At 40.2% G+C, this 57,671-nt stretch carries 52 protein-coding genes and 1 pseudogene (1 of these 53 only partly in view); 20 read left to right on the top strand and 33 right to left on the bottom strand.

Annotation, left to right across the window (positions count from 1 at the left end; translation table 11 throughout):
- The first annotated feature begins 57 nt into the window (after positions 1-57).
- On the top strand, positions 58-1,749 hold the full coding sequence (narQ, locus tag SKA34_RS16800; protein ID WP_006646716.1) for a nitrate/nitrite two-component system sensor histidine kinase NarQ: 1,692 nt from the start codon (positions 58-60) through the stop codon (positions 1,747-1,749).
- Between the two features lie 13 nt (positions 1,750-1,762).
- Entirely contained in the window at positions 1,763-2,389 is a 627-nt protein-coding gene (locus SKA34_RS16795) for a response regulator (RefSeq protein WP_006646715.1), read from the top strand.
- A gap of 48 nt (positions 2,390-2,437) precedes the next feature.
- Here the strand turns inward: SKA34_RS16795 and SKA34_RS16790 are convergent, their stop codons facing one another.
- On the bottom strand, positions 2,438-2,716 hold the full coding sequence (locus SKA34_RS16790; RefSeq protein ID WP_006646713.1) for a helix-turn-helix domain-containing protein: 279 nt from the start codon (positions 2,714-2,716) through the stop codon (positions 2,438-2,440).
- A gap of 240 nt (positions 2,717-2,956) precedes the next feature.
- Between SKA34_RS16790 and SKA34_RS16785 the strand changes: the two genes are divergently transcribed.
- From SKA34_RS16785 to SKA34_RS16775, 3 genes are all read left to right on the top strand, one after another.
- Positions 2,957-3,310 (top strand): ArsC family reductase, encoded by a 354-nt coding sequence (locus SKA34_RS16785; protein WP_039860761.1) that lies wholly within the window; start codon positions 2,957-2,959, stop codon positions 3,308-3,310.
- Between the two features lie 13 nt (positions 3,311-3,323).
- Complete coding sequence (gene dapE, locus SKA34_RS16780) at positions 3,324-4,454, top strand: succinyl-diaminopimelate desuccinylase (RefSeq protein ID WP_006646711.1); 1,131 nt, start codon at positions 3,324-3,326, stop codon at positions 4,452-4,454.
- A gap of 162 nt (positions 4,455-4,616) precedes the next feature.
- Positions 4,617-4,811: a DUF2897 family protein gene (locus SKA34_RS16775; protein WP_006646710.1), complete on the top strand. Its 195-nt coding sequence runs from the start codon at positions 4,617-4,619 to the stop codon at positions 4,809-4,811.
- A gap of 81 nt (positions 4,812-4,892) precedes the next feature.
- Here the strand turns inward: SKA34_RS16775 and SKA34_RS16770 are convergent, their stop codons facing one another.
- The 6 genes from SKA34_RS16770 to SKA34_RS16745 form a co-directional block, all read right to left on the bottom strand.
- Positions 4,893-6,134, bottom strand: coding sequence for a glutamate-5-semialdehyde dehydrogenase (locus SKA34_RS16770; protein WP_006646709.1), 1,242 nt, complete (start codon positions 6,132-6,134; stop codon positions 4,893-4,895).
- Positions 6,135-6,217: 83 nt separating this feature from the next.
- Positions 6,218-7,372 carry a glutamate 5-kinase gene (proB, locus tag SKA34_RS16765; RefSeq protein ID WP_006646708.1) on the bottom strand — a complete coding sequence of 385 codons (1,155 nt, stop codon included), beginning with the start codon at positions 7,370-7,372 and terminating at the stop codon, positions 6,218-6,220.
- A 255-nt stretch (positions 7,373-7,627) separates the two neighbouring features.
- A complete protein-coding gene (crl, locus tag SKA34_RS16760; protein WP_039860760.1) occupies positions 7,628-8,032 on the bottom strand; it encodes a sigma factor-binding protein Crl in 405 nt (134 codons plus the stop codon).
- A 269-nt stretch (positions 8,033-8,301) separates the two neighbouring features.
- Positions 8,302-9,564, bottom strand: a complete 1,263-nt coding sequence (gene frsA / locus SKA34_RS16755) for an esterase FrsA (RefSeq protein WP_006646706.1) — start codon at positions 9,562-9,564, stop codon at positions 8,302-8,304.
- Positions 9,565-9,729: 165 nt separating this feature from the next.
- Positions 9,730-10,188 carry a xanthine phosphoribosyltransferase gene (gene gpt / locus SKA34_RS16750; RefSeq protein ID WP_006646705.1) on the bottom strand — a complete coding sequence of 153 codons (459 nt, stop codon included), beginning with the start codon at positions 10,186-10,188 and terminating at the stop codon, positions 9,730-9,732.
- A 69-nt stretch (positions 10,189-10,257) separates the two neighbouring features.
- Positions 10,258-11,547 (bottom strand): NCS2 family permease, encoded by a 1,290-nt coding sequence (locus SKA34_RS16745; protein WP_006646704.1) that lies wholly within the window; start codon positions 11,545-11,547, stop codon positions 10,258-10,260.
- 1,093 nt (positions 11,548-12,640) lie between these two features.
- Here SKA34_RS16745 and SKA34_RS16740 point away from each other — a divergent pair.
- A complete protein-coding gene (locus SKA34_RS16740; protein WP_006646703.1) occupies positions 12,641-14,101 on the top strand; it encodes an aminoacyl-histidine dipeptidase in 1,461 nt (486 codons plus the stop codon).
- Between the two features lie 90 nt (positions 14,102-14,191).
- On the opposite strand, the gene dinB (SKA34_RS16735) is transcribed toward SKA34_RS16740, so the two are convergent.
- From dinB (SKA34_RS16735) to SKA34_RS16705, 6 genes are all read right to left on the bottom strand, one after another.
- Positions 14,192-15,193 (bottom strand): DNA polymerase IV, encoded by a 1,002-nt coding sequence (gene dinB, locus SKA34_RS16735; protein WP_006646702.1) that lies wholly within the window; start codon positions 15,191-15,193, stop codon positions 14,192-14,194.
- 181 nt (positions 15,194-15,374) lie between these two features.
- Positions 15,375-16,430 (bottom strand): DNA polymerase IV, encoded by a 1,056-nt coding sequence (dinB, locus tag SKA34_RS16730; RefSeq protein ID WP_006646701.1) that lies wholly within the window; start codon positions 16,428-16,430, stop codon positions 15,375-15,377.
- A gap of 30 nt (positions 16,431-16,460) precedes the next feature.
- Positions 16,461-17,638, bottom strand: a protein-coding gene (locus tag SKA34_RS16725; protein ID WP_086004126.1) for an IS3 family transposase whose coding sequence is annotated in 2 segments (ribosomal slippage) — positions 16,461-17,380 and positions 17,380-17,638 — 1,179 coding nt in all. Because the reading frame shifts where the segments join, the coding sequence is not laid out codon by codon here.
- Positions 17,639-17,705: 67 nt separating this feature from the next.
- On the bottom strand, positions 17,706-19,295 hold the full coding sequence (locus SKA34_RS16715) for a type I restriction-modification system subunit M (protein ID WP_006646699.1): 1,590 nt from the start codon (positions 19,293-19,295) through the stop codon (positions 17,706-17,708).
- 82 nt (positions 19,296-19,377) lie between these two features.
- Positions 19,378-20,760, bottom strand: a complete 1,383-nt coding sequence (locus tag SKA34_RS16710) for a DEAD/DEAH box helicase (protein WP_006646698.1) — start codon at positions 20,758-20,760, stop codon at positions 19,378-19,380.
- Positions 20,754-21,266, bottom strand: a complete 513-nt coding sequence (locus tag SKA34_RS16705) for a hypothetical protein (RefSeq protein WP_050764808.1) — start codon at positions 21,264-21,266, stop codon at positions 20,754-20,756. Before SKA34_RS16705 ends, SKA34_RS16710 begins: the two co-directional genes overlap by 7 nt.
- 113 nt (positions 21,267-21,379) lie before the next feature.
- Between SKA34_RS16705 and SKA34_RS16700 the strand changes: the two genes are divergently transcribed.
- Positions 21,380-21,700: a helix-turn-helix domain-containing protein gene (locus tag SKA34_RS16700; RefSeq protein ID WP_006646696.1), complete on the top strand. Its 321-nt coding sequence runs from the start codon at positions 21,380-21,382 to the stop codon at positions 21,698-21,700.
- Positions 21,701-22,098: 398 nt separating this feature from the next.
- Here SKA34_RS16700 and SKA34_RS16695 read toward each other — a convergent pair whose 3' ends face one another.
- Genes SKA34_RS16695 through SKA34_RS16680 form a run of 4 tightly spaced genes read right to left on the bottom strand, consistent with a single transcriptional unit; the run spans position 22,099 to position 28,895 of the window.
- The gene (locus tag SKA34_RS16695) at positions 22,099-22,638 is read right to left on the bottom strand and encodes a hypothetical protein (RefSeq protein WP_006646695.1); all 540 of its coding nucleotides are present in this window, start codon (positions 22,636-22,638) and stop codon (positions 22,099-22,101) included.
- Positions 22,631-25,408 carry a hypothetical protein gene (locus SKA34_RS16690; RefSeq protein ID WP_006646694.1) on the bottom strand — a complete coding sequence of 926 codons (2,778 nt, stop codon included), beginning with the start codon at positions 25,406-25,408 and terminating at the stop codon, positions 22,631-22,633. Before SKA34_RS16690 ends, SKA34_RS16695 begins: the two co-directional genes overlap by 8 nt.
- Positions 25,409-25,420: 12 nt before the next feature.
- Positions 25,421-27,682: a hypothetical protein gene (locus SKA34_RS16685; protein ID WP_006646693.1), complete on the bottom strand. Its 2,262-nt coding sequence runs from the start codon at positions 27,680-27,682 to the stop codon at positions 25,421-25,423.
- The gene (locus tag SKA34_RS16680) at positions 27,675-28,895 is read right to left on the bottom strand and encodes a site-specific integrase (protein WP_006646692.1); all 1,221 of its coding nucleotides are present in this window, start codon (positions 28,893-28,895) and stop codon (positions 27,675-27,677) included. Before SKA34_RS16680 ends, SKA34_RS16685 begins: the two co-directional genes overlap by 8 nt.
- Before the next feature lie 395 nt (positions 28,896-29,290).
- Here SKA34_RS16680 and SKA34_RS16675 point away from each other — a divergent pair, with 395 nt between their 5' ends.
- The gene (locus tag SKA34_RS16675) at positions 29,291-30,505 is read left to right on the top strand and encodes a response regulator (protein ID WP_006646691.1); all 1,215 of its coding nucleotides are present in this window, start codon (positions 29,291-29,293) and stop codon (positions 30,503-30,505) included.
- A 59-nt stretch (positions 30,506-30,564) separates the two neighbouring features.
- On the opposite strand, the gene nqrM is transcribed toward SKA34_RS16675, so the two are convergent.
- The 9 genes from nqrM to bolA form a co-directional block, all read right to left on the bottom strand.
- Complete coding sequence (gene nqrM, locus SKA34_RS16670) at positions 30,565-30,795, bottom strand: (Na+)-NQR maturation NqrM (RefSeq protein WP_006646690.1); 231 nt, start codon at positions 30,793-30,795, stop codon at positions 30,565-30,567.
- An 11-nt stretch (positions 30,796-30,806) separates the two neighbouring features.
- Positions 30,807-31,832 carry an FAD:protein FMN transferase gene (locus SKA34_RS16665; protein WP_198138503.1) on the bottom strand — a complete coding sequence of 342 codons (1,026 nt, stop codon included), beginning with the start codon at positions 31,830-31,832 and terminating at the stop codon, positions 30,807-30,809.
- A 154-nt stretch (positions 31,833-31,986) separates the two neighbouring features.
- Positions 31,987-33,213, bottom strand: a complete 1,227-nt coding sequence (gene nqrF, locus SKA34_RS16660; RefSeq protein WP_006646688.1) for an NADH:ubiquinone reductase (Na(+)-transporting) subunit F — start codon at positions 33,211-33,213, stop codon at positions 31,987-31,989.
- Positions 33,214-33,235: 22 nt separating this feature from the next.
- Positions 33,236-33,832: an NADH:ubiquinone reductase (Na(+)-transporting) subunit E gene (nqrE, locus tag SKA34_RS16655; RefSeq protein ID WP_005370126.1), complete on the bottom strand. Its 597-nt coding sequence runs from the start codon at positions 33,830-33,832 to the stop codon at positions 33,236-33,238.
- A 7-nt stretch (positions 33,833-33,839) separates the two neighbouring features.
- A complete protein-coding gene (locus SKA34_RS16650) occupies positions 33,840-34,472 on the bottom strand; it encodes an NADH:ubiquinone reductase (Na(+)-transporting) subunit D (protein WP_006646687.1) in 633 nt (210 codons plus the stop codon).
- Positions 34,465-35,256 carry a Na(+)-translocating NADH-quinone reductase subunit C gene (locus SKA34_RS16645; protein ID WP_006646686.1) on the bottom strand — a complete coding sequence of 264 codons (792 nt, stop codon included), beginning with the start codon at positions 35,254-35,256 and terminating at the stop codon, positions 34,465-34,467. Before SKA34_RS16645 ends, SKA34_RS16650 begins: the two co-directional genes overlap by 8 nt.
- Entirely contained in the window at positions 35,246-36,490 is a 1,245-nt protein-coding gene (locus tag SKA34_RS16640; protein WP_006646685.1) for an NADH:ubiquinone reductase (Na(+)-transporting) subunit B, read from the bottom strand. The genes SKA34_RS16645 and SKA34_RS16640 overlap by 11 nt, the downstream gene beginning before the upstream one ends.
- A gap of 3 nt (positions 36,491-36,493) precedes the next feature.
- Entirely contained in the window at positions 36,494-37,834 is a 1,341-nt protein-coding gene (locus SKA34_RS16635) for a Na(+)-translocating NADH-quinone reductase subunit A (RefSeq protein WP_006646684.1), read from the bottom strand.
- A gap of 572 nt (positions 37,835-38,406) precedes the next feature.
- Positions 38,407-38,718, bottom strand: a complete 312-nt coding sequence (gene bolA, locus SKA34_RS16630; protein ID WP_006646683.1) for a transcriptional regulator BolA — start codon at positions 38,716-38,718, stop codon at positions 38,407-38,409.
- A gap of 143 nt (positions 38,719-38,861) precedes the next feature.
- On the opposite strand from bolA, the gene SKA34_RS16625 reads away from it, so the two are divergent.
- The 8 genes from SKA34_RS16625 to SKA34_RS16590 all read left to right on the top strand — a co-directional run bounded on the left by SKA34_RS16625 (position 38,862) and on the right by SKA34_RS16590 (position 45,941).
- The gene (locus tag SKA34_RS16625) at positions 38,862-39,986 is read left to right on the top strand and encodes a methyltransferase (RefSeq protein ID WP_006646682.1); all 1,125 of its coding nucleotides are present in this window, start codon (positions 38,862-38,864) and stop codon (positions 39,984-39,986) included.
- A 98-nt stretch (positions 39,987-40,084) separates the two neighbouring features.
- Positions 40,085-40,654, top strand: coding sequence for a YajG family lipoprotein (locus SKA34_RS16620; protein WP_006646681.1), 570 nt, complete (start codon positions 40,085-40,087; stop codon positions 40,652-40,654).
- Positions 40,654-41,205 carry a peptidylprolyl isomerase gene (locus tag SKA34_RS16615; protein WP_006646680.1) on the top strand — a complete coding sequence of 184 codons (552 nt, stop codon included), beginning with the start codon at positions 40,654-40,656 and terminating at the stop codon, positions 41,203-41,205. The genes SKA34_RS16620 and SKA34_RS16615 overlap by 1 nt, the downstream gene beginning before the upstream one ends.
- 43 nt (positions 41,206-41,248) lie before the next feature.
- A complete protein-coding gene (locus SKA34_RS16610) occupies positions 41,249-41,617 on the top strand; it encodes a hypothetical protein (protein ID WP_006646679.1) in 369 nt (122 codons plus the stop codon).
- Between the two features lie 182 nt (positions 41,618-41,799).
- Complete coding sequence (locus tag SKA34_RS16605) at positions 41,800-43,194, top strand: MFS transporter (RefSeq protein WP_006646678.1); 1,395 nt, start codon at positions 41,800-41,802, stop codon at positions 43,192-43,194.
- 319 nt (positions 43,195-43,513) lie between these two features.
- Positions 43,514-44,326 (top strand): outer membrane protein OmpK, encoded by an 813-nt coding sequence (locus tag SKA34_RS16600; protein ID WP_006646677.1) that lies wholly within the window; start codon positions 43,514-43,516, stop codon positions 44,324-44,326.
- A gap of 108 nt (positions 44,327-44,434) precedes the next feature.
- Complete coding sequence (gene panE / locus SKA34_RS16595; RefSeq protein ID WP_232284288.1) at positions 44,435-45,331, top strand: 2-dehydropantoate 2-reductase; 897 nt, start codon at positions 44,435-44,437, stop codon at positions 45,329-45,331.
- On the top strand, positions 45,324-45,941 hold the full coding sequence (locus tag SKA34_RS16590) for a DJ-1 family glyoxalase III (protein WP_006646675.1): 618 nt from the start codon (positions 45,324-45,326) through the stop codon (positions 45,939-45,941). Before panE ends, SKA34_RS16590 begins: the two co-directional genes overlap by 8 nt.
- Positions 45,942-46,029: 88 nt before the next feature.
- Here the strand turns inward: SKA34_RS16590 and thiI are convergent, their stop codons facing one another.
- From thiI to pomA, 3 genes are all read right to left on the bottom strand, one after another.
- A complete protein-coding gene (gene thiI, locus SKA34_RS16585; protein ID WP_006646674.1) occupies positions 46,030-47,481 on the bottom strand; it encodes a tRNA uracil 4-sulfurtransferase ThiI in 1,452 nt (483 codons plus the stop codon).
- Positions 47,482-47,849: 368 nt separating this feature from the next.
- Positions 47,850-48,773: a flagellar motor protein MotB gene (locus tag SKA34_RS16580; protein ID WP_006646673.1), complete on the bottom strand. Its 924-nt coding sequence runs from the start codon at positions 48,771-48,773 to the stop codon at positions 47,850-47,852.
- A gap of 11 nt (positions 48,774-48,784) precedes the next feature.
- On the bottom strand, positions 48,785-49,546 hold the full coding sequence (gene pomA / locus SKA34_RS16575; RefSeq protein WP_006646672.1) for a flagellar motor protein PomA: 762 nt from the start codon (positions 49,544-49,546) through the stop codon (positions 48,785-48,787).
- 346 nt (positions 49,547-49,892) lie between these two features.
- Here pomA and xseB point away from each other — a divergent pair, with 346 nt between their 5' ends.
- The 3 genes from xseB to dxs are packed head-to-tail and all read left to right on the top strand — an operon-like array spanning position 49,893 to position 52,920.
- Positions 49,893-50,138 (top strand): exodeoxyribonuclease VII small subunit, encoded by a 246-nt coding sequence (gene xseB / locus SKA34_RS16570; protein WP_005370105.1) that lies wholly within the window; start codon positions 49,893-49,895, stop codon positions 50,136-50,138.
- Positions 50,128-51,030, top strand: a complete 903-nt coding sequence (gene ispA, locus SKA34_RS16565; protein WP_006646671.1) for a (2E,6E)-farnesyl diphosphate synthase — start codon at positions 50,128-50,130, stop codon at positions 51,028-51,030. Before xseB ends, ispA begins: the two co-directional genes overlap by 11 nt.
- 24 nt (positions 51,031-51,054) lie before the next feature.
- A complete protein-coding gene (gene dxs / locus SKA34_RS16560) occupies positions 51,055-52,920 on the top strand; it encodes a 1-deoxy-D-xylulose-5-phosphate synthase (RefSeq protein ID WP_006646670.1) in 1,866 nt (621 codons plus the stop codon).
- Between the two features lie 85 nt (positions 52,921-53,005).
- On the opposite strand, the gene SKA34_RS16555 is transcribed toward dxs, so the two are convergent.
- Positions 53,006-55,099: a hypothetical protein gene (locus SKA34_RS16555; RefSeq protein ID WP_006646669.1), complete on the bottom strand. Its 2,094-nt coding sequence runs from the start codon at positions 55,097-55,099 to the stop codon at positions 53,006-53,008.
- A 183-nt stretch (positions 55,100-55,282) separates the two neighbouring features.
- Here SKA34_RS16555 and SKA34_RS16550 point away from each other — a divergent pair.
- Positions 55,283-55,423 (top strand): annotated as a pseudogene (locus SKA34_RS16550) (hypothetical protein); the annotation flags it as partial.
- Positions 55,424-55,604: 181 nt separating this feature from the next.
- Here SKA34_RS16550 and pgpA read toward each other — a convergent pair.
- From pgpA to nusB, 3 genes are all read right to left on the bottom strand, one after another.
- Positions 55,605-56,093 carry a phosphatidylglycerophosphatase A gene (gene pgpA / locus SKA34_RS16545; RefSeq protein WP_006646667.1) on the bottom strand — a complete coding sequence of 163 codons (489 nt, stop codon included), beginning with the start codon at positions 56,091-56,093 and terminating at the stop codon, positions 55,605-55,607.
- Positions 56,094-56,102: 9 nt separating this feature from the next.
- Positions 56,103-57,086, bottom strand: coding sequence for a thiamine-phosphate kinase (thiL, locus tag SKA34_RS16540; protein ID WP_006646666.1), 984 nt, complete (start codon positions 57,084-57,086; stop codon positions 56,103-56,105).
- 132 nt (positions 57,087-57,218) lie between these two features.
- Positions 57,219-57,671, bottom strand: partial view of a transcription antitermination factor NusB gene (gene nusB, locus SKA34_RS16535; RefSeq protein WP_006646665.1) — the 3' portion only. The gene runs 18 nt beyond the window's last position; only the last 453 of its 471 coding nucleotides appear in the window; the start codon falls outside the window, past its right edge — the gene reads right to left on this strand; it ends in the stop codon at positions 57,219-57,221.

Raw genomic sequence — 57,671 nt, 5'->3', positions numbered from 1 at the left:
TCTACATCAAAAATTAAGCTATAAATAATTTCAGAGTAAGTAACAGAAAGGATTGAAGTGAATAGGAAAAAAAAGACACATTCTTTAACAACAACGATCGCGCGCTCTTTAGTGTTAATTTTAATCATTTCGATAGTAACGACTGCACTAGCATTAACGACATTGGTTTCGAGTCAAAATGATGTTGAAGCTATTAATATTGCGGGTTCTTTACGCATGCAAAGCTACCGATTAGCTTTTGATGTTGAAACAAAATCTCCACTTTTATCAGCACATATTGAGCAATTTGAACACTCACTTTATTCTGCGCCAATGAAAGGGCTCTCTTATTGGTTAATCTCTTCTGAGATCCAACAGCACTATAATCACATCGTTCTTCGCTGGGAGGATCTGCATCCGATACTTGAAAGGGATAACAACACCGTATTTATCCAACATGTTGCACCATTCGTCCATCGTATTAATACTTTTGTTGCTGAACTGCAAAAATCATCTGAACTAAAACTCCAACGACTCGCTATTATTGGCGTCATAGGGGTTAGTTTAATTTTCCTTATCGTCTTCTACACTATTCGCTATACACGCCAACAAATTGTTGCACCTTTAAATGATCTTGTTGATGCTTGTAAGCAAGTAAAGCGTAAAAATTTTCGATTAGACTTATTAAACAATAGCAATAATGAACTGGGTATTCTTGCCCATACCTTTAGTAAAATGTCATCAGATCTTGAACAGCTTTATCAAGGATTAGAACGCAGTGTGAATGAAAAAACCCACCGTTTACGTCATGCAAACGAATCACTCCAAGTTCTTTATAATTGCTCACAACAACTTTCTGTTAGTCATTTAACCCGAGTACAATTTACAAACATGCTTGAAACCATGATTGCGATTGATGGCTTAATTGGCGCAAAACTGATCATTGAAGAACCAAATGGCAGCACATCAAACATTAAAGTAGGTCAACAAGCGGGTCAACATTGGCAATATAACGAATTGTATATCGATGGTGAATTAATGGGACAACTTTGGTGGCAGTACAGTTTACCTTGTCCTGATAAGGCGTTAATTAATAATATATCTCAGATCCTTGCTCGCGCTATTTATTACAACCGAGCCCAAAAACAAGCAGAATATTTATTGCTAATGGAAGAGCGCGCAACCATTGCCCGTGAGCTACATGATTCATTGGCACAATCGCTCTCCTATTTAAAAATTCAATTAGCCTTATTGAAAAGAGAACTCAATCAAAACGCTCAAAATGAGAATACTCACCAAGCAGTCTATGATATTGAAGCAGGGTTAAGTAATGCTTATACCCAACTTCGCGAATTACTCAGTACATTTCGGTTGGCGATTAAAGATGCCAATTTTGGTGAAGCCTTAAATCAAATGTTAGAACCATTAGAAGAGCAAACTGACGCACTTTTAATCATAGATAATCAAATATCATCCATGGCATTAGATGCCCATAACCAAGTTCATTTGTTACAAATTATTCGAGAAGCAGTGTTAAATGCGATTAAACATGCTGACGCTGATGAAATTACCGTAAACTGTCAACAAACCGAACAACATATTCAGGTCACAATCATCGATGACGGTAAAGGATTCGACATTAAAGACAGTAAACGTGATCATTACGGTTTAAATATTATGCAAGAGCGCGCATCACGGCTACAGGGTAAATTAAAAATACAATCGGGAATAGATCAAGGTAGCGCTATCTGCCTACGATTCCCATTATAGAAAGGATAAAACGATGACATGTTGGAAAGTCATGATAGTTGATGATCACCCTCTCATGCGTCGAGGGATAGGACAACTATTAAGTATTGAATCAGACTTCCAATTAGTGGGTGAAGCCAGTAATGGGAATGATGCTATCGCACTTGCCCATGAAAAGTCTCCGGATTTGATCTTGCTCGATTTGAATATGAAGGGATTGTCAGGTCTCGATACGCTAATAGCGATGCGTGATGAAGGGATACTTGCCTGTATTGTTATATTAACCGTCTCTGATAGCCGAAGCGATATTAAAACAGTACTCAATGCAGGTGCTGACGGTTATTTACTCAAAGATACTGAACCTGATGAATTAATCGAACAGCTAAAATCTGCGTTATGTGGCGGGAAAGCCTACAGTGATATCGTAAAAGAGTCTCTTGAATCACCCAATACCCCGACTAATATTTTGTCACAATTAACAGAACGTGAGACGCAAATATTACAAGAAGTGGCAAAAGGTCAACGTAATCGACAAATAGCCGAGCAGCTCTTTATCTCAGAGGCAACGGTTAAAGTTCATATGAAAAGTTTACTCAAAAAGCTACAAGTAAAATCCCGTACGGCCGCCACTATTTTATACCTTCAAGCTCAAAGCCAATAATACCCTATTAAAAACGCATAACACGTAACGTCTTATGCGTTTTAATTTTTAGGATAACGCCGCTAGTAAGTTGGGTTCCTTTTCTTTGACCCATTCCAAATCAAATGGCCCCCAATCACTCATCGTATAATAACCATCATTATGACGGCGACCATCTTGAACAAAAGCCAGCTCAATACCAATGCTAGGTAGCGCTTTTAATACATCTTGAATAGTGCGACGTGGCCAGCCTGTTTGCTCAACCAAACGAGGGACATTAGGTCTCTCTGTATGTTCAACTAACAATGCTAAATAAAGTCGACGGGCAAAAACCGGATTCAGTTCCATTAAGGCCTCCATAAAATACTTCACATATTATTAAGCAGTGGAGAAAATTTATGTTGAGTTTGATCAAGCCAGCTTTATCTTTACTTCTATTAAATAGGAAAATAAAAAAGTATTATTGTTTTTGTTAACAATACCGTCTTCAATCTCTTACAATCACCTCACAAACAACAACACTTGCGGTCATTGTGTAATCTCGTTATAAAAGACTTTCCATTAAAATATAATTAAGTCAGATCTTTTATGAGTACTACAGCCTACGGCATCAAAAACTGCGACACTATCAAGAAAATGAAAAAGTGGTTAGAAGCAGAAAATATCGAATACACTTTCCATGATTACCGTGTTGATGGCTTAGATCGCGCTCAACTCGAAACGTTTGAAACAGTACTAGGCTGGGAAGCCATGCTTAATAAACGTGGAACGACTTACCGTCAACTGACTGATGAGCAAAAAAATAGCTTAAATCGTGACAATGCCTTAGCCCTAATGTTAGAGCAACCAGCAATGATCAAGCGTCCGCTATTAGTACACAATAATGCGTACTACCTAGGTTTCAAACCTGCTCAATACCAAGAAATTTTCCATCAACAATAACAAGGATACAAGGATGTCTGATAGCCCAGTTATTGCGCTTGCTAAAGATTTAATGAGTCGCCCATCTGTTACACCTGAAGATGCAGGCTGCCAAGATGTAATGATCGCTCGTCTTGAGCAATTAGGCTTTATTATCGAAACCATGGTATTTGAAGATACCACCAACCTTTGGGCTCGCCGTGGTACTCAAGCTCCACTGTTTGTTTTCGCCGGTCACACCGATGTGGTGCCTTCAGGTCCCTTAGAGCAATGGCATACTCCACCGTTTGAGCCCACGATTATCGATGGCTACCTTCACGGCCGTGGTGCCGCTGATATGAAAGGCTCTCTAGCATGTATGATTGTTGCCATTGAGCGTTTCATCGCAGAAAACCCTGATCACAAAGGCTCAATTGCCCTGCTCATTACCTCTGATGAAGAAGGGCCATTTATCAATGGTACTACGCGTGTTATTGATACCCTTGAAGCCCGTAATGAAAAAATCGATATGTGTATTGTTGGTGAGCCTTCAAGTACTCATCATGTCGGAGACGTTGTAAAAAACGGACGCCGTGGCTCAATTACGGGTGATTTAACCGTAAAAGGTATTCAAGGGCACGTTGCCTATCCACATCTTGCCAATAACCCCATTCATAAAGCCTTACCAGCCCTCGCTGAACTTGCTGCTACCACATGGGACAACGGCAATGCGTATTTCCCACCGACCAGTTTTCAGATCCCAAATGTTGCTGCAGGCACAGGCGCATCGAATGTGATCCCAGGGGAATTTGAAGTGCAATTTAACTTCCGCTTTAGTACGGAATTAACAGATGCAGAAATAAAGCGTCGTGTACATTCAGTATTAGATGCCCATGGTTTAGATTACGACTTAAAATGGACATTAAGCGGTCATCCATTCCTTACCGATAAAGGCACGCTAGTAAAAGCTGTTGTTGGCGCGATTGAAGAAGTAAACCACCAGCAACCTGAACTTCTTACTACCGGTGGTACATCTGATGGTCGATTTATCGCTCGTACGGGTGCGCAAGTGGTTGAATTAGGTCCTGTTAACGCCACAATTCACAAAGTGAATGAGTGTGTAAAAGTCGCTGATCTTGAAAAGCTAACCGACATGTACCAAAAAGTATTAGAAAAAGCACTGTAATTACAAACGCATTCAATACTCAAAGCAGCTAACGTATTTTTACCTAAGAAGTGGAATATGTGGCTGCTTTTTTATTGCCATTAATGACTAATATATGAGCTAAGTATTCGATAAAAGTGTTATCCTAAAAATACTCTTTATCACTAAATTAGTGAGGCTAATATGGAATGGCTTTTTAACCCTTGGGTGATCTCTTTTATTATTGTTGCCGTCATAGCTAGCAACATTGCAGCACTAAAATATACCGCTTATATGAAAATTGGGATGCAGAAAAAACACAAACTGTTTGACGACAAACACCCACTCAGTAAGCAAGAAGATCTTGTATCTCAAGATAAAGAAGACAATAAAGAATAAAACAAAAGTAAAAATTACAGACATAAAAAAGCTGCCAACTAGTTATTTCTAGCTGGCAGCTTTTTACATTTTATTTAACGATTAAGCACGGCTTAAGTAATCAGCAACACCAACCCACTTATAACTCGTTAGCTCTTCTAAGCCCATAGGGCCACGAGCATGCAGTTTTTGAGTAGATACAGCGACTTCAGCACCCAAACCAAATTGTGCACCGTCAGTAAAACGTGTAGACGCATTCACATAAACCGCCGCAGAGCCTGCCGCATTAACAAAACGTTCTGCCGACTGCAGGTTATTCGTTAATATCGAATCTGAATGACTCGCATTGTGTTTACGCATATGGAAAATAGCTTCATCCACATCGTTTACCACTTTAATACCCAATGTGTAGCTTAACCATTCGGTATCAAAGTCACCTTCAGTGATCTTACGCAATGAGGAAGCTTTACCTTCCAATAAGTTATACGCATGTTCATCGGCCACAAACGTAACTTTAGCTTTATTCATACGCTCAACTAAACGCGATAAAAAGGCTTCTGCTACTTTCTCATTTACCAATAAGGTATCTAACGCGTTACAGGCTGATGGGCGCTGTACCTTGGCATTTTCAACCACATCTAAAGAGCGCGTAAGATCGGCACTTTCATCAACATAAATATGGCTAATACCAAAACCACCGATGATCACAGGGATCGTGCTATTTTCTTTACACATTTTATGTAAACCTGCACCACCACGAGGAATGATCATATCGACGAATTGATCAAGCTTGAGCAATTGTGAAACAAGTTCGCGATCGGGTTGTTCAATGTACTGTACAGAAGCGGCTGGAAGCCCTGCTTTTTCCAATGCCACTTGAATCACTTTTACCAGTGCCATATTAGAATGGAATGTCTCACGACCACCACGAAGAATGCTAGCGTTACCTGTTTTTAGGCATAGTGCAGCAATATCAATCGTAACATTCGGGCGCGCTTCATAAATTACACCAACAACACCTAATGGAACGCGACGACGGCTTAAACGCATGCCATTTTCAAGTACGCGGCTATCAAGCTCTGCACCAACAGGATCATTAAGATTAATCACATTGCGCACATCATTTGCGATACCCGCTAAACGTGATTCATTTAGTAATAGGCGATCGACTAATGCATCGGACATACCTGATTCAAGCGCGGCATCAATATCTTGTTTGTTCGCCGCTAAGATAATGTCTTTATTACTTTCTAATTCATCAGCAATAATCGCTAAGGCATTATTTTTAACCGCAGTTGACGTTGTTGCTAACTCGAAAGCAGCTTGTTGTCCCGCTTGTCCCATTAATTCAAGATTCACAATAATTCCTCTATTAATCCTTGTCGAGATGCCAATACTTATCTGTATTTATACATACATGTCGTTTTTTAAATAACTACCATATCATCACGATGGATAGCCACATGACCATATTCGTACCCCAACACAAGGTGAATTTCTTGACTATGCTTTCCTGCAATTTTTGCCATATCTACACTCGAGTAGCGGCAAATACCACGTGCTAATAGGGTATTTTGTTTATCAAAGATACGCACAACTTCACCGCGTTCAAAATCACCTTTTACCATGGTGATCCCTTTTGCAAGTAAACTACTCCCACGTTGTTGCACTGCAATGACAGCACCATCGTCAATAACAATGTCACCTGCAGGAGGAGGCCCAGCTAAAATCCAACGCTTACGGCTTTCTAATGGTGATTCCAGTGGTAAGAAACGCGTACCGACAGATTTACCTTCCGCTAAATCAATGATTACATCAGGACGACGACCAGCAGCAATGATCACTTCGATACCAGCTCGACGAGCCACATCAGCTGCCTGTAGTTTTGTAGCCATACCGCCAGTACCTAAACCACCAACAGTACCACCTGCTAATTTACGCAGTGTTTCATCAATTGTATGTACTTCGCGGATAAGCTCTGCGTCAGGATTATTACGTGGATCGGCAGTAAATAAACCAGTCTGATCGGTCATCAGTAATAATTTATCTGCGCCGCCTAAAATACCGACAAGTGCGGATAAGTTATCGTTATCACCCACTTTAATTTCTGTTGTCGCTACCGCATCATTTTCATTTACAACAGGAACAATGCCGTTATCCAGTAAGGCGACTAACATATCACGCGCATTTAAATAACGTTCACGATCGTGTAAATCTGCACGCGTTAATAGCATTTGACCAATATTGATCCCATAGATACCAAATAAGCTTTCCCACTCTTGAATTAATCGACCTTGACCAACAGCTGCCAGTAATTGCTTACTCGCCATTGTTTTGGGCAGTTCGGGGTAACCTAAATGCTCACGTCCTGCTGCAATTGCACCAGATGTGACAATAATAATTTTATGTCCTTGACGACGAAGCATCGCACATTGACGAACAAGCTCAACCATGTGGGCGCGATCTAGCTTCAGCGTCCCGCCAGTGAGAACACTGGTGCCCAACTTAACAACAATTGTTTGTGATGCAGCAGATGCTGCAAGGTCTTGCTCTCGAGCATTAGTATTTTTGGTATCTGCCATGGGGATCAAACAAAATAGAAAGAAATAATATGTACTTTGTTTTATCAATACTGCTAATAAAGCACAAGAGAAAAACAGTGGCTAAATAGATATAAGTTCGCAAATATTTAGTTAACCAACTGAAACGCTTACAAATCACACAAATTTATCCTTAAGCCTCTAAATTCGGTTACCTCAGACAACAATATGTAAAAAAAAGACACAAAAAAACCCATCACTTCATTGGATGGGTTTTATAAATTTAGAGCAAATTATTTATGCTAGCTCAGTAAGCGGTGTTTGCGTTAGTTCTGAAGATGAAGATAAGGTTAGCTGGCAGTCATCAACAATAAATGGTGTCAATTTACCGTGAAAGTCTGATAACGTTTTCATCACAGCATCTTTATGCTTAGCGGGTAACTTTCCGTTATTCCACTCACCATTTAAATCAAAACGGCCAAAATCATAGCAATATTCATAACCATTATCAGTTGCAGTTAAAATTAACCACCAGCCCCAAAATTCACGTTGTTCTGGCTCTTTATCAGCATTAACACAACTGGCTAAACAATCAAAAAAGAACTGACCTTCTTTTGATTTTTTCTCTCGTAAGTAAGGACCAAGCGCAGTTAATTTTGTCATTAAACGCCCATGAGGCGGAAAAAGAGTTGTCGAAGTCATTGCAAATCCATCCATAGTCAACTGCAGTGATGAGTATGCGAATACTCAAAATAATATACTTCTAATAACGTTTTTTAATCATGTTGTTTATGTGCAACATGATAGCTATCAGTATTTATATATTATGGTTGAATATGGATAAAATGCCAATGAAGATATGACATTTTATTAACAATATCATAGCAGTATAAAATAAAAAGCAAGAGCCTTACGGTATTCCGTCAAGGTTTTGTCTCTACTTAACCACCAGAGCCAAATAATTGTCTATTTTATTCCCCTAACTGCTCATTTAACCATTCAACGACAGTCGTTAATGAACGATGGTAGCCATCATGAATAGGCTTTTCTGGTAACGTTATCGCTTTACCACCATAACTGGATAATGCAATTAACTGATTATCACTTTCAGGGCATACAGGATCATTTTTTAAACTTATCCCCAGCATTGGCATATCAATACGACGACGACCTAAAATCCCTTGGTGCTTTAACGACCATGCAGGAAGATGAGAAATGATGCTGGTTTCCGATTGACCATTTTTTCCCATTCGAGATGCTAAAACATCAAGATACATCCGAGGGATCTGCTCAATAAGCTTAGGCTGAGTCAACACGCTATGAATCGCGCCACCCAAGCTAATACAGGTTTTTAAACGCGTTGGCTCCATAAAGCCTAAACGAATGGCTGCATTACCGCCCATTCGTAACCCTAGCATTGCAACTTTATGGTGATCAACCCAAGGTACATCACGTATCTGCTGTAATAACGCTTGATGAAGTCGACTAGTATCTTCAGTTAAGTTCCAACGATCACAATGCCCCACGGATGGCATATCCAGTGTCACCATTGCATAACCTGCTGGCCCTAAATAATCTTCATATAAACGCCACAAATCGCATTGTAATGTATCTAAACCACCGCTAACGATTACAGTGGGTAATAGTTTATCGGTACGAGGCAAATGAATGAAAGCTTCGAAGTTTTTTCCCTCATACTTCACATTAATCGTTCGCATATCATGCGGGCGTAATTCTATCGCTTCACGATAACTTTGATTGGCTTGCAACTCTGCTTGATCAGCCAATTGATCGCCTTTGATATAGGGATACGCCGCAATACTGTAATGAGTGCTCGCTTTTAATAACAATTCAGAAGCTTTAAGCTTCTCGCCATCATTTATTAGAAGACGAGCTTGCTTCTGATAGTCTGCGCCCAACTGCGACCATTCGTATGTCCAGTTGCCTGGCTTATAACCAATCACCGTATCAAGTAAATGTTCACTTGTACGTGGGGATTTCGCACTCGCAATACGAGCAAGTACCGCTTCAAGCTCTATCGGATCGACACCCTGCCAAATCCATTGCGGACGGCGTAAAACACGGTACCAACCAGTTTCACTTTCGCCATCAAGTGCATTATTCACTTTTCCACTTCGCACATGGGCAATTTTAACTAAATTCGAGGTTTCTTTTGACGTCGGTCTCGGGGCAAATAGCTTTTCTGATAAATTCTCAGGGGATGGCTCTGACACAGCACTCTCCAACGTAGGCGTGATAATTGTTAAGATGATATACCCAAAACGGGTTGAAGGTGTCGATTTAACGCAAAAAAAAGACGCCTTTATGGCGTCTTTAAAAACAATCTTAGTTTACAGTAGCGAATAACACTACTCTATACTGTGAGAGATTAAGCTACTTTATTTTTTAGCGATTGGATCGACAAAAGTAACTGCCATATCCCATGGTTGTTCAATCCACGTATCTTGTGGAATATCAACAACATAATCATCAACTAAATGGTGCCCCGCAGGCTTTGCGCATACTGTTACAAATTTACCACGTGGGTACATTTCACGAATTTTTTCAGCAGTACCGCCAGTGTCGACTAAATCATCAACAATAATAAAGCCTTCACCATCACCTTCTGCTTTCTTGATCACACGCATATCACGCTGATGATCATGATCGTAGCTTGAGATACATACAGTATCTACATGACGAATACCCAGTTCACGTGCCAAAATAGCAGCAGGAACAAGACCGCCACGGCTAACAGCAATAATACCTGTCCACTGGTCAGCTGGTAGCAGCTTTTCAGCTAGCTGACGGGTATAAGTTTGCATGTTATCCCAAGTGATGATGAATTTATTACTCATAGATAAAGAACCTCTGGATCAACGATGTAAAATCGCCATAAATAAATAAAGCTTTATAAAATCTAAAACTTAAAGGAAAATTATTTTTGCAAGGAACAATGCTGAAATAACCCAAACACTGATATTTACATCACGTCCCTTACCACTCATAGCTTTAACCGCAGCATAAGTGATAAAACCTAGGCCGATACCTTCTGCAATAGAATAAGTTAAAGGCATCAACAAACAAACCACAACAACCGGTGCAGCTTCAGTTAGATCACGCCAATCAATTGCCACTAACCCCGACATCATCAAAATCGCGACGTAAAATAATGCACCTGCTGTTGCGTAAGCAGGTACCATGCCGGCTAATGGAGCAAAAAATAGAGCGAGTAAGAATAATACACCAACCGTTACCGCTGTAAGACCTGTACGACCTCCGACTGCGACACCGGACACACTCTCGACAAAAGAAGTGGTATTCGATGTCCCCAATAAGGCACCAACAGAGGTTGCAGTACTATCTGCAAGTAACGCGCGATTTAAGCGTGGCAACTTACCATCTTCACCAATTAAGTTTGCTTTTGTAGCAACACCGACAAGCGTACCTGCGGTATCGAATAAATCGACAAATAAGAAGGCAAACACAATTGAAATCAGGCCGACTTCCATTGCACCCGAAAAATCTAATTGCATAAAGGTTGGTGCAATGCTTGGTGGCATTGACATAACGCCACCATAAGTCACTTCACCAAATGCAATACTCAATCCAGTAACAACTAAGATTGCAATCAATACTGCGGCTTTAAAACCACGATGAACAAGCGCTATTGTTAAAAAGAAACCGAGTGCCGCCATCATAACAGGAAAACTGGTTAGATCTCCTACTTGTACTAACGTAGCAGGATTATCCACTACAATACCTGAGCTCTGCAATGCAATGAAAGCAAGAAATAAACCAATACCTGCAGAAATCCCGGTTCGCAGCGCCAACGGTATGGAATTAATGATCCATTCCCGTACTTTTAATAAACTTAATACAATAAAGCACAAGCCTGATAAGAAAACAGCGGCTAATGCGACTTGCCATGTATACCCCATACCTAGCACAACGGTATAAGTAAAGAAGGCATTCAAACCCATACCTGGTGCTTGTGCGACAGGATAGTTGGCAAAAAATCCCATCACAAAACAGCCGATCATAGCTGCTAAACAGGTCGCAACAAATACTGCACCTTTATCCATTCCCGTATTGGCTAGCATAGTAGGGTTTACAAAAATGATGTAAGCCATGGTCAGGAATGTCGTTAAGCCAGCAAGCAACTCCGTTCGCACGTTCGTGCCGTGTTCCTTTAGTTTAAATAACTTCTCAAGCATGTTTCTCAGTTCCTTGGAGATTGACACGTTAGTAGTAAGCAAAAGAAAACGTTTGCGTCTTAAATTCGAGCGCGATTATAAACATCAGATCTATCAATTTCCAGAAAATATCGAGTAAATGAACAAAACTAAGACGAATAAATTTAATTTTTTTTTTGATTTTTAAGAACAGATAATTAGCAACATAAAATCAAGGTATTAGCAAAAACATGCCAAATTAACATATTTCATCTATTTATTATTTATGAGAACTACAGCAATAAAACGTTTCTAAAGATCAGGTCGCGATTTGTGACTAATTCGTTGTGACGATTTAAAGATAAAAAAACGCCGCTTCAAAACGAAGCGGCGGCGAATGTTGCAAATAATCGATCACGATTATTTAGTATTCTCAAGTTAGGGGGTGAACAAGCTGTTCAGTTAACTAGTCAGCAACTAGATAACAAAATTCTTAGTAACCAAAGTAGTTAGGGTAAGTAAAGTTACCTGTATATACAGAGCGGTTATTCCAAAAGTGTGTAATTGAATCAAAAATTTTCATTTTAAATCACCTTATAAATAAGTAATCCAAATTAACCACATAAATATTTATGCGCTTAATCCTTGGAGGGGGAAAGACCATCGTGGTCGCACTTATCTCGGTTCCATGGAGGCGATATCTCGGGCTCATCCTGAACGTGTACAGTGTTTTCTCATACCTTTATGAGACTGTAGAAATCATAACCATTCCGTAATTAACTTTCAAGCATTTTCTTTAAGCTCGTCACATTTTTTATAAAAAAACATTGTTAAACCACTTTCGATGTAATTCATTTTCACTTTAGCTCGAATGGACGTTTCTTTCTGATCAAAAAAATAAAGATAAGAATTATTAGTGCAACATTAAGATCAAAATATAAAAGCACAGCACAGTTAATACTTATTTATTATCGTATTCGTGGTTTAAGATTTTACTTTTTCCTCTACCTCCACCGAAGCCTGAATGATATGCTAAAAAAAATGCGATAGAGTAAATCGCTACTTATACATATCATTTGGCGGCTAATAGCCTGACAAATGCCACTGGACCAATATTCTATAAAGGTAGGCTTCTGTGTCTGAAATCAGTCAACTATCACCTAAAGCTGTATGGCAATTTTTCGATCAAATCTGTTCTATTCCTCACCCTTCTAAACATGAAGAACAATTAGCACAATTCATCATTGAGTTTGCTAAAAAAGAAGGCTTAGATGTTCGCCGTGATGAAACAGGTAACGTGATCATTAAAAAACCTGCAACAGCAGGCATGGAAAACCGTAAAGGTGTGGTACTTCAAGCACACATCGATATGGTTCCACAGAAAAATGAAGAAACCGTACACGACTTCACAAAAGATCCTATCCAGCCGTACATCGACGGTGAGTGGGTAACGGCAAAAGGTACAACATTAGGTGCTGATAATGGTATGGGTATGGCAAGCTGTCTTGCGGTACTGGCAGCTAAAGATATCGAACATGGCCCATTAGAAGTACTACTTACTATTGATGAAGAAGCTGGCATGACAGGTGCTTTTGGTCTTAAAGAAGGTTGGTTAGAAGGTGACATCCTACTAAACACTGACTCAGAGCAAGAGGGCGAAGTCTACATGGGTTGTGCTGGCGGTGTAGATGGTGCAATCACACTTGATATTAAGCGTGAAGCAACACCTGCTTCTCACCACGCAATTAAACTGGTACTAAAGGGCTTAAAAGGCGGTCACTCTGGTTGTGATATTCATACCGGTCGTGGTAACGCAAACAAATTACTGGCTCGCTTTTTAGTCGGTCACGCAGACGATCTTGGGTTACGTATTAACAACTTCACAGGTGGTAGCCTACGTAACGCAATTCCACGAGAAGCGTCTGCGATTGTTACCCTGCCAGCTGAAAATGTTGATCAACTAAATACATTATTCGCTCATTACCAAGTACTACTAAGTGCTGAGCTTGGTCATGTTGAAACAGACATCAACTTATTTACTGAATCAGTTGAACTACCAGCAGATATGATGGTAATGGCAGATCAAGCACGTCTAATCAATCTACTAAACGTCTGCCCTAACGGTGTTATCCGTATGAGCGATGACATTGAAGGCGTTGTTGAAACATCTCTAAATATGGGTGTTATCACGACTGAAAACGATAAAGTTATCGTACTTTGCTTAGTACGTTCTTTAACTGACTCTGGTCGTAGCTATGTAGAAAGCATGCTGCAATCATTAGCAACATTAGCAGGCGCACAATGTGAGTTTTCTGGTACATATCCAGGTTGGAAACCAGACGCCGATTCTGAAATCATGCACGTATTCCGTGACATGTACCAAGAGGTGTACGGTAATAAGCCTAATATCATGGTAATCCACGCAGGTCTTGAGTGCGGCTTATTTAAAGAACCGTACCCAGAAATGGACATGGTATCATTTGGTCCTACTATCAAGTTCCCGCACTCTCCTGATGAGAAAGTGAAAATTGATACGGTTCAAATGTTCTGGGATCAAATGATTGCAGTACTTAAAAATATTCCTGTTAAAAAATAAACTGACAGAATAACAAAAACGGGCTTGACGTTATCTCACGTTAAGCCCGTTTATATATTCAAAGTACCAACAGAATAGTTTCAGTTTCATTTAATCAAAACCAAAAGAAAGCTGTTGTGCTTTTAAACCAACTTCTAACCCAACACTTAAGCCAATTAAACGAATCTCACGATTATGTTGTCGGGTCATCGCTTCTTTTAACAAATCGATAAATTGCGCTTTATCTAATTTAGGGTAAATATGCTCAACCGTGGTTTGTTGAAAATCTGCAAATTTTAACTTTATACCTTGCTTGGCAATATCTAACTCAGGCCGTACTTTACGTAATCGTTGCTCAAGCTCTGGATATAACTGATCAACCACTTGCCAGCACTGGTCGAAACTTGAAATATTTTGACTAAAAGTACGCTCTACCCCAACAGACTTTCGTTGTCGTTCAACAATCACTTCCCGCTCGTCAATACCGTGTGCTCGAGACCATAATGATTGTCCAAATTTACCAAATTGTTGTAGCAGTATATGACGGTCATAATTTTGTACATCACGACCTACATACAGGCCTTTCTCATGGAGTTTTTGGATAGTTACCTTTCCTACCCCTGGTATTTTTTCTAGTTTGAGTTCCGCAACAAAGCTATCTACATCTTCAGGTGTTACCACATATTGACCATTAGGCTTATTCAGATCTGAAGCTACTTTGGCAATAAACTTCACTGGGGCCACACCCGCAGAAGCGGTGAGCTGTAATTCACTTTCAATTGCACGACGAATATCTTGAGCAATTAGCGTGGCAGAGCCATAAAAGATTTCGCAATCTGAGACATCTAAATACGCTTCATCTAATGATAACGGTTCAATTTTATCGGTATAGCGTTCAAAGATAGCGCGTATTTGCTGGGAAACCTCACGATATACCTGCATTCTTCCCGGTACTAAGGTTAAATGTGGGCATAATTTTAAAGCATGAGCCGTTGGCATTGCGGAATGAATACCATATTTACGCGCAAGGTAATTACAAGTACTCACCACCCCACGGGCAGAGCGACCACTGATCGCTATAGGGACATCGCGCAAAGCTGGATCGTCTCTCATCTCGACGGCAGCAGAAAGGAACTGTCTGGTGAGAAAAGTATATTTTTATAAGTGAGTGATTAAGAGTATTTATTTTACATGGATTTATACTATATAAATCACTTACAAAATCCCCATACAAAAAAATCTTGGTTACTTTCATCGAAAATTAGTATTTTTGACAAAAATCCACTTACAAAAATCACAATGGGAGTTGTAACTGATCAGTCGTTTTTTTTGGTTCTATACCAACATTTAAACCAATCAATCTAATACTTCTTCCCCTGCTTCGAGTATATGCTTCTTCACATAGCAGTTTAAAAAACTGCATATCCATCTTATCGAATTTATGCTCTACGGTTGTTTGTTGAAAATCGTTAAATTTTAACTTCACGCCCAGTTTGTTAATTAATTTATCGGCCAGCGCTTTTTCTAACCTTTTTTCTAATTCGACAAACAAAGGTTCTATCGACAATATACACTGCTCCAAGCTGTGAATATCATTTAGGTAAGTTCGCTCTACTCCCACAGACTTCCGAACTCTCTCAACTATAACAGGTCTATCATCTATACCATGACACCTATCCCATAGCGTATTCCCAAATTTACCGAAGTGCGAAATTAGAGCATTTCGATTAGAGGTTTTGATATCCCTACCCTTATAAAAGCCCAAGGTATTTAATTTCTCTAATGTAACCTTACCAACACCGTTTATTTTGCCTAAATCTAAATCATCGATAAAAGACTGGACTTCATCAGGAGTGACAACACAAATTCCATTGGGTTTATTCATATCAGATGCAACTTTAGAAACAAATTTAAGAGGTGAAACTCCAGCAGAAGCGGTGAGTTGTAATTCTGCCGCAATAGAACGACGAATATCTTGTGCAATTAAAGTGGCAGATCCTTGGAATAAGGTTGAATCAGTGACATCCAAATAAGCTTCATCTAGTGAAAGAGGTTCAATAATATCGGTATAACGTCTAAATATTTCATGGATTTGCTTAGACACAGACCGATATTTCTCCATATTTCCAGAGACTACCGTTAAATTTGGACAAAGTTGCAAAGCCTTCGCTGTTGGCATGGCAGAGCGTACACCAAAAGATCTTGCTTCATAGCTACAAGTCGATAGAACACCGCGACCATTTTTACCACCTACTGCTAAGGGAATCCCACGTAAAGAGGGATTGTCTCTTGCTTCCACTGAAGCATAGTAACTATCAAGATCTATATGGATTATCTTTTTCATAACCATCAGTTTAAATGAGGAGTTTCTTTGTAGTGGTCAACTAAAATTGGCCACGGTTTTAGAGTTTTCCCAATATAATCGTTCTGATTCGTTGGGAGTTAGGCCGCCATTATATTGATGCGGCCTGAGTTGACAGTAATACCCGATAATGTAGCGGATGATCTCTTGTTGAGCTTCAGCAAAACTACGATAACCCACTGTTGGCACCCATTCGGTCTTTAAGCTTCTAAATAAACGCTCCATTGGTGCATTATCCCAGCAATTTCCTCGGCGAGATAAACTCTGTTTTATCTTAAAACGCCACAGTAATTGACGGTACTTTCGACTTGTATAGTGGCTACCTTGATCGCTGTGGAACATGACGCCTTTCGGCTTACCACGCGACTCATAAGCCATTGAAAGAGCTTTGCCTGTCAGACTGGAATCAGGTGATAAAGACATCGACCAACCAATCACTTTGCGGGCAAAAAGATCAATAACAACGGCTAAATACATCCAGCGATTTCCTGTCCAAATATACGTAACATCACCAACCCAAACTTCATTTGGGGCGGTAACAGCAAACTGTCGGCCCAAGTGATTTGGAACCTCAACATGTTCTTGAGAAGCCTTTCTGTATCGATGCTTTGGCTGTTGGCAACTGACTAAACCAAGCTCTCTCATGAGTTTTGTTGCTCGGTATCGGCTCAGTTTTAAACCCTGATTTGTGACTATATCTGCAATAGTCCTCGCTCCCGCAGAGGCGTTGCTTGCTGCGTGGGCCTCACTAACTAAGCTGCGAAGTTTGACTGTTTCCGCCCTAATCGCTGTTGGACGCTTTAGCCAATAGTTATAACTACTTCGATGAACATTGAAGACTTCGCATAATGTTTTTACGCTATAGCTCTGCTTGAGTTTCTTGATCATCAAGAATTGTTCAGTGAGTCCGACATCAACAGAGCCGTGGCTTTTTTTAATATTTCATTATGCTCTTCAAGACGAGCTAACTTCTTTTTTAATTCCCGAATTTCTATTTGCTCAGGGGTCATAGGCGAAGCTTTTGGCGTTTTGCCTTGTCGTTCTTGTTTAAGCTGACGAACCCATTTATCCATCGTGGATTTACCCACATTCATGGCTTGGGCGGCTTCTGCCACTGAGTAATTTTGATCAATCACTAACTGTGAAGCCTCGAGCTTGAATTCTGCGCTGAATAGTCGTCTTGTACGATTTGTCATAGTGTCACCTGTTAACGTATGAAGTGATGATATCACCTCTAACTAAGTGACCAAATTCACTATGCCACTACATCCCAAATGTTTTAGATATTACAAGCGTATTGTCTAAATCTTGTTTATCCGAATCTGTTCTATAACGAAAAGAATGGAGAGTGTATGGAAGCAATAAACAAGCTTCGTACTCCTGTAACTGTTCCTTAAGCCCTCGCAAGTAAACAGATTGAGGTGAAGCATCAACGTATCGAGATATATTGAGGTTGTAATCTTGTTCTGCAATATCTGATATAGAAGCTAAATGGGAAAATTGATCTATGTTCTCCCTCTTTGAAACTGCGTTAAGGATTCTCTGTAAATCTTCCTCACGAAGATAGTTGGCGTTTTTGCCTTTCTCAAAATGCTGACTCGCATCAATAAAAAGTACGTTATCGTCTACTTTTCTACTTTTCTTGAAAACCAGAATGCACACGGGAACACCCGTCCCAAGAACGATATTGGAAGGCAAACCAATCACCATATCCAGATAGTTCTTATCCTTTATTAAGAACTTACGAATATGACCTTCTGCTAGAGATCTAAATAATACGCCATGGGGCACAACCACAGCCATTGTACCGGTATCACTGAGCTGGTAGAGCATATGTTGGATAAATGCGTAGTCTGCTTTAGTTTTGGGTGCGAGTTTTCCAGATTCTGCAAACCGTGGATCCGACATATAGAGAGGAGTTGGCGACCAGTGCATCGAAAATGGAGGGTTTGCAACAATGGCATCAAAACGGAGGTTTAAGTGCTGTGGAGCGTGTAAAGTATCAGCATTTTTGATGTCAAAGCCATCATAATCAAGCCCATGCATAATCATATTCATACGAGCTAAATTATATGTATTAGGATTTTGCTCTTGTCCGTAACATTTGACATCTAGATTGCGGGATTCTCTAGCAGCCTGGAGTAGTAATGAGCCGGAACCACAAGTAGGGTCATAAACAGACTCAATATCTTCATTTCCTAAAGTAACCAGCTTTGCTAACAGCTTTGATAATATTTGAGGTGTATAGAATTCACCTGCTTTTTTACCTGCACCGCTAGCAAACATACCAATTAGATATTCGTAAGCATCACCAAGAATATCAATTTCACTGTTTTCTAAATGGAAGTCGATGTTATCTAGGTGCTCAAGTACTTTAGCAATCAGTTTGTTACGAGCATCTGGCGTTTTGCCTAACTTGTTTGATGTTAAGTCGAGCTCATCAAATAGGCCGTCAAAGTCATCGGCACTATCTGCGCCCATAGTGCTTTGTTCGATATCATTAAGAACATCACGCACATCATCAAGAATGAACTTACCGTTAGCACCAGCTTCAGCAAGTACATGAAACAACTCTGATGGTTTAAAAAAATAGCCTAATACATTTCTTGCTTCTTCTTTAATCGCTTCTAAATACTCTTGACCATCCTCGCTCTTCTCATCAATTTGAGCGAATCGAATTCCATCATCTAAAAGCAATTCATCAGCATAACGAATCAATTTATCTGACAGATATTTGTAGAATAGCAGACCAAGAATATAGTTGCGAAAGTCATCACCTTGCATTTGACCACGCAGATGAGTGGCAATTTGCCATAATTGTAGGTTTAATTCTTTTTGATACTGTTCAACCATGAGAACTCAGTTACATATATTCAAGTTTATAGCATTGTAACTGAAATAAAGAGTTAACTAGAGTGCAGAGATCATTTTTAATCTACGAAGTGGCGAGAAAGGCTGAGATTACGCGCTGCTTAAAAGCTCCCAATCTAAGCTCATCGTATGTACTAAGGTAGCCCGTTGAATTGAACTCGGTGTTGATAGCACCACTCCAACTTAGCTTTGAGTTCACTTCGCCACGCTCTTCTAAGACACCATTACTTGTTAGATGAGTTCGCTGAGATTCTGGCTCAAACTCTAGCAGGCTATCTATTTTCGCAAACAGGCAAGAATCAGGAATATCTTGCTCAATCCGCTCCGAAAACTCTATCAGGCTTTGCTCTGCAAATGTGAATAACCAAGCCTGTTGGTTCGAGGCATGATTCACTCGAAGAATCCGCCCTAATACTTGCCTAAAGTAGAGCTCTGTCTTAACCGAACTCATATGGCAGCAAACTTGAAGTCGAGGTATATCAGTACCTTCGCTGATCATTCCAACGCTAACAATCCACTGAGCATCGTTTTGACGATAACGTTCTATTTCAGCTAACGGATCTTCATGGCGATAAGTAACGATTGATACAGATTGAGAGTACTTTTCAGAAAGTATCTTTTGGATTGTTTGAGCGTGTTGAACAGATGAGGCAACAACTAACCCACCTGCATTGGATGATTGAGTTCGAATTTCCGCAAGCTTCTTACAACCGAGCCCAAGTAAATACTCCATCGCTTCTTGGTTATGTATAACACTTTGGTATGAAGTTTTTGTTTGCTTAAGCATTTCTAGAATTGAAGAAAACGATTCAACTTTTTCATCGCTGGTCACTGAAAGATGCTCGTTATCAACCAGTACCAACTTTGGAGAACGGCAAACCTTATCGAAAATTGCTTGTTTTAAGGTATATTGATAATCAACGAGGATTTGACCTTGAGGGTCACTATATTCAGACATAACTATTGGTAAAGAGTCTGAACGCCATGGAGTACCTGACATAGCAAGTGTGTAAGTCGCAAGCCCTTGAATCTTCGTTAGTACTTGTTGCCCCCAAACATTCGCATTTTCAAGTTCAGATCCTGAGCAATGGTGAATTTCATCAAATACAACAAATACTCGATGGTTACGTAACGCCTTCCAAAAATCCTGATTAAGAAATTGAATAGATTGGTATGTTAGCGACTGCCCAATAGAACCTAGACCGCCATTAAATGTACAATTTAGAATCTGAGAAAAGGTTTTTTTGATTCCATCAGAGACAGTTAAAGACGGAGAGAAACACAAAACAAGATCGATCATGTCTTCGTTAAGTAATCTTGATGCAACGGTAGCAGCGAGCACCGTTTTCCCAGATCCTGGAGTTGCTTGACAAAAAAAATGTTGCTTGTTTTCTTTATATTTTTGCAACGCTTGTTCAGAACATTCCGTTTGCCATTTTCTTAACACGATTGTTTTCCTTCGTAGAGCATTTTAAGCACTTTCGTTAATCCATTAACTTTTCCTAGTAGATATGCAGAACGCTCTTTTGCCTCATCTAGAAGTGTTTTTAATTTAGGTTCCAACTCAGGAAAGCGAACATTGAGTGACTGATATTCTTCAATCTCACCAAGAACAATTTCCAGCTCTCCTTTATATTGATTACATTCATTAACTAACAGTGAATAGTCATGTTTCGAAGGCATTTCAACATCTACATTTCCTATTTTTTTCTCAACATTAAGAGCCTTAAAGGAGTCAGTCTGAAAGTATCGTTTTTGGCGACCACTACCCTCACTTCTCAGCCACCCTTGCTTTAAAAATCTTAAGATTTGTCGGTAAACTTTTTTTCTCGCTTCATCTGAATCAATGTTAGAACTATTTAACAAAACATATTCATCCCTCAATTCAATTACTGAAAAGCCATCTAATGTTCTTTCAACCAATAACTTGTGCATCTCTGCACTGATTTTTATAGAACGTCTCATCTATCACTGATTCCAACAAAAACTAAGGATTGCTTAGTATACAGAAATCGGTAAAACTAAGAAAATCTTAGTTAACCAGAGCTAAAAAGTATGAATTATAAATGTCGAACGACAACCCTATTCCAGTGCGGCTCAAAGAGATCCGTAAAAAAACAAAGATCTCCCAAAAAGAATTGGGAATTCGTATCGGTATCGATGAAAGTTCGGCAAGTGCGAGAATGAATCAGTACGAGAAAGGAAAGCATACGCCGGATATCAGCACATTAAAAAAGATGGCTGACGAGCTTGGCGTACCTTTAAACTATTTTTTTTGTGAGGATGAGAGTTCAGCTGAGCTAACTATTGCGATCTCAAAATTATCTATAAAACAAAGAAAGCTACTACTTAAATTAATTGCTGATATATCAAATGAGGAAACATAGTGCATTGATGTAATCTCCACATCATCCATCTTAGATACCAGCAACTCCACTCTCGCATCTTTTCTAAATGTGTTTTTTAATCTTTTTATCAGCACATAGTTGGTAGTTGCATTGGGCTAAGGATATTTAGAAGATATCCCTCTCATTTTTCTTTATATTTAGCGAGAACTCTTGGGCAAGATATAATGAGTAGGTTGTGTGTTTCTCTTCTCACAACCAAGCCTCGTTTCCAGAACCATTATCAAATCAAATATCTATGGAGAAATGAGGCTCACCCTGTATTTTATAATGATTTATAAGATGACTCTCATTTACGCATTTAAACCGCATAATATCTCTACAAGTCTAACGATATATCAATTGTATTCTCGACATTGCCTTTGCGATATCAACTAATACTAAAAAAAACCTAATTTCACCTTTAGATCTATAGGCATATTTTTTATTGCCAAATCCAACGTTTCTTTCGTACTTCTTGAAACAACATTGTTGTATTTTTTTTCCAGTTCTTGGTGACTCGAGATTATCACTTCCTTTTTCTTTACTCGTATCCCTGTTTTTTTTCTTTGCACTTGTTTTTTTTGCTCAATTTCATGCAGATCTAAAAGTGCTTTATTTACCTCATCAAAGTAACGTTCAATCTCTTTACTAAAAGACGAAGTATTAAAAATAGATTGAGCAGACAAACCAACGATTCTAGCCACGTTGGATTTTTTGATTTGGTAAAACTTCTTTGTTTTAGCGGTTGCGACTTTACCGAAGCTTTTGATCGCTTCTTGGACTGCTGCCTCTAAATCCAAGATGGCATGGTAAGCCTTGTAAGTGGTGTGCTCAGGCTCATCAACCACCCATGATGGTTTCTCAGTAGAGGGGCTTTGGCTATCGTCTAATGAATCTAGAAATTCATCCGACATCATTTCATCTAATTCATTAGCCATATAATTTTGCCTCCTCTTGTATTTTATGTTCTATCTCGTTTATCGCGTCATTAATCGCCGATAAAATCTTATCAACATTGGCCGCGTTCATGTCATTGCGTAGCTCACTGATGCGCTTCCAGCTTGATTTTAGGGTCGGTAAATGTGCCTCTAATAAAAAGCCAAAGGCATGTTCTTGATGTGCTTCTTTCACCATCGGCTGAATCAGTTGCCATATCCCTTTGATATTGCCTTCGGTGATTAATGCATAGGCACAGTTGAGGCAAAATTCAGGTTTGGCATCTTGTGGATTTAAAACGCCCATCTGAGCACATTTGGCTCGGCGTTCCGCCCCATCACGAGGTATACAGGTGGCAAATGGGTTCACTTGAATATCAATGATACGCCCTTTCATTGCCTCTCTGTGGGCGCGCTCCTCACTTTCATTTCTCACTTTCGTCGCACTGGTCGCCTTTTTCACAAACCGCGCCATTCCACCTAGATACGTTTCTCCAATGTGCTCAGCTTCTGTAATAAGCAAATCGACTATCGAGTTTAGATAGCGCTGTTTGGCTGAGGTCATTAACCCTCTGGCATCTTTGTCTCTCAAATACGCCATGAAGAATGAACCATCGAGGTGGGCAAATTGATGGCGAATGACCGCCCCCACATCGCCTTGGTAGCGTGTTAACACCGATTCAGCCCATATATGACGAAATGCATGGGGGGAGGGATAACGCACTCCCTCTAGTATCTCTGAGCTTATATCTCCCATTGTTTTTATATCGTTGAGTTCTACTGAGCCACTTTTCAACAACTCTCTTGTCGCGTCTGACAAATACGTGTCGATTATCGCTTGGTGCGCGGTATTATCAACGCAACCATTTGTGATGTATTGCGCAAGTGATTCTTTGAATTTTTTCTGGGCAATAGGACTATTAAAATTTAACTGTGATAGGCGCAACCAGTCTTTTTTGACCTCTTTGGCACAAGCCAGTAAATGCTTATAACGTGCGCTCCCCACTGTGTATTGAGCAGATAATGCGGTTTGTTTTTCCTGCTCTGAAACTGTTAATTGTTGAGGGGCTTTTTCCATGACCTCCTCTAGCGCAATCACATCATTAAATGGCTGATAGCTCTCAACAAAGCCCTGCCAATTGGCTTTGACTCTCGTATTAATATAACAATCAGAGTGGTGGATCTTGTCTTTTTTCGTTCTGTCACTTATTGGATAAAGGCAGGGTTCATCACTTAACGGTTTAAAGACTTCATGCAGTTGCGCCGCGACTTGATAACACTGTGAGGTGATTTCTCGATTTATTTTTGTTGAACCGCCCGTTTTCGGAACACGCCATTTGAGCATAAATCGAAAGGGGACATGAGCATTGTCTAAAATGTCGAGGTTCGGCTCTGGCTGTATCGCACTCAACGGAAAGCCAAATTCTGATTGTCGATAGCCCGTCCACGCAACCACTAAATTTGTCATCGCGTGAAATGGCTTTTCTATTACGGTTTTAAAACTTTGATACGGTTTATCATTTGTAAGTGATTGTTGGTTTTTTGCCCAGTTTTGAATATCGACTCGAAATTGAGCCTTATTCAGCCTTGCTTTATTGAGAAACGATTGCATTTTGGCATACACATCGTCTACCGATAGCTCATTAAGTAGCGCGCTGTCTAAAAAGGTTTTCTCCAGCGACAATAAATACCCTTGCCATACTTGATGCGGTGTTTTATGCCCTTTCAAACCTAAATATTTTTTTAGCATCAGCACTCGAATCAATTCCATCGCATCACTGCGAGATGACAAACCAAGTTCTATAACCAGCGCTTCAATGTGCTGGTCTTTTAGTGCTGTCACAGCCTCAAAACGCTGCACATATTGGTTAAACAGCGCCTCTTCCGTCTCTGCTTTGAGCACATTATGATTAATGCCTTTAGTATGAATATTAGGCTTGTCATCATCGCCACCGAATAGCGAAGACAGCATGACGTTGAAAAGCCGAGTCTTTTGTTTATCATTAAAACTTGCTATGTCATATTTATCAATGATGCCCTCTAACGCTTTTTTACACACAGAAGCATTAAGAAAGTCCCGCTGATAGACCCCATTTAAGTAATCTACATAGTATTGTCCAAGCTCTAAGCCTAAAAAATTAAAACTCCCCCCTTTTTTATACTCAGCCCGAGTGGTGCTGAGCAGTGATTGACACACGCTATCTAAGCTGCTCTCAATACGCTTTGTCGTCAGTGTTGAATCAATCACACCCACGACACCTAACCCCTTTAATGCATTACGTATTTTAACTAAAGGTGCATGTTTTATCGCAGAATATGAAGGGGGGGAGATACGATTGACGAACCCATATTGAGCCACCGAGCGTCCCAAGAACGATATCCAAAATGATGTCAGTACTTCTAAATCAAGGATGGCGATATTGCTTTCTTTCAAAAACGCCATGAGGTGGCGCATCATCTGATAAGTCACGATAGCACTGTCTAAACGGGTTGGCGTTAATTGAGACAGACACGCTAACTGGGCAAACGTTTTACTGCTCAACGCATATTCATGCCCGTCTTTGCAATATGTTGCAACTAATTCGAGTTTAAAAGCCGGTAAATCAAAACACGTAAAATCAAGGGGGTTTATAGAGCCTTTTTTGTTACGGAAAAACCATGTATCGGAATACACATCCCCTTTTTCAGCGAGGAAAAAGGGGTTTGCCAATAATTTTAAGTTTTGATCATGCCAAAAATCATTTATTGGACTGTTAAATACCTTTAGTGCCATCAGTTCCTCCCGTTACATTGAGTGAAAAACGGTCATTACCACACCATTTTCAACCATCATCTGAAATCGCTCTTGCCCTTTTTGTAGCGATGATTTACTCATCTTTTTGAGCGTGTCCTCGATCCATTCCACCGTTGGCATGACGGTTTTAAATAAAAAATCAGGGTTATGCGCCAACAGCTTTTTGTAATGCTTTTTAAATTCATGCAAGTAGTTAAGCATTTTGAGCACGGTTATTGGATTGTCAGCGACAAAGATAGGCGATAACGGCTCACTGTCATTTTGATTATTCAACGTCAGAACGCCGACCTCGTTTATCCGTCCTTTCGCCTGCCCAGTCACTAAGCGCAGCCGTGCGTTCATTTCCTCATGCTTGTAAGCGATATTCTCTGTCACCGACATAAATTCACTGTTAAATCGGGTTAATTGCGCGTCATCATCACGTTCAAACCCTAAATCAAACACGTTTTGAATTAAATCCAGCATCACCTCACGGGTAATGCGCCCAGCGTTATTCACCCACGCTTCATTGTCTTCAGTCAGGTAGTTACTTTTTTCTGTTTGATTTGAATGGGAGTTGCGATTAATCAGATATTCCAATGTGTACGGATCACTGAATGCATGAACCGCACTGTTTTTGACCGCTTGCAAGCCAAAGAGAGAATTTTGACTGGGTGATTGCGACTGGCTGACCAGTTTTTTCCGCTCTGCAATCGGTATATTTTTTGTATTTGAACAATTATTTGTACTAACGCCATTGGAAATCAGCGCGCACAGCGCTGAAGGCATTAAATAAGGTAACTGTTGCTTGGTGTGTGCCACTTGCAGCGATGCGGACATGCCACTCGATTGCAGCAAGGCGTTAGTGCTGCCTGCAAATGATTGGATATTATTAGTAATTACAATATCCGTTTTGCTACAAAAAGGTGCGCCTTCGTCTTGTTGCGCCATCAGCGTTAACAGTGCTTGACCTTCTGGTGTTCGCGTGGAAAGGGAGCGTGTGGTATGAAAAACGCGTGCCCGCCCCTTGAAATATTCACACTCAATGTGTGTCGCTCGCCCCCCAACTTTCAATTGCCTAAAATCTTTATGAGTCAGTTTGGTGATGTCTGTTGGCTGTACCGTTAAACTTGCCATTAACCACGCGAACATCCGCTCTTCTATCTTAGTGATAGCTTGCGATGATTGAAGACTCATCAGCGCCTGAATAACTTCAATAGAAAACAAAGCCCCGCTCATTGAGGCTGTGAAATTAGCATCACAAAATTGAGCGTTTACCTTTGCTTTATCACCTATTTTATTTAAAAAAAGACGATTGCAATCGGCTTGACTCTCCAGGGCACTTGATAGCCGAGAATATGCGGTTTGAGAGATTGCATTTGATAATAGTAAGGTTTCCATCGCTGATTTCAGAGTATCAGATGGCGCTGCTTGTCGATGATAGGCAGAAATTAGCTGATAGGTGAGATTCCCAACAAGCATTCTTTTTTTTGAACAAGATCGCGTTTTAATGTCTAATTCAAGCCACGGCCTTAACTGAAGCTCAATACTATTGAGCAGCGGCGTAAGTGCTTGTTTGTAGGCGATCAGCTCAATAATCACGGTGGCGGCAGTAAGGCTTAAAGAGTTTACGGCAAATTTGGGTGAGGCCAAGCAAGCATACAGCTTACTCCCGATACCAATGTCATCTCGCCTTAACCAATCTAATGCGCCGAAGTAACTCGCGATGGAGCACTGCGTTCTATTAAGGTTAGGCGTGGGTTTTGTTTTTTTAAGCTCAAGAAGAAAAGCAAAATCGTCAGATTCTACTTCGTCTCTCAGCGCCTCTGATTCGATGGCGTAGCTTAAAACTGTTCTGAGTCTATTCAGTGGACTCTCACCGCCATGATTATCCAGCTCATCCATGCGGTCTGTTTCATAGCGCTTAAGGATTTCGTAATGATTTTCAACGCGATGGGCATTTAACCACGTAACAAAAGGTTTTGTTGCATGTGAAAAATTATCTTTTGCCGTTATGGCTGCACTTTTATCAAAAAATGCATAGTTATAAGCAGCAATAATCGCTTTATACAAGATGCGCTTATAACGGTTATTATCATCATGCATTGAGAGGGTGTGTGCAGGGTATTTATTGGTTTTTGGTACTACAATCGAGGTCGCCGTAAAAGGTAGCTGCATTGTTGTAACAGGCTGTTTTTTCTTAAAGTCGTGAGATAACTTTGCTTCAATTTCAGCACTGGAACGCACTTCGGTTTCAGTTAATCGCTTATCCATTAGCAACCTCCTTTAGCAAGGATTCGCGCTGACCAACTGCGTGAATATAACCTTTGGTCGTTTGGTTGGCGTTTTTACCAGTAACCGTATGTCCCATTCGCCTCGCAGTTTCGATATAAACACGGGATTCGGTTGTAATTGATTCGGCATTTTTTCCAGCCTGTATACACCCTTCATAAAATACATCCGTACCAAAGGAATGCCTGAAATGGTGATAAGTGTGAGCCACATCAATCTCTTGATACCCGCTATAAACCTCAGGATAATCCTGTATTTTTTGACGAACTTTTTCAGCTATTACAGGAAATAACCTAGTCCCATATCTAACATCTATGCCATGACCTCGACTACTGTTCGTTGAATTTGATACTAAGAGATGATTGGAGTCAGATTGAGGACGCTCAAGATCATAATAACGTTTCATTAATTGCAAGTGGGAGCGCTGTATATAGAGTGTTCGTGCTTTACCACCTTTGGTATTTATCGATGGTAGATGATATTGAAATTCTTCTTTATCTTGATCGGTAATCAACTCATTAAAAAGGCTCAATAAACCCATTTGTTTTTTGCCATCAGCTCTATAATCGGCTAAGAAAAAACCTTGATTTTCCTTTGTGCGACAACCCAATTCGCCACCATTTCGAAGTACGATTTCTTCTAGCAAGGTACCTGTGTGCCTGTATAGCAACTCTCTCGTAGCTGGAAGAAGATATTTTACGATCAGTTTAGTTTTGTTATTCGATTTGGCTATTTTTCTATTCACTGAAAAGACAAATATTTTTTTCAAGGGGTTATCAAAAAAGAAAGAAAGCCAATCGTAGTAACTGTTTAACGCCACGGTGGCTCGATTAACTACAATTTCGCTCTTTTTCATCGAACAGATGAGATGATTATTGATGTATTCATTAATATATTCAGATGGCAGCGCAGTATGATTATCAAGTGTAACTAAAGGATGATCATAATCTTCAACCCATTTAAGAAACTCCCCTAATTGATGACCACGCACATATTGAGCATTATCACCAATCTCAATTTCCTCAAAGCCAAATTCATAATCTTTTGTTTCACGGTTTTTGGTTTTTGTATGGACAACAGAAAGTCCACTTGAAGAAGTGTAGCGAGAATAAAGGCAAGGTAATAAAAGAGGCACATCATTATCATCTAAGTAGATCCAATGATTATTATAAATGTTGTCGTTTGTTACTCGCATACAATTTAAACCCTCGATTAACACCTTAAGGTTTATTGTAATACAAGACAAATTTAATTACTTTTTTTTACTTTTATTTACACTGGATAGTTTAGAAGCAATCCATATCAACGTGGATGATCTTTCGCTGTACAGCTTTTTGCTCTGCTACTTCTGCCACATTCACGCCCAATATTCACTGTTTATACATACAGCTATTATAACGATGAATTACGATAGTTGGAAAATTAAAAATTTTCATCTAATAATAAACACAAATTAAGTTTGATATTTCATCGACGAGATCACAAAAATGCAACCAAACTAAATATTTGATAATCAACCTATTACATCTAATGTTATATATATCAATATACAATCTAATGTAATATGCGTACTGCTAAAAGGAGTTGACTTTGCAACATCAGGTACTTGTTGTCGAAGATAGCCGCGCATTTCTTCACTATCTTGATGACCAACTGAGACAGGCTGGCTTCAAGGCTATTTTTGCCGAAAACTTATCACAAGCTAAAAAGTTATTAGCCGAACCACACCGTTATCTTTGTGCTGTACTCGATTATTGCCTTCCGGATGGTCAAGATGGTGAAATCATCGATCTGGTATTGAACCACAAAATCAAATCAATCGTTTTAACCGCCCAATTTAATGACACAATCCGTGAAAAAGTATTAGCAAAAGGAGTATTAGATTATTTGCTCAAAGACAGTGCAGCTTCCGTTGCCTATCTTGTACCACTATTACTACGTTTAGAATCCAATTTAGAACATAAAGCACTCGTTGTTGATGATTCTGACATGGTACGAAATCATGTCAGTCATTTATTAAAAAAACAGAACCTCACTGTATATGAAGCCTCTGACGGAAATGAAGCGCTACAAATCATTGACGATAATCCAGATATAAGCTTAGTTATTACCGATAACGATATGCCAGAGAAAGACGGGATTACTATGACCCGTGAAATCAGACGAGAATACAGCAGAAATGAAATGGCGGTATTGGGTTTATCTGGTAGTGACGACAATACGATGACGGCGCAGTTTCTAAAAGCAGGTGCTAATGATTTTCTCTATAAACCCTTTAACCAAGAAGAGTTTAACTGCCGTATTCATCATATTCTAAATATGAAAGATACCTCCGATAAGCTGTATCGCATGGCAAACCAAGATGCATTAACAGGGCTTTGGAATCGTCGCTACTTCTTCACCCATCGTTGTTGCCAAACTGAAGATGAATCTTTAAATATAGCGATGATTGATATCGATTTTTTTAAAAAAGTGAACGATACGTATGGTCATGATGGTGGCGATGCCGTACTCATTAGCATCAGTAAAATCATTGATGCTCATTTTCCAGAATCGATTGTTGCTCGCTTTGGCGGAGAGGAGTTCTGCATTCAGCATAGTGGTCATTTCCACAGCTTCTTATCAACCTTGGAACTTATTCGACAGCGTATTGAATCAATTACTATCCCCTACCTGGATCAGAAAATAAGCATTAGCATTGGTGCAACAACAGGTTTAGAGTCATTAGAAAACTCAATAAAACAAGCGGATGATAATCTTTACACAGCTAAAAAAAACGGAAGAAATAAATTGGTTAGAAATTGAAAACAAAAAAAGCCTAAGATAACTCAGGCTTTTTGTCTTCATTCTTGCTCAAAATATCGTTAGATAATTTGATTCTTTTTCCACTCAGCGGCACGAGCTTCACGTGCTTCACGTGCTTCACGCTTTTTACGAGCATCGCACGGCTCAGGGCAATCACATTCTTTTGCAATACCAATACCGTCTAATCCACCACAACTGCCACTCACGGTTTTACGTTGGAAAATGTAGCCAACTGCCATTGCGGCAATCACTAATAAGAAAACAGAAAATGTGACAAAGTAAATAACCATGACTACCTCATTTATTTTTTAACAACGTATTGCTCAAACGTATCTGACTTATATTCAACGAAGCCATCTTTGGTCTTTACAATCAACATTACAGGTAACTTCTCTTTATTCGCTAATGCAATAGACTCTTCTTCGCCCATAACAGAAAAAGTCGTCGCATATGCATCTGCCGTCATGCAAGATGGCGCAATAACTGTAACCGAAACAATATGGTTAGCAATTGGCTTACCGGTTTGAGGATTGATCAAGTGAGAATAACGCACTCCATCTTCTTCAAAGTAATTACGATAATCGCCCGATGTCGCAATTGCCATATCGCCAGCTTGAATAATATCTTGTACTGCGCGTTCACTTGCAACAGGTTTTTCAATCGCAATACGCCATGGCACATCAGAACGGTTCTTACCTTGTAGACGAACTTCACCGCCGACATCGACCATGAAATCTTTAACATGCAGATCATCTTTTAAATAATCAGCCACGACATCAACGCCATACCCTTTTGCGATAGAGGAAAGATCAACATACAGGTTAGGCAGATCTTTCACTAATTTATTATTCGATAATACCGCTAAATGTTGATAACCAATTTCGGCTTTTCGAGTCGCAATCTCTTTATCTGTAGGGGTAGACTCTGGGCGAGCTTCAGGACCAAAACTCCACAAGTTTACTAATGGGCCAACCGTCACATCATACGCACCATGACTTAACTTAGAAATACGTAATGCTTCAGAAATTACTTTTGCCGTTGCCGCAGAAACCTCAAAAGGTTGTGAAGATTGTTGCTGGTTAAATTGGCTTAATTCAGAATCAGGACGATAAGTCGACATTTGATCATTAACAAGCTCTAAGCGCTTATCAATTTCTTTTTGGATAACTTCAGGGCTTGGCAACCCCTCTTGCTTAATGAGTTTTACTGAATAGTAAGTCCCCATTGTTTGCCCATTAATATCGATTTGTTGACGACTATCACCACAGCCAGTCAGCAGCATTAACGTTGATAACACCAACGTACTACACAGCAGGAAACGCTTCACTTCATACTCCATCGTTCATGTTGTTTTTTAGTCTGATCACTTAGTCATTACTGACAAATAACCACAATAAAAAACAGGTTTATAAAAGATTAATAAGAAAAAAGGCTGACCATTAACTGGTCAGCCAATTTAATTGTGATAGAAGTGCTATTGATTAGCCACCGAAATCATCAAGTAGGATGTTTTCATCTTCTACACCAAGATCTTTAAGCATGCTGATAACAGCCGCGTTCATCATTGGTGGACCACACATGTAGTATTCACAGTCTTCAGGTGCTTCGTGATCACGTAAGTAGTTTTCGTAAAGCACGTTATGAATGAAGCCAGTGTAACCATCCCAGTTATCTTCTGGTTGTGGATCAGACAGCGCACAGTGCCATACGAAGTTATCGTTTTCAGCAGCAAGCATATCGAAATCTTCAACGTAGAACATTTCACGCTTAGAACGTGCACCGTACCAGTAAGACATCTTACGCTTAGAGTGCAGACGCTTAAGTTGGTCAAAAATGTGAGAACGCATTGGCGCCATACCAGCACCACCGCCCACAAAGACCATCTCATTATCAGTCTCTTTTGCGAAGAACTCACCAAATGGACCTGAAATCGTACACTTGTCACCATCTTTAAGTGACCAAATGAATGATGACATTTGACCTGGAGCAACGTCTGGATTATTAGGCGGCGGCGTAGCAATACGCACGTTTAGCATAATAATACCGAACTCTTCAGGATAGTTCGCCATTGAGTAAGCACGGATGATGTCTTCATCAACCTTTGACTCGTAACGGAATAAGTTAAACTTATCCCAGTCACCACGGTACTCTTCAGGTACATCAAAGTCAGAGTATTTAATATGGTGAGCCGGTGCTTCAATCTGGATGTAACCACCAGCACGGAAAGGTACTGATTCGCCATCAGGGATTTGAAGCTTAAGTTCTTTGATGAAGGTCGCTTTGTTATCGTTAGAGATAACAGAACATTCCCATCTCTTCACACCAAAAATTTCTTCAGGTAGTTCGATGTCCATATCAGACTTCACGTTTACCTGGCACGCAAGACGCTCGCCTTCACGTGCTTCACCTTTGGTGATGTGATCTAATTCTGTTGGCAGAATATCACCGCCACCAGATTTAATTTTTACACGACACTGACCACAAGAGCCACCGCCACCACATGCTGATGATACAAAGATACCGTTACCCGCTAGAGCACTTAGTAGCTTGCCACCTGCACCTGTGGTGATCGCTTTTTCTGGATCGCCGTTTACTGAAATAGTGATGTCACCTGTTGGTACTAGCTTAGATTTAGCAAATAGAATTACTAAAACTAGAGCCAGGATAATCAAGGTGAACATGACTACGCCAAGAAGAATAATATCCATTGATATTCCTTACTTATCCTGATTACAGTTGTACGCCAGAGAAAGACATAAAGCCTAACGCCATCAAACCAACGGTGATAAAGGTAATACCTAAACCACGAAGACCTGCCGGTACATCTGAATATTTCATCTTTTCACGAATACCTGCAAGTGCAACAATCGCTAGCATCCAACCCGTACCTGAGCCGAAGCCGTATACGATAGATTCTACAAAGTTGTAATCACGCTGTACCATGAACGATACACCACCGAAGATTGCACAGTTAACTGTGATCAGCGGAAGGAAAATACCTAGTGCGTTATATAGCGGCGGGAAGAAGCGATCTAGAATCATTTCTAGGATCTGTACTAACGCTGCAATAACACCGATGAATGTAATAAAGTTCAGGAAGCTAAGGTCAACACCTTGAACTAATGCACCATCTTTCAATAAGTACGTGTAAACAAGGTTGTTTACAGGTACAGCAATCGTAAGTACTACGATTACTGCAACACCCAGACCAAACGAGGTCTTAACTTTCTTAGATACCGCAAGGAATGTACACATACCTAAGAAGAAAGATAATGCCATGTTCTCGATAAAGATCGAACGAACTAATAGGCTTAGATAATGTTCCATGTTCTCCTTACTCCTTCGCTTCTACTTGTTCTGGACGGAAAGTACGAATAATCCAGATCATGAAACCAATCAGGAAGAAAGCAGACGGAGCTAACAGCATTAGACCGTTAGGCTGGTACCAACCACCATCAGACGTTAGTGGTAATACTTGCATACCGAATAACTTACCTGAACCTAATAGTTCACGGAAGAAAGCAACTGTAATCAGTACGAAACCATAACCAAGACCGTTACCAATACCATCTAAGAAAGATGGAAGTGGTGCTGATTTCATTGCGTATGCTTCTGCACGACCCATTACAATACAGTTCGTAATAATTAGTGCCACGAATACAGATAATTGCTTAGAAATATCGTAAAGGTACGCTTTTAGTACCTGATCTACCACAATTACTAGTGATGCGATAATTGCCATCTGAGCAATGATACGCACGCTATTCGGGATTTGATTACGTACTAATGAAACAAAAAAGTTAGAAAAAGCAGTTACGAACGTTACTGCAATTGTCATAACAAACGCTGTTTCAAGCTTTGTTGTTACCGCTAGCGCCGAACATACACCAAGGATCTGAAGAGCGATTGGGTTATTACTAATAAAAGGTCCAAATAGGATCTTTTTCATTTCTTTAACATCAGCCATTATTCAGATCTCCTGCACGTAGCTTAGCAAGGTAAGGACCGAAGCCTTGAGCACCAAACCAGAAGTCGAAGGTGTGCTGTACACCATTACTTGTTAATGTTGCACCAGAAAGACCATCAACACCGTGTTCGCTACCCGCTGGCGCGCCACCTTTAACAATCTTAATTGCAGGCTTGAAGTTCATGTCGTACAACTTCTTACCAACAAATTTGTCACGCCATGTTGGGTTTTCAACTTCACCACCCAATCCTGGAGTTTCACCTTGCTCGTAGTAAGTGATACCGTCAACAGTGTTACCGTCCATTTCAACAGCAACAAATGCGTACATCATTGACCATAGACCGTTACCGTGGATAGGTAAGATAACTTTGGTTGTTTGATCAGCTGCATCTTTAACAAGGTATACAGTTGCCACGTTCGCACGACGAATGATCTTCGCTAAATCTTCGTTAGCTGGGAGCTTAGTAGATTCAGTTGGATCTTTCGAAGCCGTACGCTGGTTGTATTGTGCTGCAGTTTGACCATCAACTTCAGAAACATAAGTACCCGTTTTAATATCAACAAGTTTAGGCTCGATGAACTTACCGTATGTTTCTTGAATGTTGGTTGTTGGTGTTAGCAAACCTGCTACAGAAAGAATATTACGCTGTACGTCAAGTACCGCATTTTCTTCTTGCTTAGGGCGTAATGAAACAGCTGCTACTGATACGATGATTGAACACACTAGGCTCAATACAACAACAAAAAGCAGCGTTCTTTTCATGCTATCTTTATTACTTGCCATGTCGAGCCAGTCTCCGTTTGATATTGCCTTGAACAACTAGGTTGTCAAATAGAGGTGCAAATAAGTTAGCGAATAGAATCGCTAGCATCATGCCTTCTGGGTACGCTGGGTTAACAACACGAACCATCACAGCCATTGCACCGATCAATGCGCCATACCACCATTTTGCTTTGTTGGTAAACGCTGCAGAAACAGGATCAGTTGCCATGAACATCATACCAAATGCAAAACCACCTAATACTAGGTGCCACTGCCAAGGCATGCTGAACATTGGGTTCGTATCAGAACCAATGATATTAAATAGCGTTGCTGCTGCAATCATACCGATCATCGTACCGGCAATAATACGCCATGAAGCAATACCCATAACAACGATGAATGCACCGCCGATCAGGATAGCTAATGTTGATACTTCACCAATAGAACCTGGGATGTGACCGATGAACGCGTCCATCCAAGTAATTGTTTGACCAGCGACAGTGTTAACAACACCTGCTTCACCACCTTGAGCCCACTGACTTAGCGGAGTCGCACCAGAGAAACCATCCGCCGCAGTCCAAACTAGATCACCAGAGATCTGAGCTGGGTATGCGAAGAATAGGAACGCACGACCTGCAAGTGCAGGGTTAAGGAAGTTACGACCAGTGCCACCAAAAATTTCTTTTGCGACTACAACACCAAAGGTAATACCTAGTGCTGCCTGCCAAAGCGGTAATGTAGGTGGAACAATCAAGGCGAAAAGAATAGAAGTTACAAAGAAACCTTCGTTAACTTCATGCTTACGCACCATACAGAACAACACTTCCCAGAAACCACCCACAGCAAATACTACTGCGTAGATAGGTAGGAAATAGGTTGCACCAAGCAGCATCTTACTGCCCCAACCTGCATCAACGGATAATGTTCCGCCTAGCATTTGAGTAAACCAGTAATGCCAATCTGCAGCAATAATTGCTGTTAGCTTATCTGCTGTGTATAAGTGATTAAGACCAGCAATAGCCTGATCACCTACGTTGTACATACCCCAGAACATTGCTGGGAAAACCGCAAGCCAAACCATGATCATCAGGCGCTTAAGGTCTATGCTGTCACGAACGTGTGCAGAAGTACGCGTTACTTGACCTGGTGTGTACATGATTGTTGCAAACGCTTCATATAGCGCAAACCAACGTTCATGCTTACCACCTGGTTCAAAGTGATGTTCAATATCTTCGAGGAAATTCTTGAGACCCATGAATTACCCTTCCTTCTCAATTTTGTCCAAGCACTCACGTAGCAATGGACCAAACTCATACTTACCAGGGCAAACAAATGTACATAGTGCTAGATCTTCTTCATCTAGTTCTAATGCACCAAGTTGTTGCGCGCTGTCTGAATCACCAGCACATAGATCACGAAGCAGTAATGTCGGCTCGATATCTAGTGGCATTACTTTTTCGTAATTACCGATAGGCACCATTGAACGCTCAGAACCATTCGTTGTTGTTGTCATGTTGAACAACTGACCAGGGAAGAACTGGCTTAAGAATGTACGAGTTACAGAAAATTTGTTTTTACCAGGTACGATCCAGCCCATGAATTCTTTTTCATAGCCTTCACGTAACGCCGACACTTGTAGGTGATAGCGACCAAGGTATGCATGTGGACCATCTGCTTTTAAGCCGTTAAGCACTGAACCAGAAAGAACACGTAGTTGACCCGGCATCATTTCTGAATCAGTCAGTTGCTCAATAGCAGCACCAATGCGAGTACGCACTAGACGCGGCTTATTAACAACAGGACCTGCAAGAGAAATAACGCGATCTGTGTATAGCTCACCTGTTAGGAATAACTTACCGAACGCAATAACGTCTTGGTAATTAATACCCCAAGCAGTATTATTTGCATCTGCACCATAAAGCATGTGAATGTGCGTACCAACAAGACCCGCTGGGTGCGGACCGTTAAATACGTGCTCTTCAACATTAGCTTCAGATGAACGCGGAAGACTAGCACCAGATTTACAAACGTAAACTTTACCGCTAGTTAGACGAGAAAGAACCGTCAAACCTGCAATGAAAGCATCACTTTGTTCATTGATGATAACTTCTGGATTAGCAGCCAATGGATTAGTATCCATAGCTGTCACAAAAATAGCTTGAGACTCAGATCCAACAGCTGGAACCTTACTAAATGGACGCGTACGAAGCGCAGTCCACATACCTGACTCAACCAATTGTTCGACAACAACGGCACGATCAAGTTGAGCTAGTTGAGCTGACTCATACTTGTTAAATGTGATTTGCTCATCGCCTTCGACATCAATTACTACAGATTGAAGAATGCGCTTAGCACCACGGTTAATTTCCGCTACCTTGCCACTAGCTGGAGCAGTGAACTTAACGCCAGGGTTCTTTTTATCTTCAAAAAGAATCTGACCTTTTTTCACTACATCCCCTACGCGAGCATGCATTGTAGGACGCATACCAACATATTCTTCGCCAAGCAAGGCGACTTTAGAGATGGCATTACCATCATGTATCGCCTGGGTAGGAGTCCCTGAAATTGGGATATCCAAACCCTTTTTTATTGTAATCATACGCACTTGCACTACATTAAAGGGAAAAAAGAATTTTCTATTGCGCAATTAAGACACGACTTTTTACAGTTCGAAATCGGTCTACAAGTTAATTTCACTCGCAAAGCACCAATACCGCAACATCTAGTTAACCACTTCACCACAAACATTAGCGGCAAGTAGTTTTTCAAGGCGGCGATTCTACCATTAATTGCTTTGTTTTTTCTATGCCAATACGCGCGATTCCGACTGAAAACCAAGCAACAATTGAAGCGCAATAGTTTAATAACTTAATAAGTTTGACAAAGCGCACACTTATTGAAAATAATGCCAATCAACCTTGCATTTATTTACAGGCATGTTTTTAACAAAAATGTCATCATCACTTTTATTGAAATAATCAAATAAATACATAACGTTAACAAATGAGTATTATTTAAAATATCACCCATAAATACGATTAAACATTGACCGCACAGATAGTTTTTAACAAATTTAGATGTTGTTTATAGATTCGCACTCAGTTTTATATTACCGACAAATAATAAAAAAGGCCGTTATAACACGACCTTTTATTTAATACATTTCAGTAATTATCCAATTTGTGAGCCACCACGACAAGATGGTGATGCCGGTGCTGCCATTAATTCAGACCACTCTGCTTCAGTGTAAGTGTGAATCGCTAGAGCATGAATATGATTTGCTAATTCATCGGCCAATACGCTATTGATAGCACGGTGTCTTGCAATTAAACGCTGGTCATTAAATTGATCACTTACAACGACAACTTTAAAGTGACTCTCAGAGCCTGGGGGCACATTATGCATGTGACTTTCATTAAGCACTTCTAAATGCTTAGGTGCAAACGCATCATGCAGTTTATGTTCGATACGTTGTTGAATCATATTTACCTCCGCTCGCAATATCGCGACTTATTGCCAAACCTTCTCGACTTTATTGTTATTTTAATGTCGTATTTCCTTTGCACTCGCGTGGTGTTCTGCGAAAATAGCCGACTATTTGTAAACATACCTGAAAGTTATCCGCAATGAAACCAGAGCTAACCTTACACCAACGTACTCTATCGCTATCTCGTTTTCCAGTAAGGAAAAATGAAACTCTGCAAGCATGGGATGCTGGCGATGAGTATCTGATCAATTATTGCCACGATCTGGAACTCGACCCTGAACGTCCAATTCTTATCATGAACGATAGCTTTGGCGCATTGAGTTGCTGGTTTTCAAATCAAGCACCGGTCACCAGTGTGACGGATTCTTTTGTCTCTAAACAGGCATTTATTGCTAACTTGGAAAACAACCAATTACCAATGATTAATATTGTTGACTGTCTTTCAGGTTTGCCTAAAAACCCTCAGTTAGTTTTGCTAAAGCAGCCTAAAAACAACCGGTTACTAAGCTGGCAATTACAACAATTGTGTCACTTACTTCCTGCAGACTGCACCATTATTGCAGCAGGTAAAGTAAAAGAGATTCACTCTTCAACCTTAAAACTATTTGAAAAGTTTTTAGGTGAGACCAAAACATCACTAGCCGTTAAAAAAGCACGATTAATATTTTGTAAAACCAATCCTAACTTAGCAAAGCCCCTACCCCGCCCTACACAATGGGATGTGCCTGAGCATAAGTTAACAATCACTAACCACGCCAATGTATTTTCTAGTGATAGCTTAGATATTGGTGGTCGTTTACTGCTAGACTTCATTCCACAAGACAAAAAGTATAAAGACATTATCGATCTTGGTTGTGGTAATGGGGTAATAGGTATTAAAACTGCACAATTAAACCCACAAGCTAGCGTTGTTTGTGTCGATGAAAGCTTCATGGCGACAGCATCATGCCGTGAAAATGCTGATTTAAACTTAGAAAACCCTAAGCAATTGCAAGTAGTAACAGCTAACTGTTTAGATAACTTCCCCCTTGATAGTGCCGACTTAGTCTTATGTAATCCTCCTTTCCACCAGCAAAATACGGTTACTGATCATATTGCTTGGCAAATGTTCTGCGATGCACAACGAGTATTACGTCAAGGTGGCGAGCTGATCGTGATCGGGAATAGGCAATTGGGTTACCATGAAAAACTAAAACGTGTCTTTGGTAATGTAAAACTTATCGGCCAAAGTAATAAGTTTGTGGTTTTACAATCGTCAAAATAATCTAACCTGTTTATGACGTTAATTTATTGCCTGTGATATTTAATACGACATTGATTTTTCGTTTATATTTAAACAATAACTACAAGGAAATGGAGAGCATGAAAAAATATATTGTGATAGCGACAGCGTTATTATTAAGTGCATGTGCAAGTCGTCCAGCACAACCACCACTCGATTTGACCTTAACCCCTGTTATGTCACAACAAGTGACATCAAACCTTACGGTTCAACTATCTAGTAAAGATGATCGTGATCATAACTATATTGCTATTATCGATAACGGTGCAAACAATGTTGAAGAATTTCAACCTACTGACAATATTGCTTCAAGTTTTCAAGCTGCATTAACGAAACAGTTTGCGAGCGAGGGGATCTCAGTAGACCCTTCAGCATCATCAAATATTGCTGTAAATATTCAACAAGCATTGGTAAAAGTCACCCAAGGTTTAGTTAAACACGATATCGAAAGTCAGCTTCAAATTGAACTCGTTGTCACTACACCAAAAGGGACATTTAGTAAAAAATATTCTGCTCGCTCCACCAAGCAGGAAGCCTTCAAAGTAACACGCGAAGAAATAGCACAAAGCTTAGAGAAAATGATGAATTCAGTGCTTAAAGAGATCGCCAAAGATGGCGAATTGCATCAATACTTAACGGAGAATGTTTAATGACACGTTTTTTACTTGCGCTATGTTTACTTATCGCTTTACCTGTCAGTGCAGCAACACAGGTCTTAGTGACAACAAATTTAGGGGATTTTACTATCCAACTAAATGAAGAAAAAGCCCCAATTAGTAGTAAAAACTTCTTACGCTATGTTGAAGAAGGCAACTACAACGGAACTATTTTCCATCGTGTTATCCCAGGCTTTATGGCTCAAGGCGGTGGTTTTGATAAAGACATGGTAAAACGTCCAACCCATGCTCCGATTAAAAACGAAGCAAGTAATGGATTGAAAAACGATTCCGCTACTGTTGCTATGGCACGTACGCAAAATCCAAATTCTGCGACTAACCAATTCTTTATTAACTATAAAGACAATGCATTTTTAAATGCCGCAGGTAATAACCCAGGTTATGCGGTATTTGGTAAAGTGGTTAAAGGTTTTTCTGTTGTGCAAGATATGGCAAAAATTCCAACGGGCTCTAATCGTGCAACGGGTATGCAAGATGTACCTCAGCAACCTATAATCATTGAATCAATGAAAGTTATTAAATAAATTGATTACGTCACCTGTGCGCAATCAAGTACAGGTGACGTACATGATCACACCTATCTATCAACCTTCTGTTTATCATCGTCAAAATAAACGCATTCAGCAGTTTATTTTTGAGCAAGCCCCTTCTTTTGCTTTGTCCACTATTGCAACTATTGAGGGTAATCTCTCTTTTTATCATCTAAAAAATGATGCCAATGAATGTCTTGCACAGTGGTGGGACATGAATATAGCGGATAAAGATCCAATAGATGATTATGAAGCTGCTTTTTGGCTATTACTTCAATACGTAGTACAACTAGAAGATTATCAATTACTAGGCAATATATATTTTCAACAAAAAATCACCAATCACGCTTATTACTTGCTCAATCTTGCCCCTTGCCCTGAACTAACACAGATCCAGCGTCCTTAAATATTCGCCCTCAAATATAACTCCTTTACGGTTTATGAATTAACAGCACAAGTTGTTGTCGAATTGATAATGAAGCAATGCATACTGAACTTATTGCTGCTAAGATCTGATTTATAAAGAAAAAATAACAGTTTTATACTTTACTAAGTATCAACCATCGATACTTGTGTTACGAGGAAAATATGGACAAAGCCATACAACAAAATAATACCACCGGTTGGCGTGTGTATTTAAACCCCAAAGCACTGATCATGTTCGCGCTAGGGTTCTCCTCCGGCTTACCTATTTTATTAGTCTTTGGCACCCTTTCATTCTGGTTACGAGAAGCTGATGTTAGCCGAACCAGTATCGGTTTTTTCAGTTGGGTAGCCCTTGCTTATGGCTTCAAATGGGCATGGTCACCGTTGGTTGACCGTTTTCCTTTGCCCATTTTTTCTCGATTATTTGGTCGACGTCGTGGCTGGATGTTATTTTCGCAGCTGATCATTATTTTATCTCTGTGCGGCATGGCGACCAGCAACCCACAAACCGATCTTATTCAATTTGCTTTATTTGCGATTGTTGTCGCCTTTGCTTCTGCGACTCAAGATATCGTCATTGATGCATTTCGTATTGAACTTGCTACCGTGCGTTTACAAGCTGCATTATCTGCAACCTATATGGCAGGCTATCGATTAGCTATGATCATGGCGGGTGCTGGCGCACTGGCTTTTGCTGCGTGGTTTGGTTCTGATAGTGGTTATGATCCAGCTGGCTGGAAAGCAGCTTACTTTATCATGGCTGGTATGATGTTAATTGGCGTGATCACCACTCTCTTTGTTAAAGAGCCAAAAATCGACAGCTCATCGATTCAAAAAATCGAACATGATTATCAACAAAAATTACAGCAGAAAGGGATCGGTAAAAAACAAGCAAGGCTCGCGGCGTGGTTTTATACCGCTGTCGTCATGCCTTTCCAAGACTTCTTTCAGCGCTATGGTAAAAATGCACTACTGATCTTATTACTCATTAGTTGTTATCGCATTTCTGATGTGGTGATGGGTGTTATGTCGAATGCATTCTACGTTGATATGGGGTTTACCAAGAGTGAAGTAGCATCAATATCAAAAGTTTTTGGTGTGATCATGACCTTAGTGGGGGCTGGTTTAGGCGGCATTCTTGTCAGTAAATTTGGCACCTTACGCATTCTTGCCTTAGGCGCTTTATTATCTGCAATTACCAATCTGTTGTTTATGGTATTTACCTATGTTGGTAATAACCTCGAGATGTTAACTTTAGTTATTTCAGCAGATAATTTAGGTGCTGGTATTGCAACAGCAGCTTTCATTACCTTTATGTCTAGCTTAACCAATGTGGCTTTCTCTGCAACCCAGTACGCATTATTTAGCTCTATCATGCTACTTTTTCCTAAATTTATTGCGGGATTCTCTGGCGTTTATGTCGACCATTTCGGCTATAACATCTTTTTCCTAACCACCGCATTAATAGGTATTCCAGTATTATTTTTAATCAAACTCGTTACTAAAAATGATGCTTTAACTCTTCCTGCAACAACTGATACGTTGGAAGAGAAATAACTTCGCCTATAATAAGTAAGGTTTCTGTTGAAAACGGAAGCCTTTACTTACCTTTCTCATGTAAATTGCAAATTTTCGCCACCAAAAAAATCACTTCAGAGTATTAAAGTCAAAAAAAGTTCATTTAAATCGCAAAATAAATTAAGGTTCATCACGTTTTTAATGTAAATGTAATCGATTCCACCCGATCCAGATCACAAAAAGCAAAGGTTTGCGCAAACGTTACATTCCCAAACACGATGTAAAGCACTAGAATCAGCGCCAGAAATACGGGGCGGCCAAAATCCCAATCTATAGACCATCATAGCGAGATAAAAACATGCGCAAATCACTAGTAGCATTAAGCGTTTTAGCAGCAACAGCTTTACCTTCATTAGCAAATGCAGCTGACTACTCTGATGACATCCACAAAAACGATTACAAGTGGATGCAATTTAATCTGATGTACGCTTACAAAGAATTACCTCGCTCAAATGATGCACATACTGGTCATGACTATCTTGAGATGGAATTTGGTGGTCGCTCGGGAATTTTCGATTTGTATGGCTATGTTGATGTATTCAACTTAACTAACTCTGATAGCCAGGATAAATCTGGTTCAAAAGACAAAATGTTCATGAAATTTGCTCCGCGTATCTCTCTAGATGCTCTAACAGGCAAAGATCTTTCATTTGGTCCTGTTCAAGAAGTTTATGTTGCTACTCTGATGAACTGGGGCGGCGACAATGGCGGTGTAAATAACTACTTCGTTGGTCTTGGTTCAGATGTTAATGTACCTTGGCTTGGTAAAGTAGGCTTCAACGTATACTCTCTATACGACATGAATGCTAAAGACTGGAACGGTTACCAAGTGTCGACTAACTGGTTTAAACCTTTCTACACATTTGAAAATGGTAGCTTCCTGTCTTACCAAGGTTACATTGACTACCAATTCGGCATGAAGAAAAAAGTTGCAGGTCTAAATACATCAAACGGTGGTGCTATGTTTAACGGTCTTTACTGGCACTCAGAGCGCTTTGCTGTTGGTTACGGCCTTAAAGCATACAAAGATGTATACGGTCTAAAAGATGGTGGTATTGCTGGCAAGACATCAGGTGTTGCTCAATACGTTAGTCTTTCATACAAGTTCTAATCTTACTTGTAAAAGATATAAAAGGCGCTTTCATGGCGCCTTTTTTGATCCTGTGATTTGCCAACAATGTTACTATCTATCAAAAGATAGCGAATAATGGATTTAAACGTGAAGATCACAGTATTAGGCGCAGGAGCCATAGGCTCTCTTTGGGCTGTTGCATTAAAACAGCAACAACATGATGTCCAAGTTTGGACTCGCTCTTCTGACTCAGAATATTCGGTTAATTACCAAGATCTGAATGGTAATACCCACCCTCTTCTCTTTACTGCCAATAGCGTTGAGCATCTATCGCAAAGTGACTTACTGCTTGTTACCGTTAAATCCTTTCAGGTTGAAGTCGCATTAGCGCCAATCATTAAACTGATCCCAAACTCTTGCCTTATCGTGATCATGCACAATGGCATAGGTAGTCATGAGGCGGTTAAAGCCCTCTTTTCTAATCACTGTGTTTTTTATGCCACGACATCACAGGCAGCCTTAAAAGCTGACGCAAAATTACAACACACCGGCAATGGGCAAACATTTATTGGATCATTATTTTCTGCCAATTCTAGCTATAACGTTCTTACTGAAGTATTTAATCAAGCGTTATCACCGTGCTATTGGCAAGATGACATCATGGAGCCATTATGGAAGAAACTCGCTATTAATTGTGCGATTAATCCATTAACTGCCATCTATCAATGTACCAATGGTGAGCTTGCGAATAAAAACTATCAAGCCCAATTAATCCAAGTTTGTAATGAAGTCACGCTCGTTATGCGAGCTGAAGGCTACCGGGTAAAAAATGATGAGCTTTATCAACAGGCACTAACAGTAATAAATGCGACCGCTGATAATTATTCCTCGATGAATAGAGATGTTTTTTATCAGCGCCCAACAGAAATCGACTATATTACTGGTTATCTTATTCACCGAGCTAAAAAATTCGATATTGCTGTACCTGTGAATACCCAGTTATGGCAAACCATTATATCTATGGAGTCCTCATATCATGCTTGAACCAATAACGACTACTCCTCGTGTTGCAGTTTGCCTTGCTCCTGGCAGCGAAGAAATGGAAGCAATTAACACTATTGCGATTTTAAAGCGAGCTGGATTTGAAGTAACGATTGCAAGTACCGCAGAAGATGGTGCACTAATTTTAGAGGGATCTCGTGGGATCAAGCTCGTAGCAGACGTGCCTTTGATCAATGTTGCCGATGAGCCGTTTGATTGCGTTGTGTTACCCGGCGGTTTAAAGGGTGCGGAACATCTTCGTGATAGTCCGCTGGTAGTTGAATTTGTAAAGCAGCATCATTACGACGGTAAACTTATCGCCGCGATCTGTGCAACACCTGCGGTGATGTTTATTCCACATCAATTGTTCACACATTCAATCATGACGTGTCATCCTGCTTTTCAACATCAGATACCAACACACCAATTACGCGTTAAACGTGTTGTATATGATAAAAATACACGTCTATTAACCAGTCAAGGCCCTGGAACTGCTCAAGAGTTTGCGCTAGAGATAGTGTCACAACTAGAAAATAAAGCCAAAGCGGCTGAAGTTGCAGAGCCCATGGTTGTATGGCCAAATATGCATTACGATGTATTACCACGCACTTAATCTGCTGAGGTTAAGTAATCAAAACTCGCCAGATAACAAAAAGCCTCGCAATTGCGAGGCTTCTTTTATTTAAACAAAGCGATGGCGATTATAAAGGACGGTAAACTTTTACGTTCTCGAAACCATTCTCTTTTAAGTACAGCGCTTGTAGGCGGCTCATCACACCACGATCACAGTACAGAAGGTACGTCTTATCCTGCGGTAAGTCACCAAACTGCGTTGCTAGCTTATAGAAAGGTAAGTGCTTAACTTCGATACCTTTAAGCTCTAATGGGCTTTCATCTTCTTCATCTGGGCTACGAATATCAAGTACAATTGCGTCACCAGCTACCTGCTCAACTAATTCAACTTCAGGAGCTTGTTCTTGGCTTTGCTTTTCGATGTCACGAATATCCATCACACGCGCCTCATCAACAACACGATCAAGAATAGAGAAATCAAATTTATCTTCTTCAATTTCAAGCTTCGCTTTCACCGCTTTCACTGTTGGGCTCTTAGAGATCACACCACAGAACTCAGGCATGGTTTTCGCAAAGTCTTCAGTGCCGATTTCACGTGCAACATTAATGATATCTTCTTTATCCCAGTTAATCAGTGGACGAAGAATTAGGCTATCTGTTACGCCGTCAATATGACGAAGGTTAGTTAATGTCTGGCTTGAAACCTGACCTAGCGCCTCACCCGTCACTAATGCTTCGATACCGAATTTATCAGCAACTTTACCCGCAGCACGCATAAACATACGCTTAAGGATAACGCCCATTTGACCATCATCGACTTTCTCTAAAATCTCACCTACAACAGGCTCAAAATCAATCGCGATGAATTTAACTTTTGCTGAAGAACCAAACTTTTTCCAAATATAATGCGCAACCTGCTTAACACCTATTTCGTGTGCAGGACCGCCTAAATTAAAGAAACAATAATGAACTTTACTACCACGCTTAATATGTAAGTAACTTGATACACCTGAATCAAAGCCACCTGAAATCAAACTTAATACATCTTCTTGTGTGCCTAGCGGGAAACCACCTAGGCCCTTATGACGGAATAACACAAGGTTCAATAGATTATGTTCAATTTCAATATTAACTGTCACATCAGGCTTTTTCAGTCTTACTTTTGCAGACTCGATAGCTTGATTAAGACCACCACCAACATAGCGCTCAGCTTCAATCGACGTAAAGTCGTGCTTACCAACACGTTTAGCACGGACACAGAAAGTTTTATCTTCCAGCTCAGGGCCAACAAGCGCTAGTGTTTGTTCAAAAACATTATGAAGATCAGTAAATTCCGTTTGCTGTACTTCAAGAGTATGGTGAATACCGGGTGTCTGCGTCAATGTCGCTAATATCATATCGCGCTTTGATTCATCAGATTCGTTAACTTCCAATGAAAAACGGCGGTTATAAACGCTAACAGACTCTGACTGGCGCTTTAAGATGATGCGTAAATTAGACTCAAGAATTTTGATAAAACGCTTACGTACTGAATCACTTTTAACAAAAATCTCTGGATGTGGCTTAACAATAAATTTCATAACACGCTTCGCTTCACAGGGCTTACAGTACAGAATCAATTCATTAACGGATGATTTTTAACAGATCATGTCGTGAAAATTGACAGAGAGTACCAAACGGAATTAAAGGCGCGAATTATACAGCAAGCTACCGACCACTGAAACAAAGATATGAAAACTCACGATGTTATCTTCGATTAGACTTACCGCATGCGATTGGCTTTCAATTATATTTACCTTAGTCATGATCATCTCTGCCAGCAACTCTCATCGACGATATTCAGCGTAAATATCTTAAGCTATTGATACATAGCAATTCTATTTATCCAAATAAAAATGGCAGCGCTATCGCTCGCTGCCATTATGAGAATAACATTAGGTGCTACAATCTATTGAGCATTAAAGTTACTGCTGATCTCATCACTGAAATGTGGCTTACCTTGTATTATAGATATTTCCACTCGACGATTTTTAGCTTTCCCATCTTGTGTTTTGTTATCTGCAATTGGCTGAGTATCAGCCAGTCCAATCACTCGCATTTTTGTATGATCAAATCCTTCTACTTTTTCCATTTCTTGCGCCACAGACACAGCTCGTTGCGCTGATAAATCCCAGTTAGATCGGTATAACTCTGAATCCAATTTATCACTCGCGGTATGTCCCGTAACTCGAATAATGCCCGGCACATCTTTAACTAGCATCGCAACTTGGCGCACTAACGGTTTAAATTTAGGTTGTAAAAATGCCGAGCCTTCTGGGAACGAACCTTTTTCACGAATACGAATAACCAACTGCTGACCAAGATTTTCAATTTCTATAATTTTGTCACTAATCTCACGCTCTAATGCTTTAGTCAGTACTTCTTTAAGTTTCTCTTGCATTTGATCGGCTTCAGATTCGTCATTTTCATTATTTTGTGTCGCTGTTTTTTTACTTTGCCCACCCGTAAGTTTACCCGCATCACGTTGTGTGCCTCCTGCTCGATCAGACTCGCCTTCGTGGAAATCTAATGAACGCTGCGTCATATCAATCGTTTGTTGCATAATCACTTCGATTGGCGTTGGCTCAGGCCGTCCCGGTCTAAACTCTTGCGCAATAACACTCGTACCTTTAGGAATATCATTGACTTCAAGCATATTTTGCACCCCGAAAGCGTATTTCATTGAGCCTGCAATTTGCTTAAATTTCAGTACATCCATTTCAGAAAAAGAAAGAAGTAAAACAAAGAAACACATTAATAGTGTGGCAAGATCAGCAAAGGTCGCCATCCATGGAGGCGCACCTTTTTTACATTTACAAGATTGCTCTTCCATAAAACTGTCTCTTACTCGTCAAGGATCACACTACGTTTCTTCTCATGAAGGTAGTTTTTCAAATAACCATCAATCACTCGTGGATTCTGTCCATCCTGAATTGCCAGCACACCATCTAAGATTAAACGCTTATTTAAACGTTCTTGCTCTTTACGCAAGGTTAATTTATCCGCTATGGGTATCGCTACCATATTTGCCAACATCGAACCATATAGCGTCGTTAATAAGGCAACGGCCATTGCAGGACCAATGGCTTTCGGATCATCCATATTAGAAAGCATGGCAACCAAGCCAATAAGCGTACCTATCATCCCCATTGCAGGCGCAACATCACCAAAGGAGGAAAAGATCCCTACCCCTTGTTGGTGACGTTCGTTGGTTAATGAAATATCTTTTTGTAAAGTGCCACGTACCACATCAGCATCATGACCATCCACCAGCATATCAATGCCTTTACGCATAAAAGGATTGCTAATTTCCATCTCTTCTAATGCTAAAAATCCACCTTTACGTGCTGCATCGGCCATTTCTACAATTTTCGCAATTAACTCTTCTGGATTATCTGTCTTAAACATAAAGGCTTTAATGGCGATTTTTGCAGCGCCAAAAAATTGCCCAATGTTGTATTTCATTAACACAACAAAAGTACTGCCTCCTAATACAATCAAAATAGATGATGTATCGTAAAACATAACCAGATCGCCGCCGAGCAGCATAGCCATAACAATGAATGCGAATGCACCAAGCAATCCTATAAGCGTCGCCAAATCCAAAGCATGATCCTCTTTTGCTACGTAAAAATAATGGCTTGCGTTTATTAAACATCAATTAACACATTTGAATCTATCACTGAGATAATACGCTCTAAAGACAGCCAAAACTTTAAAGCCACCGCCATATTCACTATTTAGCTAAGGTACTTCTTAGCATTAAATGATGAATGTCATCAGCAAAGTAACTCTTTATCGACCAATTCATAATTTCATTTAGCTTTTATTAACCAATTAATTAAGACTATTTATTAAAATTACTGTCAGCCACACAGATTACTGTGACATAATTTGACCCCAGTAATTCTCTACGTTATTTTTCGTGCACTTAGATAAGAGTGAAAATGATATGGCAGCAAAAAAACCAGAAAATATGGCATTCGAAGCCGCCCTTGATGAGCTAGATGCCATTGTCAATGAACTAGAATCTGGCGATATCCCACTGGAAGATGCGCTAAAAAAATTCGAACGAGGTATTTCTCTTGCTCGCAGCAGTCAACAAAAACTGACACAAGCAGAGCAGCGTGTAGAAATTTTGCTTCAGGCAGATGATGAAGCTCCACTGACTGATTTTGAACCAAGCCATGACCAATAGTTCTTCTTTATCGCTATCCCTTAAGTGCTATCAACAACGTAGTAATGACGTATTGGCATACTGGTTATCAACTCAACCATTTGCAGATAAAGCCCTACTTAAAGCCATGCAGTACGGAACACTGCTAGGTGGCAAGCGTGCGCGCCCTTTTCTAACCTATGTAACAGGTGAGATGTTAGGGTTAACTCAAGATGATCTTGACACCCCAGCCGCTGCGGTTGAGTGTATTCATGCTTACTCATTAATCCATGATGATTTACCCGCGATGGATGATGACGCATTTCGTCGTGGTCAACCTACCTGTCATATTGCGTTTGATGAAGCAATGGCCATTCTTGCTGGTGACGCACTACAAACACTGGCTTTTGACATTTTAGCGAGTGGTCAATTGAGCCAAGATGGCAACACCCAACGTATTGCTATGGTAAGTGAACTTGCAAAAGCATCAGGAGCTGCAGGAATGTGTCTAGGGCAAGCCTTAGATCTTGATGCTGAAGGTAAACATGTTGGATTAGAGCAACTAGAATTAATCCATAGACACAAAACTGGGGCTTTGATTCGCTGTGCCGTCCGCTTAGGAGCATTAGCTGCTGGTGATAAAGGCGTAGCAATTTTGCCGCAACTTGATAAATACTCAGAAGCTATTGGCCTTGCGTTCCAAGTGCAAGATGATATTTTAGATGTGATCAGCGATACCGAAACCTTAGGTAAACCACAAGGTTCTGATCTTGCTTTGGATAAAAGTACCTATCCAGCATTGCTTGGCTTAGATGGTGCACAAGAAAAAGCACAACAACTTTATCAAGAAGCACTACAAGCATTAGCGGCTATACCCTACAATACATCCCAATTAGAAGTTTTTGCCCGATATATTATCGAACGCAACAACTAAATCTGTATAAGCGCCGACACTGTTATGACTTTGGATATCTCAAAATACCCTCATCTGGCCCTCGCAAACACGCCTGATGAATTACGATTATTGCCAGCTGAAAGCCTTCCACAAGTATGCGATGAACTTCGTACCTATTTGTTGAAATCGGTGAGTCAGACCAGCGGCCACTTTGCCTCCGGACTCGGTACTGTCGAGCTTACCGTTGCGCTTCACTACGTCTACAATACGCCTTTTGATAAAGTTATTTGGGATGTTGGTCACCAAGCCTACCCACATAAAATTTTAACGGGACGTCGTGATGATATGGCAACTATTCGCCAAAAAGGCGGTTTGCACCCATTCCCATGGCGTGGGGAAAGTGAGTACGACACACTTTCTGTCGGTCACTCCTCAACCTCAATTAGTGCTGGATTAGGCATCGCGATTGCGGCAGAAAAAGAAGGCCTAAATCGTAAAGTGGTTAGCATTATTGGCGATGGTGCTATCACAGCAGGAATGGCGTTTGAAGCGATGAACCATGCTGGTGATGTCCACAGTGATATGCTAGTGATCTTAAATGATAATGAAATGTCGATTTCTGAAAATGTCGGCGCGTTAAATAATCATTTAGCTCATTTGTTATCGGGTAATTTCTACACCTCTATTCGTGAAGGTGGTAAGAAAGTCCTATCAAATGCGCCACCTATTAAAGAAATGGTAAAACGCGCAGAAGAGCATATCAAAGGCATGGTTGTGCCAAGCACTATGTTTGAAGAGTTAGGCTTTAATTACATTGGCCCAGTTGATGGCCACGATGTACATGAGCTTGTAAAGACACTAAAAAACATGCGTAACCTAAAAGGCCCACAATTTCTTCATATTATGACGAAAAAAGGCAAAGGTTATGCGCCAGCTGAAGCTGATCCTATTAATTACCATGCTGTTCCTAAATTTGATTTAAGCCAAAAACCATTACCAAAAGCGAAGGATGCCAGTCCGACATTTTCTAAGATTTTCGGAGATTGGCTATGCGATATGGCGGCTGTTGATGATAAATTGATGGCTATCACACCCGCTATGCGTGAAGGCTCAGGTATGGTGCGCTTTTCTAAAGAGTTCCCAGAACAATACTTCGATGTTGCCATTGCAGAGCAACATGCTGTGACACTAGCAACGGGTATGGCAATTGGTGGTTATCATCCTATTGTCGCTATCTACTCAACTTTCCTTCAACGTGGATATGATCAATTAATTCATGATGTTGCCATCATGGATCTCCCTGTGATGTTTGCCATTGATCGTGCAGGTTTAGTCGGTGCTGATGGTCAAACCCACCAAGGTGCATTTGATATTAGCTTTATGCGCTGTATTCCTAATATGGTGATTATGGCACCGAGTGACGAAAATGAATGTCGTCAAATGCTCTATACCGGTCACCGATACCAAGGACCAAGTGCGGTTCGTTACCCTCGTGGTTGTGGTATGGAAGTCGATGTCGATCCGACGATGACAGAGCTTGAAATCGGTAAAGGTATCATTCGCCGTCAAGGTGAAAAAATCGCTATTTTAAACTTTGGCAGCATGCTCAGCTATGGATTAGAAGCGGCAGAAAACTTAAATGCGACTGTTGCTGACATGCGCTTTGTGAAACCGCTTGATGAAGCCTTAGTACTTGAATTAGCAAAAACTCATGATGTTCTTGTTACTGTTGAAGAAAATGCGATTGCTGGCGGTGCGGGTAGCGGCGTTATTGAATTTTTAATGAAAGAGAAGACACTTAAACCAGTACTGAATATTGGTTTGCCTGATCGATTCATTGAACAAGGTACACAAGCTGAACTGCATGAAATGTTAGAAATTGATGGTGCAGGTATCGAAAAGCAAATTCGCACTTATTTAGCTAAATAATCTCACCGTTTAATTAAGCGCTATGAAAAAGGTTTTCTCTGTTATTAAACAGGAAAACCTTTTTTATTAGCCCCACATCCATTTTTCATCTCAGCCCTTTCTCTACTTTTTTTAAAATCACGCCCTCATAGCCATTAACTTCAACATACTGTGTCGGCTCACCGAGTGAACCATCGTAATTTACTTTTTGATACAAACCAGATAATGGTACACGTATTGGATCAACTTGATAAAATTCAGCGTGATTACGATATTTAGAACCGCGATATAGCACTAGCCCTTGGGTATATTGCCGCGCGATAACCCCATCTTTGGGAACATCGTCAAACCACCCGGTTCGATATAACCAAAACCAATTCGCAGTCTCTAATGAAATATCTCCGAGCTTTGTATCATCCGTTGCTGCTTTCCCTATTTTAGATAGCCATTGAACCGCTTCAAAGCCGTTAGGTATGGTTGTTGGTGTACCAATATCAACCGATAATAACTTATGGGGCTGATACGCCCAGTTTTTAGGCTCTCCAGTGCGATACCAAATGGTTTTATTTAACTGTTTCGGATCGGCATGGGTATTACTACTGCCGTAGACAAAGGTTTGATTCCAACTGTGGTAATAGGTTTTATTGGGAATATTAAACAGATAATACAGGGCTAATCCGGTATAGATATCATCTTCCCATGCTTGCTTACTTAATGGCGTTTGTTGGCTTTTTCCGCCTCGAGTTGTGGTCATTATTAAGCTTTTATCGCCGAGTGCTGCTAAAGCATAGCTATCCCAGTAAGACTGTAATCGCTCTAAGCCAATCGCTGGGCTTAAATAATGCTCTCGTAACCAAACATCAACCACCCCCCTTAATTGCTTTGGCCAATCAGGGTATTCCCACAAATTAAGCTCAGAGATATTAGCAGATAGCCACTGACTGCCCGTAGTCGATTTAACTAAATCAAGAAAATCAGACATTTTCGCAGCATAATATCCAGCCGCTTTTGAAGTGCCAGCTCGAATAGGCGCTTCTAATATTTGTCCGCCAAATTGAACATTAAATTGGTTGGTACTGAACAGTTTTGCCATATCATCATTGTAAGCGCCGGTTAAACCTTGACGTTTCCAATCATATTTATACCAATTAGCATGATTTTGATTAAAAGAGTCATCATTAAAATTAGTCCGATACCAGCAACTTCCTGCCCACATTTTTCCTGTGGGGATCACTCTCGCTTGATGTTTAAACCTCGCACTTGCCGATTGATTAGCTCTTGCTAAAAACTCATCATCGTCAACATAGCCATCATTATTAAGATCGTTTTTGGGATCCCAACCAGGGAACAACATCGTCGCAGTAGGTTGTTTATCGGAAGTCTTCACAATGGATAACCAAGGCTCAATATTGACACCTTTCACCTCCGTCTTGCTCTTCCAGTTTAAAGCCACTACCCAACTACGATACCCCGCCTTTAATGCCTGATTTCCAGTATTCAGCTCACGTCCTTGGAACTTGGCGTTGGTTGGAGACCAGCGCTGATTAATATGACCAAACCACTTCCCTTCTCGTTGGACCCAATACACATCTGCTTTTTCTAAACCACCAATATCTCCAGCATCATTCACTCTCGTGACCCATAATTCAGGATGCTTATTGCTATCAATAACGATGTTTTCAAACGGGTAAGCAGCATGAAATATAATTTGTTCTTTATCATTAACGGTTAAAGGAAAGCGCGCAGTCGAAAAGTTATTATTTCGAATAAGTAGACTTAGCATCGGTTCGCCATTTAATAGGTAATCTAACCCTTGGCTTTGAACGGGAACGGTAAGTTGAGTATTATTTTTATAATGCATGTAGCCCTTTTCAGGATCATGCCCATTCATGTAAGCATGACGATGAAGCCATCCTTGCTGTTCATCTGGTCGACAATCAAGTTTATGCACATAGATATAGCCCATTGCGATGGTCTTTTGATTTAACTCAACATCCTGTAAGCTACCAAACACTACATCAGCATGATCCGCTTCCCAGCGCCTAACCTCTTTAATCGTATTTAATTCCGATATTGCGGTTGGCTGTTGCCAGTTTCCCGTTAACACCCAAGCCGTTTCCGTTGATGGATAAACTTGTCCATCAGTCACCGAAGCAAAGGTTAATAAACCAATACTGATTATTTTCAGATAGGTGCTCATAGAGCGATCCCTTCTCTCTATCTACATAATTTGAGACTAGTTAAACCGTCAGATTTATGATGAAAAATAAATGATTTTATTAGGAATGCGACACATGAATATATGTTGTCAAAGAAGATGTTTGTATTAGGTAAATATATGACATTAAAAAACGGCAGCTGGGGTTCCAGCTACCGTTATAACGTCACAAAAAAATCTCGTCCAGTGCTAGATCTCCTTGAAATGCTATGTGAAATTGGCAATCACTTCCCAGGCTTTGAAACAGATATCCACGGTGTTTACAATGTTGATGGTATCTACAAAGTAAAAGTGATCAAACAATAAGATCATATCTTAAAAGCAGTAAAGGCATGTTCATTTAGAACATGCCTTTTTATTTTTATCGATTATCACTCTTGTTAGAACAATAATAGAGAGCAAAAGAATTAAGCGATATCCATTTACAAAATAAAACAGCCCCAAAGGGCTGTTCTTAGAAAAATCGTAATACGCAAGAAGTCAGTTATTAAAAACCAAGCCAGTAGCCAACAACCCATAGCGTAATCATTGCCATGAAACCGGCAAGAATATCGTCAACCATAATGCCAAAGCCACCTTTGACATGTTTATCTAGCCAGCTAATTGGCCATGGTTTTACCATGTCGAAGAAACGGAATAAAATAAAGCCCGTTAATACCCACTGCCACGTGGCTTCTGGTGCGATTGCCATTGTGATCCAAAAACCAACAAATTCATCCCACACAATACTGCCATGATCATGTACCTGCATATCGTTCGAAGTAATGGTACAAATTTTTATACCAATCAACGCAGCAATAAACACGACAACTAAATACCAGCTAAAAGGTAACTGCGCTAACAGTAAATATAGTGGGACAGCGGCTAATGTTCCCATCGTACCAGGCACATACTTCGCTAAACCACTACCAAACCCTGTTGCTAATAAATGCCAAGGGTTACTCATTTTCAATAAATCTTTAGGGTTTGTAGACACGCTGATACCTTACTTATCTGAACTCACAAAATGATCCCATCCTGACACTTGCCAATCGATAGGTTCACCTTGCTGTAATAAAACAATACCACTAGATTGAGTTAACTGACCAATACGAGACACTTGAATACCTTTTGCCATCATTAAGGATTCAATTTCACTACATTGATGCTTCGGTACAGTAAAACACAATTGATATTCTTCACCGCTGCTTAATGCCAATTGCTGTGCTTGCTCTTGTGTCGAACAAAAGGCGATTAACTCAGAAGATAAAGGAAGCTGTTCGATATAAATTTCAGCTCCAGTACCTGAGCGTTTAACTATATGACCGAGATCAGCAATTAAACCATCAGAAATATCTAACGCTGAAGATGCGATGCTACGCAATGCAATCCCAGCTTCTATCTGCGGTGTCATCATGAAATGACGTTCTTTTAATGCATGAGAAAGAGCAAGATCATGACATGGTGTATCTGTTAATAATAACGCTAAACCTGCCGCGCTATCACCTAATTGACCGGTAACATATATTGCATCACCCACCTTTGCACCACTACGTGTCAATGCTTGCCCATTAGGAACAAACCCTTGAACCGTTAAAGTAATACTGAGAGGACCTTTGGTTGTATCCCCACCAATAAGTTGAACATTATACTGCTCAGCTAATTGGAAGAAACCCTCACAAAACGGATTTAGCCAATGCTCATCAAACGTCGGTAATGTTAACGCCAATGAAACCCAAGCAGGCGTTGCGCCCATTGCTGCTAGATCACTTAAATTTGAGGCTAATGCTTTATGTGCGACTAGCTTAGGATCAGCATCTTCTAGAAAATGCGTGCCTGCAACTAACGAATCGGTACTGATCGCTAATTGACAGCCTTCAGGAACACGAACTAATGCGCAGTCATCACCAATAGCAAGATCAACATCTTCTCGCTTAACATTCTGGTGTTCAAAATACCGCCCAATTAAATCAAATTCACCTTGTGCCATAATCGTTCAACTCATCCATTATCAACCACCATTATAATGCCCTTTTCTTTACGATTTCTTCATATCAACACAATAGATAAAAAAAAAGCCAGCTAAGCTGACTTCTTTTATCTACTTTCGTTATTTCGAAAATTACTTTTCTTTACGAAGTGTTGGTGCAGCTTTATCAAGTACACCATTAATGAACTTGTGGCTATCTTCCGCACCGAATAACTTAGCTAATTCGATTGCTTCGTTAATAACAACTTTAAATGGTACGTCTTCACGCTTAACCATCTCGTACATTGCAAGACGAAGTAGCGCAAGTTCCATCTGATCAAGATCCTGTAGCGGACGAGATAAGTATGGACGCATCTTGCTATCAAGTTCTTGGTGGCTTAGCACTACGCCTGTGAACAGATCACGGAAGTAGCTAACATCAGTATGTGGTGCAGCAAGAACTGGCGCATCAGCTTGATGTTCTTCTTCTTCAAACTTATCGCCAGAAAGAAAATGTTGTTCAATATCAGCAACATTACCTTTAGTAAGTTGCCAAGAGTAAATAGCTTGTACAGCAAACTGACGTGCATTACGACGTGCGGCTGG

The sequence above is a fragment of the Photobacterium sp. SKA34 genome (genome assembly GCF_000153325.1).
Lineage (GTDB): Bacteria > Pseudomonadota > Gammaproteobacteria > Enterobacterales > Vibrionaceae > Photobacterium.
This window is presented reverse-complemented; position numbering and strand designations above follow the sequence as displayed.

What these genes read in the sequence shown, in the direction of transcription:
- SKA34_RS16795 (WP_006646715.1), top strand. Translation starts at nt 1,763, where the DNA reads ATGACATGTTGGAAAGTCATGATAGTTGATGATCACCCTCTCATGCGT.
- SKA34_RS16790 (WP_006646713.1), bottom strand. Translation starts at nt 2,716, where the DNA reads ATGGAACTGAATCCGGTTTTTGCCCGTCGACTTTATTTAGCATTGTTA.
- SKA34_RS16785 (WP_039860761.1), top strand. Translation starts at nt 2,957, where the DNA reads ATGAGTACTACAGCCTACGGCATCAAAAACTGCGACACTATCAAGAAA.
- dapE (WP_006646711.1), top strand. Translation starts at nt 3,324, where the DNA reads ATGTCTGATAGCCCAGTTATTGCGCTTGCTAAAGATTTAATGAGTCGC.
- SKA34_RS16775 (WP_006646710.1), top strand. Translation starts at nt 4,617, where the DNA reads ATGGAATGGCTTTTTAACCCTTGGGTGATCTCTTTTATTATTGTTGCC.
- SKA34_RS16770 (WP_006646709.1), bottom strand. Translation starts at nt 6,134, where the DNA reads ATGGGACAAGCGGGACAACAAGCTGCTTTCGAGTTAGCAACAACGTCA.
- proB (WP_006646708.1), bottom strand. Translation starts at nt 7,372, where the DNA reads ATGGCAGATACCAAAAATACTAATGCTCGAGAGCAAGACCTTGCAGCA.
- crl (WP_039860760.1), bottom strand. Translation starts at nt 8,032, where the DNA reads ATGACTTCGACAACTCTTTTTCCGCCTCATGGGCGTTTAATGACAAAA.
- gpt (WP_006646705.1), bottom strand. Translation starts at nt 10,188, where the DNA reads ATGAGTAATAAATTCATCATCACTTGGGATAACATGCAAACTTATACC.
- SKA34_RS16745 (WP_006646704.1), bottom strand. Translation starts at nt 11,547, where the DNA reads ATGCTTGAGAAGTTATTTAAACTAAAGGAACACGGCACGAACGTGCGA.
- dinB (WP_006646702.1), bottom strand. Translation starts at nt 15,193, where the DNA reads ATGAGAGACGATCCAGCTTTGCGCGATGTCCCTATAGCGATCAGTGGT.
- dinB (WP_006646701.1), bottom strand. Translation starts at nt 16,430, where the DNA reads ATGGTTATGAAAAAGATAATCCATATAGATCTTGATAGTTACTATGCT.
- SKA34_RS16715 (WP_006646699.1), bottom strand. Translation starts at nt 19,295, where the DNA reads ATGGTTGAACAGTATCAAAAAGAATTAAACCTACAATTATGGCAAATT.
- SKA34_RS16700 (WP_006646696.1), top strand. Translation starts at nt 21,380, where the DNA reads ATGTCGAACGACAACCCTATTCCAGTGCGGCTCAAAGAGATCCGTAAA.
- SKA34_RS16695 (WP_006646695.1), bottom strand. Translation starts at nt 22,638, where the DNA reads ATGGCTAATGAATTAGATGAAATGATGTCGGATGAATTTCTAGATTCA.
- SKA34_RS16690 (WP_006646694.1), bottom strand. Translation starts at nt 25,408, where the DNA reads ATGGCACTAAAGGTATTTAACAGTCCAATAAATGATTTTTGGCATGAT.
- SKA34_RS16685 (WP_006646693.1), bottom strand. Translation starts at nt 27,682, where the DNA reads ATGGATAAGCGATTAACTGAAACCGAAGTGCGTTCCAGTGCTGAAATT.
- SKA34_RS16680 (WP_006646692.1), bottom strand. Translation starts at nt 28,895, where the DNA reads ATGCGAGTAACAAACGACAACATTTATAATAATCATTGGATCTACTTA.
- nqrM (WP_006646690.1), bottom strand. Translation starts at nt 30,795, where the DNA reads ATGGTTATTTACTTTGTCACATTTTCTGTTTTCTTATTAGTGATTGCC.
- nqrF (WP_006646688.1), bottom strand. Translation starts at nt 33,213, where the DNA reads ATGGATATTATTCTTCTTGGCGTAGTCATGTTCACCTTGATTATCCTG.
- nqrE (WP_005370126.1), bottom strand. Translation starts at nt 33,832, where the DNA reads ATGGAACATTATCTAAGCCTATTAGTTCGTTCGATCTTTATCGAGAAC.
- SKA34_RS16650 (WP_006646687.1), bottom strand. Translation starts at nt 34,472, where the DNA reads ATGGCTGATGTTAAAGAAATGAAAAAGATCCTATTTGGACCTTTTATT.
- SKA34_RS16645 (WP_006646686.1), bottom strand. Translation starts at nt 35,256, where the DNA reads ATGGCAAGTAATAAAGATAGCATGAAAAGAACGCTGCTTTTTGTTGTT.
- SKA34_RS16640 (WP_006646685.1), bottom strand. Translation starts at nt 36,490, where the DNA reads ATGGGTCTCAAGAATTTCCTCGAAGATATTGAACATCACTTTGAACCA.
- SKA34_RS16635 (WP_006646684.1), bottom strand. Translation starts at nt 37,834, where the DNA reads ATGATTACAATAAAAAAGGGTTTGGATATCCCAATTTCAGGGACTCCT.
- bolA (WP_006646683.1), bottom strand. Translation starts at nt 38,718, where the DNA reads ATGATTCAACAACGTATCGAACATAAACTGCATGATGCGTTTGCACCT.
- SKA34_RS16625 (WP_006646682.1), top strand. Translation starts at nt 38,862, where the DNA reads ATGAAACCAGAGCTAACCTTACACCAACGTACTCTATCGCTATCTCGT.
- SKA34_RS16620 (WP_006646681.1), top strand. Translation starts at nt 40,085, where the DNA reads ATGAAAAAATATATTGTGATAGCGACAGCGTTATTATTAAGTGCATGT.
- SKA34_RS16615 (WP_006646680.1), top strand. Translation starts at nt 40,654, where the DNA reads ATGACACGTTTTTTACTTGCGCTATGTTTACTTATCGCTTTACCTGTC.
- SKA34_RS16610 (WP_006646679.1), top strand. Translation starts at nt 41,249, where the DNA reads ATGATCACACCTATCTATCAACCTTCTGTTTATCATCGTCAAAATAAA.
- SKA34_RS16605 (WP_006646678.1), top strand. Translation starts at nt 41,800, where the DNA reads ATGGACAAAGCCATACAACAAAATAATACCACCGGTTGGCGTGTGTAT.
- SKA34_RS16600 (WP_006646677.1), top strand. Translation starts at nt 43,514, where the DNA reads ATGCGCAAATCACTAGTAGCATTAAGCGTTTTAGCAGCAACAGCTTTA.
- SKA34_RS16590 (WP_006646675.1), top strand. Translation starts at nt 45,324, where the DNA reads ATGCTTGAACCAATAACGACTACTCCTCGTGTTGCAGTTTGCCTTGCT.
- thiI (WP_006646674.1), bottom strand. Translation starts at nt 47,481, where the DNA reads ATGAAATTTATTGTTAAGCCACATCCAGAGATTTTTGTTAAAAGTGAT.
- SKA34_RS16580 (WP_006646673.1), bottom strand. Translation starts at nt 48,773, where the DNA reads ATGGAAGAGCAATCTTGTAAATGTAAAAAAGGTGCGCCTCCATGGATG.
- xseB (WP_005370105.1), top strand. Translation starts at nt 49,893, where the DNA reads ATGGCAGCAAAAAAACCAGAAAATATGGCATTCGAAGCCGCCCTTGAT.
- ispA (WP_006646671.1), top strand. Translation starts at nt 50,128, where the DNA reads ATGACCAATAGTTCTTCTTTATCGCTATCCCTTAAGTGCTATCAACAA.
- dxs (WP_006646670.1), top strand. Translation starts at nt 51,055, where the DNA reads ATGACTTTGGATATCTCAAAATACCCTCATCTGGCCCTCGCAAACACG.
- SKA34_RS16555 (WP_006646669.1), bottom strand. Translation starts at nt 55,099, where the DNA reads ATGAGCACCTATCTGAAAATAATCAGTATTGGTTTATTAACCTTTGCT.
- thiL (WP_006646666.1), bottom strand. Translation starts at nt 57,086, where the DNA reads ATGGCACAAGGTGAATTTGATTTAATTGGGCGGTATTTTGAACACCAG.